This is a genomic window from Sodalis sp. RH16 (genome assembly GCF_047324245.1).
GTDB classification, from domain to species: Bacteria; Pseudomonadota; Gammaproteobacteria; order Enterobacterales; family Enterobacteriaceae; genus Acerihabitans; species Acerihabitans ligni.
Genome location: NZ_CP178737.1, coordinates 1,895,045 through 1,952,715, shown reverse-complemented (window position 1 = coordinate 1,952,715; position 57,671 = coordinate 1,895,045). Strand labels below are relative to the sequence as shown.

The following is a 57,671-nucleotide window of genomic DNA, read 5'->3' as shown; positions in this document are numbered from 1 at the left end:
GCCGTTTCCGCCTCCTATTTCTTCCCGGGGGACCCGCGGGATATGGTGGGCAGCCCGACGATGTGGCCCGGCAGCGACCCGAGGTTTCCCCTGGGCACAGACATGATGGGCCGGGATATGCTGTCCGGCCTGCTGTATGGCGCCCGTACCTCCCTGATGATTGGCCTGTTCGCCACCGCGCTGTCAGTGGTGCTGGGCATTATTATCGGCGTGATCGCCGGCTATTTCGGCGCATCCTGGGTTGACGATGTCCTGATGCGGCTTACCGAAGTCTTTCTCACCATGCCTCGCCTGCTGTTCGCCATTGCCATGGTGATGGTGTTGGGTCCGTCCACGTTCAGCATCTCCCTGGCCCTAGGCACCACCTCATGGCCGCAAATCGCCCGGCTGGTGCGCGGCGAGGCTCTGCGCGTGCGGGAGCTGGAGTTCGTCCGGGCCGCCACCACCATCGGACTGGGGCATTTTCGCATTATCGTCCGCCATGTGCTGCCGAACAGTATCGCGCCGGTGATGGTGGCGTCGTCGGTCTTGGTGGCCCAGGTGATTTTATCCGAGGCATCCCTCTCCTTTCTCGGCCTCGGCGATCCCAGCGTCGTTACCTGGGGCGGCATGGTGGGCTCGGGGCGCGAGGTGCTGCGCACCGCCTGGTATATGACCGCCCTGCCGGGGCTGGCTATTTTTCTCACCGTCATGGCTTTTATGCTGATAGGCAACGGTCTGAACGATGTGTTCAATCCGCGCCTGCATAAAGCCCGCAAGACGCCTGTCACCATCACCGGGCGGGGAGACGCCAATGAACCTTCTTGATGTCCGGGATCTGCGCATCGGCTTTAACGGCGAACAGATCGTCAAAGGGATTTCTTTTCACATCAAACCCCATGAAAAGGTGGCCCTGGTGGGAGAATCCGGCTCAGGCAAAAGCGTCAGCGCCATGAGCCTGCTGCATCTGCTTCCCGGCGCCGAGGTATCGGGCAAGGCCTTGTTCGAGAACACCGATTTGCTGGCGCTGGGGGAGCGGGAGATACGCGATATCAGCGGCAAAGATATCGCCATGATTTTTCAGGATCCCATGACCGCCCTCAATCCGCTGCATACCGTCGGCGACCAAATCGCCGAGGTCTACCGGCTGAAATCCCGAATGAGCCAGAAACAGGCCTGGATCCGCGCCGTGGCGCGGCTGGCGGAAACCGGCATCCCCGAGCCGGAGCGCCGTGCCCATGCCTATCCGCACCAGCTCTCCGGCGGCCAGCGCCAGCGCGCCATGATAGCCATGGCCCTGGCGGGCGAGCCCAGGCTGCTGCTGGCGGATGAGCCCACCACGGCGCTGGATGTCACCCTGCGGCTGCAAATTCTGGAGCTGTTGGCCGCCCTGCAGCGCAAGAACGGTTTGTCCATTCTGCTGATCACCCACGATCTGCATTTGGTGCGCCGCTTCGCCGATCGGGTGATTGTCATGGAGGCGGGCAACATCGTTGAAGTCGCCCCCACCGAGCAGTTATTCCTGGCGCCCCGGCATCCCTATACCCGCCGGTTAATCAACAGCCGTCCCGAACGGGATATCGACAGTCCGGCCTTTGCGGCGGGAACGCCGCCGCGGCTGGAAGGCAAAGCCATCAATATAAGCTATCCCATATCCCAGCCGGGCATCAGCAACTGGTTTCGGCGCCACCGTTTCAATGCGGTGAAAAATGCCGATTTTACGCTGCCGCCGGGCCGGACGCTGGGGGTCATCGGCGAGTCCGGTTCGGGCAAAAGCACCCTGGCCGCCGCGGTGTTGGGACTGATGGGACATGAAGGCTCCCTGCTGGTGGAAGGAGTATCGTGGAAACAGGCCAATGCCGGCAGTAAGCAGGGACGCAAGTCCCTGCGCCGCAAAATCCAGGCAGTGTTCCAAGATCCCTTCTCTTCGTTGTCGCCGCGCATGTCCATTGCGCAAATCGTGGGTGAAAATCTGCATTTTCATCACCCCGAGCTGTCGGTTCGCGAGCGGGATCGGCGCATCGTGGCTATGCTCGCCGAGGTGGGTCTGACACAAGAGCAGTTCCCCGGTCTGCTGCAACGCTATCCTCATGAATTTTCAGGCGGACAGCGCCAGCGTATCGCCATTGCGCGGGCGCTGATCATCAATCCCGATATCCTGGTGCTGGACGAGCCCACCAGCGCGCTGGATGTCACCATCCAGCGGCAGATCATCGCCCTGCTACAGCGCCAACAGCGGGAACACGGGCTAAGCTACCTGATTATCACCCATGACGTTTCGGTGGTGGCCGCCATGGCGCATCAGATTATCGTGATGAAAGACGGCAACGTTATCGAAGCCGGGGAGGCCATGTCGATTTTGGCCGCCCCGGTGCATGCCTATACCCGCAATCTGATTCTGGCGGCGGCGTGAAATGCCGGCTCGGGGGGACGAGCCGCTTCGATTTAGCGACTCGGGTCCGATAGCCGTCCGGATAATCGGTTCTATTAATCAAAATAGCGGCTTGGCCCGGCGGCGCTCCGGATACCCCGCTAAACAATGGGAATTGCGGCACGCACCCGGCAATCAGTTAAATTATGGGATGCTGGCCGCCGTCCACCGAGATTAATGCCCCCACCACATAGCTGGCGCGTTCGCTGGCCAGGAACAGCACGACATTGGCGATTTCATCCGGCTCGCCGAAGCGGCGCAGGGGCAATTCGGCGCTGAGCCGCTCTAACGCCTTTTCGCGTGAAACCCCCAAGCGCAGCGCCTCCTGCGCCACGGTCTGGTCCATACGCTCGGTCAGGGTATAACCCGGATTCACCACGTTCAGCCGGATGCCGTAGCGCGCATAATGGCTTGCCAGTCCCAGGGTGGAGAGCAGCAGCGCCGCATTGGCCGCGCCGCCCGCCACATGGGAGGGATGAGGCACCCGTCCGCCGGTGCCGACGATATTGACGATGGCGCCGAGCTGCCGCGACGGCGCGCCGCCTGCCTGGTCCGTACCCGCTGAACGGGCCTTATCCACCCAGCGTTTCAGCACCGCGTCCTGGGTATGGATGTAGGTAAAATACTTGGCGTCCAGGGCGGCGTGCCAGGCGGCGCTGTCAAGGGATTCCGGCGGATTCCGGCGGGCGGCGCCGGCGCTGTTCACCAGAATATCGATGGACCCCAACCGTTGGGTAATCGCCGCCACGGCGGCATCGGCCTGTTCGCTTTGGCTCAGGTCAGCCCGGGCCACGGCAATGACCGCGCCTTCCTCTTCTTCCAGAACCTTTCGCGCCTGTTCCAGGTTCCCCCCGTCGCGGGAGACAATACCCACCCGCGCTCCTTCGCGAATGAACGCCCGAGCCACCGCCAGACCGATGCCTTTACTGCCGCCGGTCACCAGTACCGTTTTTCCCGCTAAACCGAGTTCCATGACCCTACCCCTTAGATTTTGGTGTTGATGGGCGGCAGTGCGCCGTTCAGATAAAAATCGCCCACCGCCCGCGCCTTGTAGGCCACCGGGTCGTGTGTGGTATGCGTGCGCGCATTGCGCCAGTGCCGGTCCAGATTGAGCCGGGCTGAGGTGGCCGATGCCCCGCCGATGCGGAATATCATCTCGCTCACCTTGATTGCCGCTTCGGTGGTGGCGTATTTTGCCTCGGCCACCGCCACCGAGGCCTCTCCCAGCAGCCTGTCGGCATCCGCCCCGCCGGCGAAGGCAACCCGTACCGCGTTTTCCAGCAGTGCCGCCCCCCGCTCCAGCAGGCTTTCCGCCCCGTGGGTGATAATGGCCATCTCCCCCACGGTGTGGAGCACATAAGGATCCTCTATGGCGCCGCGCACGCCGCTTTCCCGCAATACCCGCGCGGATGTGCGGCCGTATTCGCAGGCATCCTCCAGCGCCGCCCGGGCGATACCGGCATCAATGGAGGCGTGTATCAACTGGGCGAAGCCGCCCTCATGAGTGCGGCGATCGCCATAGGCGGGAATACGCAAAATCTCCTCCTCGGCAATTTCGACGTCGGCGAATGCGGTGGTGCCGCTGGCGGTAGTGCGTTGCCCCATGCCGTCCCAATCATCCGCCACCGTGACGCCGGGCCGGTCCACCGGGACAAAAATCGCCGCCCGGCCCCCCTCTTCGTGAGCCGCCGTCACCAGGATAATGCTGGAGAACAGGCTGCCGGTACTGTAATACTTATTGCCCCGCAGGCGCCAGACCCCATTCTCCCTGAAAAGCAGCGTCGAGACATCACCGATAAATGCGCCTTCCCGTTCGGCGGCGGCATTGCTCATCAAGCAGCCTTCCAACACCAGGTCAAAGTAGACTTTTTGCTGCGCCGGCGTTCCGTAAATGCGAAGTTTTTCCAGGTTGGTGAAATGCGGCGCAATGCCCTGGGCGATATTGGGATCGCCGGCAGCCAGCAGCCGTATAATCCGGGAAAAACTCACCATGTCTATCTCCGGGCCGCCGTACTCTCGCGGTACACGCATGGCCAACAGGCCGCTGCGGCGCAGCGCCAGCATCTCTTCATGGGGCAATAGCCGCTGGCGGTCGCGCTGCGGCGCCCCGGCGGCAAAACGCAGCCTGAACTCTTCCGCCAGCGCCAATAATGCCGTTATCTTCTCGGTACACGATTCGGCGGGGTCTACCCGGCCTTTGTCTTTAAAATATGCAGACACCCCTGACTCCCCTCGTTAAACTCTGATTATTCATTAAGACGCCCATACCGACTGACCGGCCGCGCCAGCCCCATGATTTCTCGGGTGGTGGAACCCCGGTATTCGGTGCGAAACAGCCCCCGCCGCTGCAGCTCCGGCACCACCAGCGTGACAAAATCCCCCAGTCCGCCCGGCAGCCAGCCGGGCATGATATTAAAACCGTCCGCGCCGCCCTCCTGGAACCAGGCGGCCATGTAATCGGCGATATCCGCCGCGGTGCCGGTTAACACCGGATGGCCGCGGGCGATGGAAACCTGCAGATAGAGATCCCGAATGCTCAGGCTATCGCGCCGGGCAATATGCCGGAGCAACCCGCTCCGGCTGTCGGCGCCTTCTCCGGGCAATGCGTCTTCCGGCAAAGGCCCGTCCACCGGATAGCCGGACAGATCCACTCCGCCGAGGTGATGCTCAAGCTGCGCCAGTCCCACCTCGGGATGAATCAGGGATTGCAGATAGTCGAATTTTTCCCGGGCCTCGTCGCGGGAGCGGCCGACAATGGGGAAGAGTCCCGGCAGAATGCGCAGCGACTCGGGCTGACGCCCCTCCTCCCGCGCCAATCCCTTTAGCCGGGCATAAAAAGATTTTGCATCCTCGAGGGTGGTCTGGGCGGTATAGATGATCTCCCCGACCCTGGCCCCCAGCCCGATACCGGCGGAAGACGATCCCGCCTGCACCAGCAGCGGATGTCCCTGCGGCGGGCGGGCGATGTTCAGCGGCCCCCGAATGTCGAAAAACTCGCCGTGATGATGAAGGGCATGCAGGCCGTCGGGGCGGAAATAGACGCCCGAGTCCCGATCGGCCACGATGGCGTCGTCATCCCAGCTATCCCATAGTCCGCGCACCGCCTCCACAAACTCAGCGGCCCGCCGGTAGCGCTCCTCCGGCGGCGGTAACCGCCCGTTGCCGAAGTTTTCCGCTTCGGCCGGGCTTGAGGAGGTGACGATGTTCCAGCCGGCCCGCCCGCCGCTGAGAAAATCCAGGGAGGCGAATTTACGCGCGATATGAAAGGGCTCATTAAAGGTCGTGGAAGCCGTGGCCACCAGTCCGATATGGCGGGAGACCATGCTCAGGGCCGACAGCAGGGTCAGGGGTTCGAAATGCGCTTTCGGCCCGCGGCCCAGGCGCTCGGCGGATCGATCGCGAATAGCCAGCCCGTCCGCCAGGAAAAACAGATCAAACAGGCCGCTCTCGGCGATCCCGATCACCTGCCGGTAATGCCCGACGTCAAGCGGGGCCAGGGGATCAACGCCTTCGTGGCGCCAGCCGGCCACGTGCCGGCCGGTAGTCTCCACAAACACCCCAAGGTTCATCTGCCGCTGCGCCCCGCTCATAAGGCGGCTCCCGCAGCCGGCTGCGTATAACGGTTCGGCGGCGCGGATAAACCCAAATGCTCCCGCAGCGTCGACCCACTGTACTCGGTGCGAAACAGCCCCCGCCGCCGCAGTTCCGGCACCACCTGGTGGATAAACTCCAGCAATCCTCCCGGCAGCCAGGGGGCCATAATGTTAAAGCCGTCCGCGCCGCCGCCGGTGAAGCGCTCTTCAAGCTGGTCGGCAATGTCCGACGCCGTGCCGAAAATCGCCCAGTGGCCGCGGGTGCCGGTCACATGCCAGTACAGTTGCCGTATGGTCAGTTTCTCCCGCCGGGCGAAATCCGCCAATAGCCGCTGCCGGCTCTGGTTGCCCTGGGACAGGGGAAATTCAGGCACCGGACCGTCAATAGGATAGCCAGACAAATCAAAGCCGCCTAAATGCCGGGCCAGCACCGGCCAGCCGATTTCCGGATCCACCAGTTCTTGCAGCTGTTCGAACTTTTCCCCGGCATGCTCGCGGGACTCGCCGACGATGGGAAACACCCCCGGCATGATCTTCAGCTGATGAGGCTGGCGGCCGTAGGCCTGCATCTGCTCTTTGACGCTGCGATAAAACCCCTGCGCCTCGGCGAGGGATCGCTGGGCGGTGAAAATCACCTCGGCTTTGCGGGCCGCCAGATCCTGGCCATCGGAAGAAGAACCGGCCTGAACCAGCACCGGCTGGCCCTGGATGGCGCGGGAGATATTCAGCGGCCCCCGCACCTTGAAGAACCGGCCCTGGTGATCCAGCACATGCAGCTTGTCCGGATCGAAGAAAAGTCCGGTTTTCTTATCGTTGAGCAGCGCGTCGTCTTCCCAGCTGTCCCACAGCCCCTGCACCACGTCCACAAACTCCTGGGCGCGCTGATAACGCAGGCCGTGATCCATGACCTCGTCGCGATTGAAATTCAGCGCTTCCCCCAGCGTCCAGGAGGTCACGATATTCCAGCCGGCCCGCCCGCCGCTGATATGATCCAGCGAAGCGAATTTGCGCGCGACGTTAAACGGCTCGTTATAGCTGGTGGACGCCGTCGCCACCAGCCCGATGCGGCGGGTGAGCATCGCCAGAGCGGACAATAAGGTCAGCGGCTCGAAATTGACGGTCCGGGTGGTGCGGCCGATATGCTCGTCCTCCTCGTATTGAAAGGTCATCTGGTCGCCGAGGAAAATCATGTCGAATTTGGCGTCTTCGGCCTGCCGCGCCAGCAGCTTGAAATGCTCAAGATTCATGCCGGCGTTCCGCGGGGCGTCCGGGTGGCGCCAGGCGCCGATATGATGGCCGACATCCTGTAAAAAAGCCCCCAAATGCATCTGTCTTTTCTGTTTTGTCATCATTTTCACCCATGGCGAAACGGTTATCCGACCCGGACCGAGGCTTTATCAGTCATACATGGTGATGGGGGGCGGCGTCTGATTGAGGTAATAATTCCCCACCACGCGATAGCGGTGATTAATGGGATCGTGGGTGGTATGGGTACGCGCGTTGCGCCAATGGCGGTCAAAATTATTCTCCCTCAGGGTGGCGGACGAGCCGCCCACCTCATAAATCAGCTCCGCCGCCCGCAGCGCCGCGCCGTTGCAAACTATCTTGGCTTCGGCGACGGCAATGGAGCCTTCAATCAGCCGCTGTTCCAATTCATCCGCCGCCGCGTTGCCGTACCAGGCGGCCACCGCCGTATCCACCAGCGCCGCGGCGCGCAGCAGCGCCGCCTCTGCGGCGTGGGCGTTGGCGATGATATTGCCGATGGTATGCTGCACGTAGGGATCGTCCACCGACCGCTGCACGCCGGAGTCGGCGCGGGGACGCGCCCCGCGGTGCGCCCAGGCCACCGCGTCGTCCAGCACCGCGAGGGCGATACCCACTTCAATGGTGGAATGGAGCATTTGGGTGGCGGCCGGCTGATAATTGCGTTTCTTGCGCTCTTCGCCGCTGTAAAACATCACTTCATCTTCGGCCACCGCGACATCGAGAAACTCCGTGGTGCCGCTGGCGGTTAACCGCTGTCCCATGCCGTCCCAGTTGTCATGCTGCACAATGCCCGCACGCCCCCTCGGCACGAAAACCGACACCGTATCGCCGCTATCATCCTTGGCCGTGACCCGCAGCCGGTCCGCCATCAATCCGCCGGTGCTGTAGAATTTTTGGCCGCTCAGCCGCAAACCCCGAGGGGTATTACTGAGCCGGGTGGTCATGTCCGACACGAATTTTCCTCCTAGTTCCCCGGTGGCGCCGCTGATCAAATCCCCCCGCAGCAGTCCCTGAAAATAGCGCGTTTGCTGATGGGGGGTGCCGGTGAGGCGAACGCGTTCAACCGAGGTAAAATGCGGGATCAATATCTGGGCGACGTTGGGGTCGCCCTTCGCCAGCAGGATGGATATCCGCGCCAGGTCGGTGTAGCTCAGCTCAGGGCCGCCGTGGGTTTTGGGCACCCTGGCGGCGGCAATGCCCGCCTGTAACACCCAGTTCAATTCATCGTGGGGCAAAATACGTTCTTTATCCCGCACCGAGGCGTCCACCGCCAACCGGGCGCCGATATCCCGCGCCGCGGCGAGCAAATCGTCCCGGCTATCCCGGCCGGCCACCGGCTCGGCAAACCGGCCGTTACGATCCTCCGGCGTTTCGGCGGGGGTGGGGGGAGTCATATTCAAGGACATAACGCTGCTCCAAAAAACGGTGAAAAATAACGGATCCGCGCAGGACCCGACCTTAATCAGGAAATCTTGCGCCCGGCCATCGCCACTATGAGGAATCATCCTGCTGGCCACCGCCAAGACAAGGGCGTCTCATGATCGGCGGTCGAGACATTGTGCCCGCTGCCTGCACCCCTATTTCCCGGCTATCCAGGCGTCGCGAAAGCCGGAATGCGCTCCCGCCGGCGAGAAATCCAGACCGTGCAGTTTACGGTTGTAAACGGTAAAAAACGGCGCCGCCATGACCGGCAACAGCGGCAGATCGGTAAGGGTCTGCCGCTGGAAATCCGCAATAACGGCAATGCGCTTTTTGGGGTCAACTTCATTCTGATAGGCCTCGATCAATCGGTCGGTGGCCGGACTGACGTAAGCGAAGGCGTTGGCATAGGGCACCCCCGGCGATTGGGCTTTGGAGTAATAGACCCGGGTTAACCCCATTTGCGGATCCAGCATCACGCCGAATCCCTGGAAAATAATATCGAAGTCATAATCGGTATAGACCTTCTTGAGGAAGGTGGCGTTGTCCAGCGGCGTAAAGTCGATAGCGATGCCGATTTTATTGAACTCCTGGCGGAGGAACTCCCCCGCCAGCAGGAACTGGCTGGAACTCGGGTCGGTATAAAGGCGCAGGGTGAAGCGCTTTCCGTCCGCCTTGACGGGATAACCGGCTTCGTCCAGGAGAGTATTGGCCTGCTTCACGCTGTAATCATAACGGGGGATATCCGGCGTGAAAAATTGGGTCAATGATTGGGGCACCACGCTGTATTCGGGATTGCTTTGACCATACCAGACGGTGTCGATAATCCGTTGCCTATCGATAATATGGGCAATGGCCTGCCTGACTTTCAGATTGGACAATGGGACCGAACGCAGATTGAAACCGAGAAAATAGGTTTGCGCCGCATAAGAGTACCCGCGGGAATCAAATTTCAGTTCCGGATTTTGCTTAAGCCGGTTTATATCCGAAAACGGCACCCCGGCGTAGGGGATATAGGACACTTCGCCGGATTCCAACGCCGCGCTGCGCGCCGCCGCGTCGGGGATAAAACGGTAAATCACCCGGTCAAGATAGGGCTTTCCCTTGTCCCAATAATCCGGATTACGTTCCAGGATAACGTACTGTCCGCGCTTCCACTCCTTGAAACGAAAGGGACCGGTGCCGATGGGCCGGGCGTTTTCCGGGCTTTTGCGAATGTCGCCGCCGTCGAAAATATGCTTAGGCACCACCTGCGATTCCGCGCCGTCCAGCGCGCTGAGAATAACCTGGGACGGCGAACTTAGGCGGAAGATGGCGGTGTAATCGTCCGGGGTTTCCACATCTTTCAGGGCGGCAAAGGTGGACCGCCCGCGAGAATGGACTTTTTTCCAGACTTCCAGGGCGGAGTATTTCACATCCGCTGAGGTAAAGGGCTGGCCGTCATGCCATTTCACGCCGTGACGCAAATGAAAGGTGATGCTCAAGCCGTCCGGCGCCACCTCCCAGGAGGTGGCCAGACGGGGCTGGGGCCGGTAGTTATCGTCATAATACACTAAGCCGTCAAAAATATTGGCGGAGATAACCCGATTGGCATATTGGTTATTATAGGTCGCCGTCAACGTTACCGGCTCAGGATATATAGCGGCGATCAGCGTTCCGCCTCGTACCGGCGTCTGCTCATCCGCCAGCACCCGGCCCATGGCATTTAGCGCCAGCAGTATTATCCCCAGGGATAAAGCGGATATAAACTTCCGGGACATGAATTAACCCTTTTTTTCTAATAAACATTATTTGTCGAATGGCGCAGGTGAAATGTAAACCCGACAAATATTATCCCGGCGCAAGCTCATTTACTAAATATCAATAAATGATGTTTATAGACATCTCAATGCTATAAGAATGTTAAAAACAATAAAGCATAACCATAGCGATTAAAAGCATTAACCCGATGCAAATTCCGCCATCTTCGCATCTTACGCAATATTTTGAATAGTCTGTCTTAATTAATCATGCGCTCCAATAGCTGACAATCCCCCGTTCACGCCGTAATCTTGGCTAAATCTGAATACGCGCTACTTCTGTGGCTTATTATCATGTTTGTTCTTTGCTAATACAAAAAAAGCATTGGCTAAACGGGTTATAGATTTCTATTTTAAAGTGTTTCTAATATGTTACTAAAAAATGAGCGCCCATTCTGTTTAACGGACTACTTAACGGGGATTTATCACTGAACAGGCATCACCTTAATATTTATATGGAATTAGGTTCCGTTGTTCATCATCGAGGTTATAAGATAATTTGCTATGCGTAAATTCAGTGTAACCTTGCGGCAAACGCTATTCGCCGCCATGGGTCTTTGCAGCATTTTCCCCGCGTTTTCCTCACTGGCCGCCGCGGGCAGTTTGGTCGCTATCGTCCAGCCCGAACCGGTTGCGCTAAATACGGCGTTCAACACCAATTTTCCCAACGGCGTAGTTTCCAATAATATTTACGAAGGACTGGTCACTTACAACCAGGATATGCAGCCGGAACCCAGCCTGGCCACCTCATGGGAAGTGGCGCCGGACGGCTTGAGCATCACCTTTCATTTGCGTCACGGCGTGAAATGGCACGACGGCCAGCCCTTTACCTCGGCGGACGTGAAATACTCCGCCCTGGAGCTGTGGAAAAAAGTCCACCCGCGGGGGCGCACCACCTTTGCCGCCCTGAAAGACGTGGAAACCCCGGACGCTTACACCGCAATATTCCGCCTTGAGCACCCCTCCCTGGTGATCATGAGTTCCATTAACGCCAATGAGGCGGAGATCCTGCCCGAGCATCTGTTCGCCGGGTCGGATATTCGCACCAGCCCTTACAACGCCAAGCCGGTGGGTACCGGACCCTTCAAGTTTGTGAAGTGGGTACGGGGGCAATATATCGAACTGGAACGCAATCCTGACTATTGGGACAGCGGCAAACCCAAAGTAGACAAAGTCATTTTCAGCATTATTCCGGACGCGGGCTCCAGGGCGGCGGCGTTGGAAACCGGGGAAGCCCTGTACGCTCCTTATGACTCGGTGCCGTTATCCGACGTACAGCGTTTGCGCCAAAATCCGCAGCTGGTGGTCACCAAGCAGGGCTACGATTCCTCGGCGGCCTATACCTTCCTGGAGTTCAACCTGCGAAATCCCATCCTGGCGAATCTTAAGGTCCGCCAGGCCATCGCCCGGGCCATCAATAAACAGGCGCTGGTGGATGTGGTCTGGTACGGCCTGGGAAAACCGGCCACCGGTCCGATCCCCTCATCCCTCAAGCAGTTTTACACCGCCGACGGCGTACCGCAGTATCCCTACGATCCCGCCGCCGCGGAAAAACTGCTGGATGAGGCCGGCTACCCCCGCAAGTCGGGCGGTATTCGCTTTAAGCTGGCCATTGACTATTTCCCGGTTAACGACGGCTTTAAAAACCAGGCCGAATTTATCCGCCAGAGCCTGAGCAAAATAGGTATCGAACTGACGGTGCGCAATCAGGACCTGGCCACCTTTATCAAGCGGATCTACAGCGATTACGATTTTGATATCGAGACCGGCCGCTGGGTGCCGATGATGGACCCACAGATTGGCGGGCTGCGCCACTATTGGAGCAAGAACATCGCCAAAGGAACGCCTTGGTCCAATGCCTCAAATTATACCAATCCCAAGATGGATGCGCTGATTGCATCGCTGCAGGTGGAAAGCGACCCGGCCAAACGCGCCGACGAATTCCACCAGTTTCAGCGCCTAGCGCAAACCGATCTGCCGGTGATACCCCTGGTTGAACAACAGAATTTTACCGTCTACAGCGCACGGCTCAAAGGCGTCAGCACCGCTCCCGACGGCGCTTTATCGTCCCTTAAAGACGTGTCTTTGGAACCCGGAGGAAAATAATCATGACCGCTTTCTACCCACAGGACCCGCGTGAACAAACCGAGCCTTTTACCGCCGCAACCGCCACGGACAATGCTACCCGCCCGTCGTCACGGCAGGGCGCCCCCGGGGTTGCCGCCGAGCAGGCGCGGCCGGAGGCCGGAGGGGATTTCGCCGATGATGCCGATGAGCAGCCGAGGCTGGAGGCCAGGCGGGATCTGGCCGCCGCGCACCGGCTCGCGGTTTGGCACGATTTCAGCGAAGGTATCTACAATCATTTCACCCTGGCTGTGCCGGGCACCAACGATCGTTTTCTGCTGCCGCCGTTCGGCCTGCATTGGTCGGAAATCCAGGCCAGCCAGCTGATGACCATCGGTTTCGACGGCAGGCTCCTGGCGGGGGAAGGCATTATCCAACGCTCGGCGTATTGCATTCACGCGCCGATACATGCCGCCCATGCCAAGCACCAGGCGGTATTCCATACCCATATGCCCTATGCCGGCGCGCTGACCCGGCTGGAGAGCCAGCACCTGCTGGCTCTCGGCCAGACGGAGGCATTATTGCTCGATCAGATTGCCTACGATGACGCCTACGACGGCCTGGCCCGCGATCCGGCGGAAGGGGAGCGCCTGGCGACAATACTGGGTGAAAAAACCATTCTTTTTATGGGCAACCACGGCGTGCTGGTGACCGGCCGCTCCGCCGCCGAGGCCTACGATCGCCTTTATACCCTGGAACGGGCCGCCCGGGTCCAGCTGTTCGCCCTGTGGACCGGCCAGCGCCTGCGGGGCTTAAGCCCGGCCCAGGTGGACAAGGTGCAGGATCAAATCCACAACACTCCCCTGCACAATTCGCCGGGAGAACAATACAAACCCGGCTATCAGCTGCATTTTGAAGCGTTAAGGCGGCTGCTGGACCGGCGCGAACCCGATTATCGCGATTAAGTACATTTTGAGGTGGCCTATGCCTTACCCCGTTTTACCGCCGCTTCCCCCTGACAGTCCGCTGGGGAAAGTGCTGGATCAACCGCTGATACTCGGGCTGTTTTTACCCATACATAACGGCGGCTGGACCATGTCCGCCTATCCGCGGGCCACCGACTGGACCTTCGATTACAACGCGGCGCTGACCCGCCAAGCCGAAGCCCTGGGATTCGATCTGGTGTTCGGACCGGCCCACTGGTTGTCCAAGGGGGGTTTCGGCGGCGAGATACGCTATCGCGAAACCGCCCTAGACACGCTGATGGCGGCGGCGGGGCTGGCGGCGGTGACGGAGCGCATTTTGCTGATCTCCACCGTGCATATTTTCTACGGTCCTTGGCATCCGCTGCATTTGGCCAAGTTCGGCGCCACCCTTGACCATATGTCCGGCGGCCGCTGGGGGCTCAACGTCGTTACCGGTTTTCGCAAAGATGAATGGTCCATGTTCGGCCAACAGCAGCCCGACCACGACCGCCGCTATGAGCTGGCGGATGAGTATGTCTCCCTGCTGCAACAGCTGTGGGCCGGCGAAGAGGATCTTGACTACCACAGCGCACAATGGACGCTGAGCAAGGCCTTCGTCACGCCTAAACCCCGCTATGGCCGGCCGATTATCGTCAGCGCCACCAGCTCCGCCGCCGGCATCGCCCAGGCGGTGCGCCAGGCGGATTTGATATTCGTCACCAGCCCGGCCGGCGCCTCTTTCGACGCGGCCATCGAGGCGCTGCCGGGCATCACCCGCCAGGTGCGGGAAGCGGCGGCGGCCATCGGCCGCAACGTCCGCATTCTGGTGAATCCGATGATTATCGCCCGGGATACCGAGGCAGAAGCCCATGGGGTTTATCAGGAGATCCTCCGGCAGGCCGACCATGGCGCGGTGGACGGCTTCTTCCATACCCATGCCACCGGCGACAGCCGTTCCTGGCGCGGCCACCAGCGTGATGAGCGCATCGTGGGGGGCAATATCCAGCTGGTGGGCACGCCGGAACAGATAACCGGGCAAATACTGCGCCTCAAGGCCATCGGCTGCGACGGGCTGCAGCTCTGCTTTGTGGACTATGAACCGGAACTGGCTTACTTCGGCGAACGCATCCTGCCGCTGCTTAAACAAGCGGGCCTGCGTCTGTAAGTTTTTTAATTATTTAACTTCACTATACCCTAAATAGTTCGAGTTGCAGGAAGGCGGCAACGCAGCGACAAATCTGCCTGAAGCAGATTTGAACGCTGCTTACAGCGGCCCCGAAGGGGCGAGGCCCAAGGATGAGCCGAGTATTGCCAACGCACCTGCAACTTAAAATATGACGGGTATAGGCGGCCAACACGGCTGCCACGTGAAAGATGACGGCTATCAATGGGCTACTTATGACTAAATATAATGATTACGGATCGGCCGTCCCCCTGTCCGATCTGCTTAATTGGCTTGAAGACGGCGAAGAGCTGGCCTTTATCGATATCAGGGAAGAGGGGCTGTATGGCGACAGCCATCCTCTGCTGGCGGTGAACGTGCCTTACAGCCTGCTGGAAAGCCAGTTCCCCGCGCTGGTCCCCCGCGCCGATACCCGCACGGTGCTGCTGGCGGAAGATACCCGAGGGGGCGAACGGGCCGCGGGACGACTGTCGGCCCTGGGCTATTCGGACATTCACATCCTGGAGGGAGGGATAGGCGCCTGGGAACAGGCCGGCCTGCCGCTGTTCAAAGGCGTGAATGTGCCGTACAAGGCGTTTGCCGAATTCGTCGAACATCATTACCGGACGCCGGCCATCGAAGCCGACGCGCTGGCGCGCCTGATTGAACAGCAGGGGGATTACGTTCTTTTGGACAGCCGGACGGTGGAGGAGTACGACCGCTTCCATGTACCGAGCGCCATATCCGTGCCCAGCGCCGAACTGCTTTACCGCTTCGACGATCTGGTCCCCTCGCCGCAGACCCTGGTGGTGGTTTCCTGCGCCGGCCGAACCCGCGGCATTATCGGCGCGCAAACCCTGATAAACGCCGGCGTCCCCAATCGGGTAGTGGCGCTGTCCGGCGGCACCCAAGGCTGGCGGCTGGCGGATTTCGCCACCGTCCGGGACGGCAATCGCTACTTTCAGGCCCAAAGCGATACCGCCGCCCAATCGTCCCGGCAACGAGCGGCAAAACTGGCCCGGCGCTACCATGTACCGCACATTGATGCGGCCACCCTCCGCCAGTGGCAAGGGGATGAAAAGCGCACCACCTACGTGTTTGATGTCCGCCATGACGACGAATACCGGCGTGGCCACCGGGCCGACGCCCGCTGGGTGCCGGGAGGGCAGCTGGTTCAGGCGCTGGATAAATGGGTGGGCACGCGGGGTAGTCGAATTGTGCTCAACGACAATGACGGCGTCCGGGCCGCCACCACTGCCCATTGGCTTATACAGCTTGGCTGGCAATGCTATGTGCTGGCAGGCATTGACGAGGGTATTCGCCCGCCGTCCCGTCTCCTTGCGCCGCCTACCGTCCCGCGGATAAACGCCGCCGCCGTGGGGCAACGGCTTCTGAACGGCGCCATCGGACTCTCCGCCGACCGCAGCTGGGACTATCGCCGGTATCATCCCGCCGGCACCCACTGGGTAAACCGCTCGCGGCTGGATAACCTGCCTGCCGTCGCCGGCAATGCCCGGGACATCCTGGTATTCGCCGAAGATCCGGCGCTGGCGCAAGGGGTGGTCCTGGATTTGAGCGACGCGGGTTTCAACGCCACGGCGGTTGAGGGTAAACGGCAGGATTGGCTGGCCGCCGGACTGGAACTGCACAGCAGTTCGCAAACCCCTGCCGTTGCTCAGCAAATCGATTTTTTATTTTGGCTGCACGATCGCCATGAGGGCAATGCCGCCGCCAGCGCCGCCTATCTGGCCTGGGAAGCGGACCTGCCGCGCCAGGTGGGGGATCCCGCCAAGGCCCATTTCACGCTGGGGATAGCCGATGGGGATGCAGGCGGCCCGTCCAATGACCATTGATGGAAGCAGCGTGTCGTTTGAAAACGGTTAATCGGCACGTGACATACCGGCGAGTTTTTCCACACCGCCGGCGTGTCATTCAGCCCGACTCTTTCCATACACCGGCAAACTATCAGTCCGGCGTTCGCCGTTTTTATCAGCCGAATGCCGCTTTGTTATTATTGTGCTGAATAAGAGGATTCCCGGATCACGGTGACCGGGCAGCCTGCGTTGTCGATAATCTGTCGCGCCACCGATCCCATTAACCAGCGTTCAATATTGGAAAAACCGCGATGGCCGACGATAATGTGGTCTATTTTGTGGCTTTCCGCATAATGCAGGATCATTTCCGCCGGGTTACCGATTTCCATTTGCTTCACCAGATCCATATCCCGGTAAGCGGGATTATCTTTCAAGCCGTCGAAGAATTTCCCATATATCCCTCGCGCATTTTCGATAATCATTTCCGTCGCGGTTCCGCTGCCGAATTGCGGCAATTGGCAGACGGAAACAATATGTAACCTGGCGTCGAAACGCCTGACAAATTCGCAGGCAAATCCCAGCGCCTGTTTGGCGCAGTCAGAATCATCATAGGCTATCAAAACCTGTTTAATCGCAGCCATGGCTGCCTCCCGTGATTTCATAGCGGTAATAGAGACGGCTTTAATCCCGCCGTCGGCATCCGCCAGCGGGTAAACCGGCATACTTCCCCAGCATACCAGTTGGGCGGCGGATACGCATCTCGCCCCGCCGGGGTTTTGTAACATTGCCGGAATGAGGTGACTGACCCAAAACGATGCCATTCACTGTGTATATACCCGTCATACCTCAAGTTGCAGGTGCGTTGGCAAAATACGCATAAATAGTGCTTTATACCCATCTGACAATTGTCTATACTATCCCATGACAAATGTCTGCTGAAGAGATTGCCATGAGAGCTTATATTCCGTCCCATGAACCACAACATAATGCTTTGTGGAAATTTGCCGGTCTGCCCGTCAGCAGAGGCCGTGAGTTGACCAATGTGCTGAAAATTGGCCTGCCGGTTGACGTGCTTGACAGTATTCATAAATGGTCAGACATGTCTAAGGCCGATATTCTGCGGATTGCCGGCATAAATGAAAGAAACGTGGCCAGGCGTAAAAGTACAGGAACGGCTTTTTCACCCGATGAAAGTGAACGTATCGCCCGGCTTGTGCGGGTGATGGACGCAAGCGTACATCTTTTTGGCGGTAATAAACCCGATGCCTATACCTGGTTGAGAAGCCCCGTAAAGGGCTTGGGAAATGTAACACCGGTCTCGCTTCTTTCCACTGAGAGTGGTGCGCTTGAGGTCCTTGATTTGATTGGCAGGCTTGAGCACGGCGTCTATTCATGATTTTTTACAGGCTTACACAAAAAATCCATGCGGCGGAAGCATGGACGGGTTATGGCGCGAGTATTTATGGAGGGAGATGGAATCACAAAGGCAGTGCGGCTGTTTATGTATCTACCACCATCGCTCTGGCCTCATTGGAAATTCTTGTGCATTCAATTCATGATAGCCTACTGAATCAGTACTCCCTTTTCAGTATCGAGTTGCCCGATGATCAGGTTGAATACCTCGAAAATGCTTATTTGCCTGATGACTGGAGAGAGGATCCGGCTCCGTTTTCCACCATGGACTTGGGAACAGGTTGGCTTGACTCAATTGAAGGTATTGCTTTAATAATTCCTTCATGCATTATTCCACAAGAAAACAATGCTATTTTAAATCCTCTACACACTGATTTTCGGCAGGCATTGCGATCAGTTAAAGAAGTTGATTTTTCATTTGATGGTCGTTTAATAAAACAAGAGGATTAAATCGGTATCTGAAACTCAAGGTGCATTTATTTCCTCGGTTTTTTTACTCTCCATCGTCTATGGAATGTCAATGAAGCCATAAACTGTCTGATACCATTACTATGGTCGGTGATCCTTTCTCCGTTTTGTACCAGCGCGGTCTTTTGTGAAAGCAACAAATGAAGAAAATGCTAATTATAATAAAATCGATAAATTCCAATTGGATATAAATAAATGTTAAGTTATCGCCACAGTTTTCACGCCGGCAATCACGCCGATGTGCTCAAGCACACGGTACTGAGCCTGATCCTGGCCGCCATGAAGGAGAAGGATAAGCCCTTTCTCTATCTGGATACCCATGCCGGCGCCGGGCGCTATCTGCTCAACAGCGACCGGGCCGAACGCACCGGCGAATATCGCGAAGGTATCGCCCGTATCTGGCAGCGGGAAGATTGTCCGGCGCTGCTGGAACCGTATCTGACGGTTATCAATCACTACAATCGCAGCGGTACCTTGCGTTATTATCCCGGTTCGCCGCTGATTGCCCGCCAATTGCTGCGGGAGCACGATCGCCTGCACCTGACGGAACTGCACTCCAGCGATTACCCGCTGCTGCGCAGCGAATTCCAAAAAGACCCCCGTGCCGAGGTGCTGCGCGCCGACGGCTACCAGCAGTTGAAATCCCAGCTGCCGCCGCCGTCGCGGCGCGGCGTGATACTCATCGACCCGCCTTATGAAATGAAAACGGACTATCAGGACGTGGTGGCCGGCATCCAGGAGGGCTATAAACGCTTCGCCACCGGCGTCTATGCCCTGTGGTATCCGGTTGTGCTGCGTCAGAATGTGAAACGCATCCTGGCCGGGCTGGAGAAGACCGGCATCCGCCGGATTTTGCAGATCGAGCTGGCGCTGCGCCCTGACAGCGATCAACGGGGCATGACCGCATCGGGCATGATCGTGATTAATCCCCCCTGGATGCTGGAACAACAGATGAATGAATTATTGCCCTGGATTCATCAGGCGCTGGTGCCCGAGGGAATCGGCCATACCCTGGTGCGCTGGGTGGCGCCGGAGTGATCCCTATCCTGACCAATCCTGTTTTAGCCGACGAATCCAGCAATAAATCCCCGGAGTCATCCAGGCCGGGCCGGGATAAACCCGGTATAGCCGTTTCGCCTATTGGAGGGATTGATGCAATCTTTGCGACAATTTACCTTTGCGGGTTAAACTTGTGCCCATTGATATGAACATAGGGAAGATCCGATGACCAGACATTACGATTACCTTGCTATTGGCGCCGGCAGCGGCGGCATCGCCTCCATTAACCGTGCGGCGATGTACGGCCAGAAATGCGCCCTGATTGAAGCCAAATATCTCGGTGGTACCTGTGTCAATGTCGGCTGCGTCCCGAAAAAAATCATGTGGCATGCGGCACAGATTGCCGAGGCGATAAAACTGTACGGCCCCGATTACGGTTTTGACACCACCATCAACCGTCTCGACTGGGGGACTTTGGTCAAAAGCCGCAGCGCGTATATTGACCGCATCCATCAATCCTATGAACGGGTGCTGGGCAATAACAAAGTAGATGTTATCGAAGGTTTCGCCCGCTTTGTGGACGCCCATACCGTTGAAGTCAACGGCGAACGCATTACCGCCGATCATATCCTGATTGCCACCGGGGGCCGTCCCAGCCACATCGATATCGTCGGCGAGGAATACGGCATCGATTCAGACGGCTTTTTTGCCCTGGATGCCATGCCCCGGCGGGTGGCGGTGGTGGGCGCCGGTTATATCGCGGTGGAACTCGCCGGAGTGCTGAACGCATTGGGGGCGGAAACGCACCTGTTCGTGCGCAAACATGCGCCGCTGCGTACCTTCGACCCGCTGATTATCGATACCCTGGTGGAGATCATGAACGCGGAAGGCCCTACCCTGCATACCGGATCCATACCGGAATCCATCGTCAAAAACAGCGACGGCAGCCTGACGCTGACCTTGGAAAACGGCGGCGAATTTATTGTTGATGCGCTGATTTGGGCCATCGGCCGGGAACCCTCCACCGACAACCTGAACCTGGCCGCCGCCGGCGTGGAAACCGACAGCAACGGCTATATCCGGGTGGATAAATACCAGAACACCAACGTCCCGGGAATTTACGCCGTCGGCGACAATACCGGCGCGGTGGAATTGACGCCGGTAGCGGTGGCGGCGGGCCGCCGTCTGTCCGAACGCCTGTTCAACGGCAAGCCGGAAGAACACCTGGATTACAACCTGATTCCCACCGTGGTGTTCAGCCATCCCCCCATCGGCACCATCGGCTTGACCGAACCGGAGGCGCTGGCGAAATACGGCGAGAAAGAGGTCAAAATCTATAAAACCGGCTTTACCTCCATGTATACCGCCGTCACCGATCATCGCCAGCCTTGCCGCATGAAGCTGGTGTGCGTCGGGCCGGATGAAAAAATCGTCGGACTGCACGGCATCGGCTTGGGCATGGATGAAATACTGCAGGGTTTTGCCGTGGCGATCAAAATGGGCGCCACCAAGCGCGATTTTGATAATACCGTGGCCATCCATCCCACGGCGGCGGAAGAATTGGTGACCATGCGATAAGCAGCGTTAGCAATACCGCAGGACGACAGTGATAGCGGCCGATGCCCCGACCGATCATGGGAGGGGCTGTGTTCAATTCAATATTTGTACCTTGCAGCAGTTCCTTAAAGAAAGTGGGCTAGTTGACGAATGAATTGAAAAGCATTCTAACCTTTTAAAAGGTACAACGCGTGGTCTGATAATACATTTTATTATTACAGCATCAAATACCACAATTCCATTAATAATCAGATGACAAAAATTAGCATTCACAATGCCGTTTTTGGATATTTTTGATTTTATCCCCCCATCTGCGGTAAAAACTTCAATAGTCCGATACGTTAGCCTTTTTTAGCAGAACGATGGCGCATATTAACCTTGCTTATTTGAGTGAGCCTTTATATATATTCTATTGTTCAATGCATAACCTTAAAGCATAAGTCATACTTTCATTGATTTAACGGATTTTATTTAAAACAAGGTAAAACTATGGCACTCGCGGATCCTATTTTTCCACAAACGGTCGATGGCATAATACCCATCCAAAGCGTTACGAATGATGGAGCCGTGATAGTCCTGATTCCAGCTTATACCAATCCTGCGCCCTTAGACCAGATAACGGTATTGTGGAATTTTATAGGTAGAGGACAGTACACCGTAGCAGATTATAATCCAAGCTTTCCCATCGTGATCCGCATACCGGCAGTCTTCGCCCCCATAGGAAGATATTTAGTCTCTTATATCATAGAGGACCGTTTCGGCAATACGACGTCATCCGAGACTGTTCTGGTGGAAGTTTCCAATAACGCCTTGTTACTAGAAGCCGAGGTGAGCACCGCAAACATTGTGGCCGGCAGCGGAATCCCACATATCATTGATTACTGGCTAATTACTCCGGCGGGCGTAGGTGCTCCCGGCCGCTTGTTGCAATACAGCGTCGATGGCAGCGCCACGCTTGTGCCGCCTGTGTCGGATACCACTGATGGCAACGGGCATACCCAACTGCGCGTCTTCAGCAGCACGCCGGGAACCGTCACGGTGCATACCGTTCTTGCATCCGATCCGATTGCCGTTTACAGCCATATCAGGCTCACCTTTTTCGGCGCCGTGCTGACACAACTCATTTCGGCCGAGGTACAAGCGGACAAGGCGCAGGGAAATGGTCTGGGAGTTAACCGGATACGCTATCAGGTCAGAACCCTGGCCGGCGATTTGCCGGTGGCCAACGCCAGGCTCGATTTCAGCGCCACCAACGGCGCGGCGCTATCTCCATCCTCGGGGATTACTGATTTAAATGGCTACGTTACCCTAGCATTAACCAACCGAATGAGTGGGATAGTGACAATTACGGCTTTATTAGCTTCGGGACTTGGTACGGAAAACTTTACCAGAGTGACTTTTAATTAGAGACAATATTTATTCCAGGGATAGCACAGTTTAATTATGCCGGAAGGTTCAAATAAATTAATGGATACAATTTTAGTAAAGATTAGCAATATTATTTTTATAGTTAAAAAAACAGAATATTTGCCGGAGGTACTTTATGCAAAATCAATATCCGCCTAATCATGCTCCTCAAAGAGATTACTATGTTACCTTAATCTCTTCCGCTACAGCAAAGGCTGACGGAAGAGACAGAAATAATGCCATAGCGACGCTCTATAGTCACGGGCAACCGCTGTGCGGACGTCAAGTTACCTTCTGGCTATCAGGCAGCGCCGCATTCTGCGATGGCGCTCAACAAACCAGCGCAATAACGGATAGCCGGGGTCAGGCGGCAGTGTATTTTACCGACTGCCGGCAAGAAACCGTGGCCGTGAGTTGCAAATTCGACGGGATGTCCGCGGTAAGCTACTCCACTTTCGAAAGTGCTGAAGAAATAACCGGGTTAGGCATTATCGCCAGTGTCGAAAGCAATTACGCTGCGGCGAATGATTATGATAGTAATGTCATACAATATACATTGCAGGATTTTACAACCGACCAGCCCGTCCCGGGCAGGGTGCTAAACTTTTCAATAGTCCGTGGTTCTGGAAGTTTGTATAACACTTTTGATACCACCAACGCCTCGGGGCAGGCACGGGTTTCTTTACGCAGCGGTGTACCGGATGCGGTGGAAGTCAGGGCCGTTTTGGATGGCCAGCCCACGGTCTATAATTACACCGTGGTCAGTTTCTCCACCCCCATTACCCATACCATTTCGGCCGAACCTCTTGATATCAATGTACCCGCAGGGGGCACCTATCGTATTCGTTATACGCTCAGAGATATAGACGGCAATCCCGTTCCTAACGACTTGATGACTTTTAGCTCCAGTCCCGCGATACCCACTATAACGCCAACTGTGGGCTTTACCAACGGCCTGGGACAAATTACCGTTGGTATACAGAGTTTTTCTACCGGTAGCTTCATCATTATTGCTGAATATTCGGCGGGCAATGCTGAAAATACCACCCTTATCACGTTCAACTGATATTGGTGGAATAGTCGGGCTTAATCAAGGCTTGGACGGAGAATATTTATTGGATAGGCAAACGATAATGCGTTAAATATGATATTTCCGTTCCAGGCCGATACACTGCCCAATGACGATAATGTGCCGCGGCACGAGGAGCTCTTTTTATGTTTATTAGCCGGTATTACAGGGCCGGCCATATTACGCCATACGCTTTAGCCGCACTGTTGAGGTGCTGCCAATGAGCAACGGTTTTAATATTCATCATCAGTCTCATTAAAGAGGCATTAAGCGTAATTTCCTGTTGGTTGTAATGCTTGATTTAGTCGTGGAAATTAGGGATGGATGTCGAAACGGCATAAATGTCCTCTGTTTTTTTTTGGCAAAAGTATGCCAATTTATGAACTTGATTATTTTCTCGCAGGTTTTATGATTTAGCAAATTCTCGGAATTTATAAACGCTCAACGTTTTGCGTTGTAGATTTTTACTATGAATACCCATTGCAAACACTAGCAAAAATTGGTTTTTGTTTACTTCCACTTTGTGAGCAAAAACAGTTTCGACCAAGCTATCAGTATTTTCAGGGGTCACCTATGGAAAATAACAAAGAGTGTTATCCACTTACCCCGCCGGGATGCCCGGTGTCGCCCTTAGCCAACTATGTGCTCACGGCACAAATTTTAGCTAACAACGCGCCGGCGGACGGCGTCAGTCTTAATGGCGTACGCTTCACCCTCTCCAGTCCGGCGAGTTTGCCGGTGGCCCACCAAGAGCTTGAATTTTCCGTCACCGGCAGCGCCGCGTTGGTTATTCCGACATCCTATACCAATAATAACGGCATTGTTGATGTGGTGGCGAGAAACACCCAGCCTGAGACGGTTCAGCTCTTCGCAAATCTGGTGGCAGACCCGACGGTGAGCGCCAATAGCTTGTTGACATTCACATCAACGGGTCCTGTACCGATTTACGAGTTGACATCCAGAATTATCGTCAATGACGCGCCTGCCAATGGCAGCAGCGGAAACGAAGTAGAATTTTTTCTATCGTATGGCGGCGTGGGCGTTTCGGCTCAATTACGATTGTATTTTAACGGCGCATTCAGCGAGGTGGTCACTACCGCACCCACCGGGTCTTATATCGCTTCTTTTAGCAGCGCCGAATCCGGTTCCTTTACCGTCATAGCGGAAGTTGAGAACGATAGGACGGTGTTTACGTCCGAGACAGTGACCTTTACGCCGGTAATAGTTTATCCAATACGTCTTGGTCCAAATGTGATCACGTTCCAACAGGCGGGTGCAGGGACGCTGGCCGGCATACAAAGATTTATGGCGGGATTCAATGTCATTGAGGGTCATATTTATTCTTTTACAATATCTCCAGCTAATGCCTTTAACTATTCTGTTTGTCCCGAAGGAAGCGTTTTTGACAATGGCAGTCAGAGTTGCCTTACCGGCGTAAGCAGTGATTATGAACATTTGGGCAGCGGCATGTCCCCGGTTCGTGCGCTTACATCCGGCCAGGGCAGTTATCTGCGGTCCCGTCTCGCCGTCTGGCCTGCTTTTGCACAGTATCTCACGTTTACCATCACTGTTTATGATAACGGCCCAGGATGATAATAATCGTGGCCTAATGCTTGGGAAAGGGGGTTGTCCGTATCAAATGATAATCCTTTTTCCTTTCGTTGTATAAGATTTGGATCATGGGGAAAATCTTCGTGCTATGTATGAAGAGAAAGCAACTGCTTAAGGCATCGTTTATTATTTAGCATTTTTTGGCAGCAGAATGTTCAAATAAAAACTTGCTTCTTTTTTTGATAAAATAATGATTTTCAAAAACATATGAAAATTAAAACGCGAAGCCTTATGCCTTCGAGATTTCCAAAATGAACGCTTATCGCGCACGCTAGTCAAGCAGGGTTATTTTCTTCTACTTTATGAGCGAAAACAATTTCGACCCAGCGACCAGAATTTTTTAAGAGGTTACCTATGGAAAAGAATAATGCGTGTTATCCACTTACCCCGCCGGAATGTCCGGTCTCGCCGTTAGCCAATTATGTGCTCTCCTCTCAAATTCTGGCTAATAACGCGCCGGCGGACGGCCTCAGTCTCAATGGCGTACGCTTCACCCTCTCCAGCCCGGTGAATTTGCCGGTGGCCAATCAAATGCTGGAGTTTACCGTTTCCGGCAGCGCCACTTTAATTATTCCGACACCCTAATACCAATTATAGCGGCATTGTCGATGTGGTGGCGATAAATTATGAACCAGAAACGATTCAGCTTTTCGCAAGCCTGGCCGCCGATACCTCGGTGAGTGCCAATAGCTTGTTAAGCTTTATACCAGTGTCGCTTCCTACTTACGAAATATCATCTAGAATTGTGGTTAATAATGCATATGCCGACGACAGAAGCACAAACGTAGTGGAATTTTATTTAACCTATGCCGGGCTAGCCTACTCAGGGCAGCTAATATTGTTTGTGACCGGCCAACTTACCACGCTGGTCACCACCGGACTCGACGGCCTTTATACTGCCTATGTTGCCAGTTCTTCTCCCGGTGAAGTGAACGTCAGGGCGGAAGTGGTAAACAATAGGGTCGTATTTGCCGCAAGCATAGTCACTTTTATTCCGAGGGGAATATATTTAGGCTCGAATGTAATACCGATACCGGCAGTTCCAATGGGTTTAGGGCTTCAGGATTTTATGAGTTCCCTTGATATCATTCAAGGTCATGTTTATAGGATTGTAGGCATTCCCTCGGCAGGCCTTTACCTGGGCGCTTGTCCTGAAGGATATGTATATGATAGAAATACGACAAATTGTCGTTTTGCATTATCTGACTATACACATTTAAGTACTGATAGCATCAGCCCCGTTCTTGCACTACGTTCAGGTTTAGGTCAGGATCTCCGCTCTGCCAAATACTATCAAGTTGTCACTGCAAGAACCATTACCGTGCAGATCTTCGATGAGGGCCCGGCTTGATAACCAAGCCGTCCTATTATGAGCGGTAAAGATAAAACCAAAGGAATCGTCCGCGACAAGGGTAATCCCTTTTATTTTTATGCAAGGCGCCTATCCGCTGTTAGTAATAACGTCTGTGATTAGCGAATATCCCGCCCGGACAAGTGCAATGCCGCAAGTAGGGTAAGGTCGATACTGGTCGCGCCCGGACTACCACAAAACAAAATCGATGGTAAATTACTGCTTATTCTCCCGCTCCGCTTCCGCCGTTATTTTACCCTGCCGCCAGTTCAGCAGGGGCGACACCGAAGTCCCGTGTACAATCACGCTCGCCACTACCAGGGTAAAGGCCATGTTGGCCATGCGTTCGGCCTCGGGGCCGGCCAGGCCCTGGTTATAGGCCCAGGTAATGTAGTTGATGCTGCCGATGCCGCGGATGCCCAGCCAGCCGATCAATGCCCGGTGCAGGGGCGGCTCGCCGCTGCCGATGGTCGCCAGGTAAACCGCGGCCGGCCTTATGAGCAAAAACAGGATGGCGGCCAGCAGCAGCCCCAGGGGATCCCAATGCATGGCCAGGGTGATGCCCAGCACGATCACGATACCGGCGGCGAACAGTCGCTCCATGGTATCGCCGAAAGAGAGTGCGTCGCTCACCACCAGGCCGACGGAGCGCAGCGGCCCGGTGGCGCCCGAAGCTTCACGCTGGTTAGGGTTCACCAGGGATTCCGCCGTGCCGCCTCGCTCCTCTTCCGGCAGGTGATCCGGCGGATGGCGGTTAAAAATGCCCAGTTCGGTGCGGCGCAATCCGACCCCGGCGGCAAAGGCGGCCAAAAAGCCCGAGGCGTCCAGGCTTTGCGCCGCGGCATAGCTTAACGCCACCAGGGATAGGGCCAGGAAATCATTGGGGGCGGTGTCGTTTTGGCTGATTTTGGAATGGGTTGCCAAATGTCCGATAAGCCGGCCCAGGCCGAAACCGATGCCCAGCCCCCCCAGCAGCGACCAAAGAACATCCACCAGCGCCCAATGGCCCAGTTGGGCAAACGACAGCGGATGATGGGCGGTAAGCAGCAGCATCGCCAGCATCAATACCGGCAGCGCCGTGCCGTCGTTCATGCCCGCTTCGCTGGACAGGGAAACCCGCAGGCTGTCGTCGTCCCGTGCATCGTTGACCGAGATTAGGCTGGCCAGCACCGGATCGGTGGGGGCCACTATCGCGCCGAAGACCAGGGAAAGCGGCCAGGAAAAGCCGGCCAGAAAATGAGCAGCCACGGTGACGCCCACCACGGTAAAGATCATGGCCGGAAAGGCCAGACGAACCCCCATGAGCCAGCCAGGATCGCGAAACGGCAGCCGCAGCTTGAGACCGGTGATAAACAGGGAAGCCGCCATGGCAATTTCGGTCACCCGCTCTATCAGCACCGCATGGGCGGCCACGTCCACCCGCAGCAGATTCAGGACCCATGGACCACAGACAATGCCCGCCGCCAAATACAACCCGAAAGAAGTGACGGGACCGCGATGGATCCAGCCGGAGGCCAGCGACATCAACAACAACAGACCGCCCACGGCCGCTATCCATCCCGTAAAACCCATGGAGTCTCCTGATAATGTTTTTATTCTCCTTTCAGTATGATCGATTTTTTCCACGATCCCTGATTATGTCTGGATCTGAAGCGGATAGGGCAGAGACCGCTTTCACAATTAAGCCGTGAGCAACGCACATTTCCACCCGTGGGTGCGCCCGGCTTTTGGCTCTGCGTGCCCCTTGTCTTGCGTATCGCCCGGCAACTGGCTACTGTCTGTGGTTGACGGCATGTAACCGGAGCACAACGTTATGTCTTTGACGTCCCTGGCGCACCTGAACGATGTACCCGCCGGCGAGTGGGATGCCCTGGTCCCCGCGGGACAGCCTTTTTTACAGCACGCTTTTCTCTCGACCCTGGAAGAGAGCGGCAGCCTGGGACCGCTTTCCGGCTGGCGTCCCCATCATTTGCTGTGGCGGGAAAACGGCCGCTGCCTGGCCGCCATGCCCGGCTATCGCAAAAGAAACTCCAGCGGAGAATACGTGTTTGATCACGGCTGGGCCGAAGCCTGCCATCGCGCCGGAATTCAGTATTATCCCAAATGGCTGGGGGCGGTGCCCTTCAGCCCGGTAACCGGCTCCCGTGTGCTGGGGGCGGAGACGGCGGCGGCAAAACTGCTGGATGCGCTGCCGGATTATCTGGCCGAACAGGGCTGGTCCGGCGCCCATGTGAATTTCACCGATGCCAAAGCCGGTTCTCTTCTGGCGGCCCGGCCGGACTGGCTGCATCGATTAGGTTGCCAGTATCACTGGCATAACCGCGGCTATCGGGATTTCCAGGATTTCATGGATGCCCTGAGTTCGCGCAAGCGCAAGCAGATGCGTAAGGAGCGCGAAGCGGTGGCGGCGCAAGGCATTGATTTCAGATGGCTGGAAGGGGGACTGGTGAGCGAGGCGCAGTGGGACTTTATCTATACCTGCTATGCCAATACTTATGAAGTGCGGGGCCAATCGCCTTACCTGACGCGGGATTTTTTCAGCCTGCTGGCGCAGCGGATGCCCGATGCAATCCGGGTGGTGCTGGCAAGCCGGCAGGACCGTCCCGTTGCCATGGCGTTCAGTCTGGTGAGCGACGACACCTTTTACGGCCGCTATTGGGGCTGCCTGGCGGAGTTCGATCGCCTGCACTTTGAAACCTGTTTCTACCAGGGAATCGAATATGCCATCACCCACGGTCTGTCGCGCTTCGACGCCGGCGCCCAGGGAGAACATAAGCTGATTCGCGGCTTTGAGCCGGTGCTGACCGACTCATGGCATTACCTGCGCCATCCGGGGCTGCGAACCGCGGTGGCGGAGTTTCTTAACGAAGAACGGGACGCGGTGCGCGCCTGGGCGGAAGAAGCGCGTAAAGCGCTGCCCTATCGTCAAGAGTAAGCGTCAAGAGTAAGCGTCAAGAGTCAGTCCACGCCGACAAAACCGCCGGTCTGGTATTGCCACAGCCGCGCATAAAGCCCCTGCCGGCTCAGCAGTTCGCTATGGCTGCCGATTTCAGCGATGCGCCCTTCGTTCATCACCACCAGCCGGTCCATTTTGGCAATGGTGGAGAGGCGGTGCGCGATGGCGATAACCGTTTTACCCCGCATCAGCACTTCCAGGCTTTCCTGGATGGCCGCTTCCACTTCCGAATCCAGCGCCGAGGTGGCTTCGTCCATTATCAGGATCGGCGCGTCCTTGAGCAGCACCCGGGCGATGGCGATACGCTGGCGCTGGCCGCCGGACAGCTTCACGCCCCGTTCCCCTACGTGGGCATCAAGGCCGGTGCGCCCTTCGGCATCGGACAGCATCGGGATAAACTCATCGGCCCGGGCGCGGTGTATGGCTTGCCACAGCTCGGCGTCGCTGGCGCCGGGCCTGCCGTACAGCAGATTTTCGCGAATGGAGCGATGGAGCAGCGACGTGTCCTGGGTGATCATGCCGATACCGGCCCGCAGGCTCTCCTGGCTCACCTCGGCGATATTTTGCCCGTCGATGAGGATACGCCCGCCGTTGAGGTCATACAGGCGCAGCAGCAGGTTCACCAGCGTCGATTTACCCGCGCCGGAGGGGCCAATCAGACCGATTTTTTCACCTGGGCGGATAGCCAGATTCAGGCCGTCGATCACCGCCCGTCCCTTGCCATAATTGAAATGCAGATTTTCAAAGCTCACCGCGCCCTCACGCACCTGCAGTTTGGGCGCCAGTGGGCGATCGGTAACGCTTACCGGCTGCGAAATGGTGTTAAGACCGTCCTGCACCATGCCGATATTTTCAAAGATACCGTTCACCACCCACATGATCCAGCCGGACATATTCACCAGGCGAATCACCAGGCCGGTGGCCAGGGCGATGGCGCCGACGCTTATCAACGACTGCGACCACAGCCACAGCGCCAGCCCGGTGGTGCTGACAATCAACAGACCGTTCATGATGGTAATGGTGACGTCCATGCCGGTCACCAGCCGGCTCGCCAGCTGGGTCTTTTCCGTCTGCTCGGTAATGGCTTCCCGGGCGTACTGACGCTCGAGATCCGTATGGGCGAACAGCTTCAACGTGGCGATATTGGTGTAACCGTCGACGATGCACCCCATCAAGCGGGATCGGGCGGCGGAAGAGACCGCCGAGCGGGATTTAACCCGCGGCACAAAATAATACAGGCAAAAGAGATAGCCCACTATCCAGACGATCAGCGGAATCATAAGGCGCCAGTCGGCTTCGGCGAACAGCACCAGCGAACTGACGGCGTAGATCAGCACATGCCATAAAGCGTCCACCGCCTGCACCGCCGAATCACGCAATGAATTGCCGGTTTGCATAATGCGCTGGGCGATACGGCCGGCGAAATCGTTTTGGAAAAACCCCAGGCTCTGCCTGAGGACATAATTATGATTCTGCCAGCGGATCATGCTCGTCATGCCGGGATTGATGGTCTGGTGTACCAGCAAATCGTGCAGTGTCAAAAAAATCGGCCGCAGGATAAGTATCTCCACCGCCATCCACAGCAGTTCGTGCCCGTGTTCGCTGAAGAAACGTTGACCTGAACCACTGCTTTGCGCCAGGTCGATAAGACGGCTGAGGTAAGGAAATAACGCCACCTCGATCAACGCCCCGATAAGCCCCACCACCAGGAGAGCGGCGAAGCTAGGCCACACCTGGCGCAGATAATACACATAGAAGGGTAAAACCCGATCCGGCGGCGCGGACGCGGGGGATTCCTGGAAAATATCGATCATGCTTTCAAAACGGCGGAACAGCATAAAAGCCCCTTAATTTACTCGGAGAAAAGGGCTATCCCGGCCCAGATAAAACGCTCCTGAAAAAGGTAGCTTAGTGTATTTTCACCCTGGTTCGCGAATCATTATGCGAAATGGCATTACCGCCCCTGGCGTTTAGCGCCATCTTGCTTTCATTCCACCGCGTCACGGCACAGCGGGCAGGTCATGCAATGACCGCCGCCGCGGCCGCGGCCTAACTCGCTGCCGACGATTTCAATCACCTCCACGCCCTCTTTGCGCAATTGCGTGTTGGTTTTGGTGTTGCGATCATAAGCCATCACCACCCCCGGCGAGAGGGCTACCATATTATTGCCGCTGTCCCACTGCTGGCGTTCGGTGTCGTAATCGTTGCCCTCGGTCTCCACCACCCGAAGCTTGTCCAGGTTTAACGCCGCCGCCACCGCTTCCACAAAGCTGCCGCCGTCGCGGCTGAGCTTCATGCCGGTGGGGCCGCTGTCCGGGCGCAGGGAGAAAGTTTTGATTTGATTAACAATGGTCGGATAGAGCGTTACCACGTCCCGATCGCAGAAAGTGAACACCGTGTCCAAATGCATGGCCGCTCGCAGTTTCGGCATGGCGGCAATCATTACCCGCTCCACACCGGAACGCGGATTGGCAAACAGCGCGGCCGCCAGTTGGGTAATGGCCTGATGGGAGGTACGCTCACTCATGCCGATAAGCACGGTCTTGTTGCCGATAGGCATTACATCCCCCCCTTCCAGAGTGGCGGTGCCATGGTGCTGTGTGGGATCGCCATACCAAATGTCAAAATCCCCGTGGACAAAATCCGGATGGAATTTATAGATGGCGGCGGTCAGCAGCGTTTCTTCATGCCGGGCCGGCCAATACAGCGGATTAAGCGTCACGCCGCCATAAATCCAGCAGGTGGTATCCCGGGTGTATAACGTATTGGGCAGCGGCGGCAACATATATTCGGTAATGCCCACCGCTTCGCGAATCAATTTCAGTTCTTCGTTATCGTAATGGCCGGCGTCCGCCAGTTCGGTGGTTGAAAGGCCGCCAATGAGGATTTCAGCTAATAGGCGGGACGGCTGGCCGTCGAGAAAGTCGCGGGTTTCCTTGAGTATGCCCAATGAAACCTCGTTCGGCACTATTTGCTGGTCCAGAATCCACGCCTTGGCCGTCGGATTTTCCAGGGTGGTCGCCAATAAATTATGCATTTCCAGCACATCCACGCCGCGCTCGCGCATTTTGACGATAAAATCAAAATGATCCCGTTTCGCCCGTTCTACCCATAATACATCGTCGAACAGCAATTCATCACAGTTACTGGGGGTCAGCCGATTATGTGCCCGCCCCGGCGCGCACACCAACACCTTGCGTAATTTACCTACTTCGGAATACACGCCATATTTAACAGTATCTTTTTTTCTGGTCATCTTAGCTCCATCCGCTTAGATCGTGATAATGCCCGTAGCGATACTCCACAACGCCACAATGGCGGCAAGCATGACAATGATGAAAATTATTTTTTCAACCGGATTAAAAAAAACAGCATGTTGTTCACGTTTGGTGATGAGATATAAAACAGAGCCTGGGCCGTAAATAATGGCCGAAAGTAATATATATTTCAGGCCGCCGGCGTAGAGCATCAATAAAGAATAAAAAGTGGCGATAATGGCAAAGACCAGATCTTTCTTATGCCCGCGTTTAATGGTTTCATAGGTTTCGCCGGTCCAAGCCAGTTTGAAACCATAGGCCGCCACCAGCAAATAAGGAATGAGAGTTAACGAGCTGGTTAATTCAAGCGCCAGTTGGAATGCATAATCGCTGAATAAGGTTAAAATCAAAAAAACCTGAATGGTGATATTGGTGAGCCATACCGCGGCGGACGGCACGCCCCGGCTATTCTCCGTGGTGAAGACCCTCGGCATGCTTTGATGCCTGGCGGCGGAAAACAGCACTTCGGCGGCCAGCAGAGACCAGGAAAGGTAAGCGCCCAGTACTGAGATAAGCAGACCGATACTGATAAATATCGAGCCCCAGCGGCCCACCACCGCTTCAAGCACGACGGCCATGGAAGGCTGCCGCAGCGCCGCCAGATCGGCCCGCGGCATGACGCCGTAGGACAGCATGGTGACCAATATCAGCAGGCACAGCACGCCGATAAATCCCACCACCGTTGCCAGGCCGATATGACTGCGTTTTTCTGCGTAACGGGAGTATACGCTGGCCCCTTCAATACCCAAGAACACAAATACCGTCACCAGCATGGTACTGCGGACCTGGGAAAAGAGGGATTCCGTTCCCGCCGCCGACGTAATGGCCAGCGCCGCGTGGCCGGCATAACCGTAATCATTCAGATGCGCCAGGACACCGGCATTAGCAGGATCGGTTCCTCCATGGAAATTAAGAACGAAAAGGTTGTGATCAAAAGCTATAATCAAGATGATAATAAAGCAGAATATGGGAACAATCTTGGCAAAAGTGGCAATTGTATTTATTGACGCCGCGCTTTTTACCCCCCTTAAAAGTAATATATGAAATCCCCACAGAATAACTGAAGCCACCAGCACAGCCGACACGGTATTACCGTTGCCGAAGACCGGGAAAAAAGCCCCCAGCGTCGACTTGATTAACACAAAATAGGAAACATTGCCGATACAGGTCCCCGCCCAGAAACCCAATGCTGAAGCAAAGCCTAAATAGTCGCCGAAACCTTCTTTTGCATAAATGAAGACGCCGGAATCCAGATTGGGTTTACGTTGAGCCAACGACTGGAAAACAAATGCCAGCATCAGCATACCTCCCCCGGCGATACCCCAGGCAATAAGGGCGCCAAAACCACCGGTTGCACGGCCGAAGGTTGCCGGTAAAGAAAAAATACCGGCCCCCACCATCGATCCCACAACCAGCGCGGAGAGTGACCAAATAGATAATTTATTTTCCGTGGTGTTTGCCATAGTTAATCCCATTAACTCACGATGGATAAAAACCTCATCCCATATTTAGAATCAAAATTGTGATCTCAATCCAATTTTTTCTTTAACTTCTAAATAGTAGATAGCATATTAATGAGCTGTATCGCAAATTAATTTTTATTGATTACGCCACATTTTCCAATAGCATTAAAACAGCTAATTCATACGTACGATAATAATTCAATTAGTTAGTTTAATATAATAAAAAAATCAGGTTAATAGTGAAAGTTTAACATTTCTTTTATTTCTATATTGTTAATTTAAGAAGAATTATTGGATTCTTGGCAATCAATTCCATCAAAAACCATCATCATTAAAATAAAATTAATATTGATTGCTATGATTCCTGCTTTCATGATTTTACCCCTTTTTGTTAAAAAAATATCAAGAATAGACTCCAGTCTCCGGCGTCGGCTTCCCGCGCCCCAGGCCGCTCGCCATGGCAACGATACCGGTAAATTGGCGCGAAGCCGCATAGGTCACCCCCGGCACGCCCCGTTGCCGCTATTTTTTTCCTATAATGATTCTATCTGGTTAAGTTTCCGCAGCGGACAAGAGAATTTATGGCCGACAAAAACCCAACGACCGCCACCGCCCGGCAATCAAAATCCCCACAGATATTCGCCGATATCCATACCGGCAATGAACGGGTGGACAAACTTGCTTTGAAATCGGGTCGCTTAATCCAAAAAGTAAGTGATTACCCGGTGATAGCCCATCTGCTACGGGCGGCGGATCGATTCAACGATCGCATGGGCAGCCAGTTTGGCGCGGCGATTACCTATTTTTCCTTCCTGTCGCTGATTCCCATTTTGATGGTGTCTTTCGCCGGGGTCGGATTTTTCCTGGCGTTCAATCCCGATATTCTCACCGACCTGATTAATAAAATTGTCGACAGTATCAGCGACCGGACGTTGGCCGATACGTTGAAAACCACGGTGAAAACCGCAGTGGCGCAGCGAACCACGGTGGGCATCACCGGTCTGTTGATAGCCCTGTATTCCGGTCTGAACTGGATGGGTAATTTGCGCGAAGCGATCCGCGCCCAGTTGCGGGATGAATGGGAGCGCAACCCCCAGGATGAAGAGAAATTTTATATGAAGTACCTGCGGGACCTGCTTTCCCTGATCGGTCTTATCGTGGCGCTTATCGTCACGCTGTCATTGACCTCCATTGCCGGCGCCGCTCAGCAGAGCATCGTCACCGCCCTCGGCTTGGACGGCATTGCATGGCTGCGCCCGGCCATGACCGCCACCGGGTTCATCGTGTCCATTGCGGCCAATTATCTGCTTTTTTTGTGGATATTTTGGATAATTCCCCGCCACCGGCCCCATAGCAAGGCTATCTTTCGCGGAACGCTGCTGGCGGCGGTGGGTTTTGAAGTTATCAAAATCATTATGACCCTGACGCTGCCTAAACTGGCCACCTCGCCTTCCGGCGCCGCTTTCGGTTCGGTATTGGGGTTAATGGCCTTTTTCTATTTCTTTGCCCGGCTGACGCTTTTTTGCGCCGCCTGGATTGCCACCGCCGACTATAAGGAGGAACCAGGGCCTCGCACCTAAGCCTTGGCTTGGCGTCCGCGGCCCGTGTCCGGCCGGCCTAAGAGACGCCATTCCTTATCTCATAGCACTAACAAAGAAAAATCCAGTGCATAACCCTACCCATAGGCGATTACGTCAGTGGTTGTCACCAGGTTTTCCTAAAATTCAGCCATAATCCGGCATATAACGCCGGTTCGCCGTCTCCTGTCGCCGGCGTGCCAGGGTTTAACCCTGCGATATCCCTTTTGACGAGAGGGATTGGCTACGGGAAGAGAGTCCGCTTGTATTATCTGCTTTTAGACGCCGCCGGCCCGCCGATGGTCAATAAAACGCCATTGAAATTGCGATTTTCTCTGTCTAAGATGCCTTTCTTTTACACATTTAATCATTAAGAAACAATAATGCAGTCCACCATCGCGTCCGTCCTTGATTCCGATACCGTCCCGACCAATTCACGGGGCAAAGTCCTTGTGGCGTCGTTAATCGGCACCGCCATCGAATTTTTCGATTTTTATATCTATGCCACCGCCGCGGTTATCGTCTTCCCGCATATCTTTTTTCCGCCCGGGGATGCCGCCGCCGCCACGCTTCAGTCGCTGGCCACCTTCGCCCTGGCATTTGTCGCCCGGCCCATCGGATCGGCGCTGTTCGGTCATTTCGGCGACAGGCTCGGGCGCAAGGTCACGTTGGTGGCTTCGCTGCTGACCATGGGCATATCGACGGTGGTTATCGGGCTGCTGCCGGGTTATCACACCCTCGGCATCCTGGCGCCGATACTGCTGGCCCTGGCGCGATTCGGCCAGGGGCTTGGGCTGGGAGGCGAATGGGGCGGCGCGGCGCTGCTGGCCACCGAAAACGCCCCGGCGCACCGGCGGGCGCTGTATGGTTCCTTCCCGCAGCTGGGGGCGCCTATCGGCTTCTTTTTTGCCAACGGCATATTCTTATTGCTTTCCTGGGGGCTTACGGACGAACAGTTCCTGAGCTGGGGATGGCGCGTGCCGTTTATCCTGTCGGCGGTGTTGGTGATCATCGGCCTGTATGTGCGGATATCGCTGCACGAGACGCCGGTATTCGCCAAAATCGCCCTGGCGAAAGCCCAGGTGCGCATGCCCATCGGCACCCTGCTCGGCAAGCATTTGAAAGCCACGGTTCTGGGCACCTTTATCATGGTGGCCACCTATACCCTGTTTTACATTATGACCGTCTATTCATTAACCTACGGCACCGCGCCCAAGCCGCTGGGCCTGGGCATTTCCCGTAATGATTTCCTGCTGATGCTGATGGTGGGGGTCGTCGGTTTCGGCTTGCTGGTGCCGGTTTCCGGGCAACTGGCCGACAGCTTCGGCCGCCGCAAGACCATGATAGTCATTACCCTGGCCATTATCGCTTTCGCGCTGGTCTTTCCATTTATGCTCGGCTCCGGCGAGACCTGGCTGGTGATGGCCTTCCTGCTGTGCGGTTTTATTGTGATGGGTTTGACATTCGGCCCCATGGGCGCATTACTGCCTGAGTTGTTCCCAACGGAGGTCCGCTATACCGGCGCATCGTTTTCCTATAACGTCGCGTCCATTATCGGCGCCTCGGTCGCCCCTTATATCGCCGCCTGGCTAACGGTCCATTATGGCCTATTCTATGTGGGGATTTATCTGGCTTCCATGGCGGTCCTGACGCTGCTGGCGCTATTGGCCACCCACGAGACCCGTCATCTGGCATTGTAATAATTTCTCATTTAAAACAGCGTAGGATAAGCGGACCGGCGAATGTATTCCGCCGGTCCGTTAGAATAAGAACGGCCGGGAAGACGTGTCATCCGGTTCGTTCGGAGCCCGCTCAGAGAAGAACTCATGATGAAATGGCGCTGGGGCCGCAACCCCTTTATCCTGTTTTTTGCCGCGGTGGCCCTCGCCGCATCCAGCGGTTTCTATTACTATCGCCACGTGGCGGCGGCCGGCAATCCCGATGCCCTGTGGCAGATAGTCAGCCAGAAGTGCGTACCCCACCAGCAGCAGCTCGGCCGGCCGGATCCCTGTCGCGAAGTGAATCTGGATGCGGGGTATACGGTACTAAAAGACCTTGAAGGCCCGCTGCAATATTTGCTGATTCCCGTGGAAAAAATAGTCGGTATCGAAAGTCCGGTGCTGTTGAACGAAAAAACGCCCAACTTTTTTTATCACGCCTGGCAAGCCCGGCAATACCTGACGGAAAAAGCCGGCGCGCCGGTTCCCGACCGGGCCTTGGCGCTGGCGATCAATTCACCCTCCTCACGGACGCAAAACCAGCTGCATATCCATATCTCCTGCCTGCGCCCCGAAGTGCGCCGGCAGTTGGATGATGAAGCCGGCAGCATAGGTTCAGCCTGGCAACCGCTGCCCGCCGCGGTGATGGGTCATTCCTACCTGGCCAAACGCATCACCGCCGCCGGTCTGGCGGAGCAAAGCCCGTTTATCACCCTGGCGCGGGAGGTTCCCGGCGCCGCCGGCAACATGGGGCACTTTGGTTTGGCGCTGGCGCAGTTGCCGGATGGATCCTTTGCGCTGTTGGCCAACCAGCGCAGTCTGCTGCACTTCGATAATGCCTCTACCGAGGAAATCCAGGACCACAGCTGCGCTATTTTGCGTCATTAGCGGCGCTTATTTACTGTTTTTCATTTCCTGCAATATCGGTCCGCACTGGTTCTCCTCGCCGCCGCTGGGGGAGATCAGCGCCAGCAGCGCCGCCGCCGGGGCCAATACCGTCCCCAGGGCCACCGCCGCCGCGCCGCGGGCAATCAGCGGGCCGGGTTTCACTCCGGCATCCGGATGTTTGAAGGTCCCGCGCACATACAGCGGTGAACGCAGCGTCACGATTCGCACCCCTTTACTGTCAGGGTTAATGGAGAGATCCAGCCGTTCAGTGGCGAAGTTGGTGGTGCCGTCGATTTTGATCACCGCGTTTTCAGTATCGAAAACGAATACCTTCGGGGTGGCCAAACCGTTGCGTACGCCGAGATCCGCCGCCGCGCAGTTGATCTTCACCTGATCATCGCCGAACAGCTTGCCCACCACGTAGTTGCCGACGTTCAGACCGGCGATTTCCATCAGGTTGCGGCTGATAACGCCGTCATTCATCAGTATGCGTAATTCACCGTTGCTGCTGCCCAGCAGGGCCGCCACCGAATTACCGGTGCCGGTGAATTGCGCATCGCCGTTTAACTGCCCCATGCTGCTGCGCATCGCCGCCACATCCGGGAACAGCGCTTTAAGCTGGAGTTTGCGCGCATGCAGGTCGGCCCGGCCGCGCATGGGCTTCTGGTTGCCTTCCAGCCGTATGGTGGAGTTCAGATTGCCCCTTGCCATGCCAAAGCGCAGCGGGTCCAGCAGCAGCACGCCGTCGTCCAGTTTGACGTGGGTAAACAGATCGCTGATGGGCAGGGATTTGCCATGTTCGATGCGTTTACCGCTAAAAGTCACGTCCGCATCCATGGTGCTCCATTTGTCGGTATCGAACTTATCGTAAGGCAGGACTTTATCCGGCGGCTGGATTGAATTGGTCTTGGCCTGTTGTTTCTTGCCGGCGGTACCGGAATCGGCGCCAATCAACGGGCCCAAATCAGCAAAACGCAGCTGATTGGACTCCACTTCGCCGCTTAGCGAAGGACGCGGTTTACCCTGTATATATTCCAGCGTACCGTGTATATCGCTTTGGCCGATTTTGCCGTTGAATTTTTCATAGCGGAAACGGTTACCCGCTTTCTCCTGGAAACGGGCAATCAAATGGCCGTCGGTGGAGTAAGGCGGCGTGTCCGGCAACACGACACCGGTAAGGCCGTGGAGATCCCCCAGGCTGTCGCCGGCCAATTTCAGCCGCAAATCCAGACCGCCCAAATTCATGGGGTCTTGCAGGGTTCCCGCCAGCACCACGCGGGTGGAGCCGGAGCTGACATCCGCCTGCAGCGGGAACGGTCGGTTGCTGCTGCGCAGGGCCAGCATGCCGCCGATTTTTCCGTCCCCCTTCAAGGGTTCATTGTTGTATTTACCGCTGACTTTCCACCCGAACACATAATCATCGGTTTTCTGCGAAGCGGTACCGGTAGTTTCCTTCGACGTGGTTCCGGCGGTTTCCTTCGACGTGGTTCCAGTAGTTTCCTTCGACGTGGTTCCGGTAGTTTCCTTCGACGTGGTTCCGGCGGTTTTCTTCGAAGAGGTTTCAGTCGCATTCTGAGAAGCGGTACCGGTGGCTTTCTCCTCGCCGCCGGCAAGCTCGGCGAACGGTACCGGCTTGCCCAGCGGGTTCACCAGAACCTGCACGTCGGCTTTGGTGATGGGATCCTGAAAACCGATTTTTCCCTGGTCAAAAGCGATATCGTCCACCTTGAACGACCAGGGGGAAGGCGGAGTGCCCTGCTGCGGCTGATCGCTGTTAGCCAGATTAAAGGTCCAGTTATTCTTACCATTTTGTAGACGCTTTAGCGCGGCATCGGGTTCAACCAGCGTAATGCGGGGCAGATAAACTTCCCTATGCAACAATGCAAGCGGTGAAATGCTGGCCTCCACCCTTTTTATCCGGGCGGTATAGTCGCCGGGAACCTCGGGCGGGTTGCCCAAGACCACGTCTTCGGCATGGAGATGCGGCCAAGGGACCCAGGAGCGCCAGCCCGCCTGGTCCGGTTGGCGCATCCATTGCACGCCCAGGTCGCCGTTAATGGCAAAGGGGCGGTGCAGCTCGGCGGTCACTTTTTCATTGATGGTCGGTTTTAGGCGATTGAGATCAAATGTCGCGATAAAAATGATTAGGGCAACGATTACCAATAGCAGAAACAATACTGTCCCACCGATCGCTTTTTTGGTCAGTGTCATGATTGTTTCGTCCCTCCACAAGCGTCTTTGTAACATTAATCATAGTCGAGGATTTCCGGTCCGCCCCGCCGTTTTGGCATGGCGTTTGCCGCCGATGGGCATTTGGACGGGAGACGATCCAGGTCATGAAAAATTAAAACAACGTTTCATCGGCTATTGACTGTACCAACCAATCTGTTGAGACTAGCTATATTGTTATCCATTCTTTTTTACTCATACAGGTCGCAGTTAATGACAACCCAAAACATTGCCGTCATCGGCGAATGCATGATTGAACTGTCCCAAAAAGGGACCGATGTGAAGCGCGGCTTCGGCGGCGACACGCTGAATACCTCGGTCTATTTATCCCGGCTGGTGAAGCCGGAAACCCTCGGCGTACATTATGTCACCGCGCTGGGTACCGATAATTTCAGCGAGGAAATGCTGGGGGCCTGGCGGCAGGAAGGCGTGCAAACCGATTTGATTCAGCGAATGGATAACCGTTTGCCCGGGTTATACTATATCGAGACGGATGAAACCGGCGAGCGCACCTTCTATTACTGGCGTAATGAAGCCGCCGCCCGTTATTGGCTTGAAAGCGACGATTCCGAGCGTATATGCCGGCAGTTGGCCGAATTTGATTATCTTTATCTCAGCGGCATCAGTATCGCCATTTTAAGCGCGAAAAGCCGGGAACGGTTGCTGGCTTTGTTAAAAGCCTGCCGTGACAAGGGCGGCAAAGTGATTTTTGACAACAATTATCGTCCGCGCCTGTGGCAAAGCAAAGAAGAAACCCAGGCGGCTTACCGTAATATCCTGTCCTGTACCGATATCGCCTTTCTGACGCTGGACGATGAGGACATGCTGTGGGGAAAACACAGCGTTGACGACGTGCTCGCACGCACCCGCCAATGGGGCGTGCGGGAAATCGTGATCAAACGCGGCGCCGAATCCTGTCTGGTCTCCACCGAAGCCGGTGAACTGCTGGACGTACCGGCCGTAAAATTACCGAAGGAAAAAGTGGTTGACACCACCGCGGCGGGAGACTCGTTCAGCGCGGGCTACCTGGCGGTGCGGCTGACCGGCGGCGATGCCGAGGCGGCGGCCAAATGCGGCCATCTCACCGCCGGCACGGTGATTCAATACCGGGGCGCCATTATTCCCCGGGAAGCCATGCCGCGCTGAGTCCCCGCTTCGTCGACCCCAGCCGGTTATTCCGTCGCGCCTTTTGCACAAGACGCGGCGGAACATTCTGGTTACCTTCGCCCGCGCTGTAGCGTTAAGCCATTATAACTCAGCCATTTAGGTGTATTAATTCACAACGGATGAGATGTCATCCACTATTGCCGCCCCTCAAATATACCCATCAGGTTTCAAGCGGCAGGCGCGCTGGGTTACTGTCGTTTTTTCTTATAATAATAGATGGAAAAAATAACTCATCATTTTACGATTTTTCCAATTTAGTCGCGTCTAAAAATATTTAGACCATAGATATTATCTTCGTATTTACAATTAAATCGCAAATAACTTTTTTAATTAATTACTTTGTTAATTTAGTAAAAGCTTATTGATTACAGTGAATGGGGTTAACAATTCAAATTGATTGAGCATTTAAACAGGGTGTGCATGGCACTATTTCAGGACAGCAACAATTTCCAAGGAAAAGCCATGAAAGAACATATTTCCACTGATGATTTCGTTTCCGGCCGCGTGCCGGCATCCGCCCGCGCCAGCCTGTTCAGCGTCGCCCTTATTCGCATCGGCGCCACCACGTCGCTGGTGCAATTCATGCTGGGCGCCACGCTCGGGCACTCCATGACGCTCTCCCAGGCCATGTGGGCCACGCTATTGGGGAGTCTCATCCTCGAATTCATCAGTTTGGGTTTAGGTATTGCCGCTGCGCGGGAAGGATTGTCCACCAGCCTGCTGGCCCGCTGGTGCGGTTTTGGCCGATATGGTTCGGCCATGATTGGCTTAGCCATTGCTTTCAGCATGCTGGGATGGTTTGGCGTACAAAATGCCATTCTTGCTAAAGGGGCTATCTCCGCGCTGGATCTGGATAAGGAGCATCAGGGGATTTTTCGTTGGGGGGCGGCCATATCAGGGCTGTTGCTCACCATTCTGGTGGCCTTTGGCTTTCGAGGTTTGAAATGGACGGCAAAAGTGGCGGTGCCGCTGTTTTTCCTGGCGATAGCCTGGATTTGCTTCGGTCTTATACAGGGCCAGGACCTGCGGGAACTCATGGATGCCGCGCCCGACGGGCCGCCGTTGTCTCTTGGCGCGGCCGCCACCATTATCGCCGGCGGCCATATGGTGTTCGCCATTGTTTCCCCTGATATGAGCCGTTATTGCCGGAGCGGCCGCCATGTCTTCTGGATGATGACGCTCTCCATTCTTATCGGGGAATTTATCGTTAACGGGATAGCCATTCTGGTGGCCAAGGCCTTGCATACGTCAGATGTGGTGGCCATCATGACGCAAAGCGCGGGTTGGCTGGGTTTGGCCGCGGCACTGCTGTCGGCGGTGAAGATAAACGATATCAATCTATATTCCTCCACCTTGGGCTTCGCCACTATGTTGGAAGCCATTACCGGCAAAAAATGGTCCTACCGGCGTTTAACGCTGTTCCTGGGCGTGGTGGGCACGTCACTGTCGGTCATGGGCATCCTCGACCAATTCACCGGGATACTGACGCTGTTCGGCGTGTTTTTTCCCCCTATCGCCGGCGTGATGCTGATTGATTATTATATTTTGCGCTCCCATCGATCCATCCTCGAGGCAACCCGCATAAGCGGACAATTACCGGATGCCGCCGCAACGCCGGTCATCGGCTGGCAGGCCATGTTCGCATGGATAATCGGTAGCCTTTTCGGCCTGTTCGTTCATTGGGGCATTCCTTCCATCAATTCATTGCTGGTGGCGAGTATGTTGTACTGGCTAATCCATATCATCATGCGGAAAAACGGTTTTAGCGCCGCGCCGGCCGGCATGTGAATTCTGCCGGCGGTTTTGAAGAGAGGAGCGCCCAATCTTGTAGACAACGCGGCTGCGGTATAACACCCCGGCCGCGCTGAAATGCGTCAGGACTGCGGCGGGATGTCCGTGACTTCCGGTTTGCTCTCATCGATGGATGAGGGCTGCGGCCCCGGCGCCATGATATGATCGTAGGTTTCCTGCAGCGCCTTCATGTTGACTTCCGGTTCATCTTTGGGCTGCATAAGGACAAGGATCGCATTCTGGGATAATTGATTACGCAGCTCCTGGTTCAGCATCGGCAACGATAATTGGGACAAAAATTCGTTGCGCAATTTCTGGTATTGCTCCGGCGCGATATCCACCACGTCATTTTGCTGCGAGCGTAAACGCTGGCTCATCAATATACCGGTATCGGTGCGGGCATAAGTGGCAAAAAGCGTGCTGAGCTCTCCGGTCTTACGTGCCATCAGCGCATCGAATTCCGCCTTGCCAAGCCCGGAATTACGCAAGCCGGCCAGTTCATGGGCCACAAAAGTCATGGTGGGCATCAGATTTTCAGCCGGGGTATCGATATGAAAGGCGCATTGGGCGCGCTGATAATGGACATTGCAATCGAAGCGCAGATTGGCCTGTTTGAGATTATTGTCCTTTGACGCCTGCAGCGCTTGCTGCACATGCATATAGAGTGCCTCCCGCGCCAGATCGCTGCGCCAGTAGAGGTTCAGGGAACGGGAGTCCCTGATAGGCTGCCACGGGGCGTCCCAAATCAGTTTCAGGCTATCCTCTTTGCCGTTATCGCTTATCAGGCTGACCGGTTGAGACGGCAGCGGCGACAGCGCCGGCATGGGGGGAGGCGTATCCCGTTTACCCTTCAGCGAAGAAAACGCTTTCACGATCTGTTCGTTCAAACCGCGGCCGTCCACGTTGCCCACCACGTACAGCGTCATGGCGTCAGGGGTATACCAGCGCTGGTAGAATTGCTGCAACTGCTGGCCGCTGACGGGTAGCCGGGCCGATTGGCCGGGATCGTGCGCCAGCAAAACCGAGCCTTTCAAGCGGTAGTGCCACCAGGTGCTGCCGGGCTTGTCGGGAGCGGTCGCCACCGGATCGGCTCCCTGCGTGGCGCTGTGTATTGTCGCCGGATTAATGATGAGACGCCCGCCGGTGTTCGCCATCCATCTGAATGCATCCCGCAGCAAATCGGGTCGGCCGTTGGGCAGGCTGAGGCTATATAGGGTGTAATCGTAAGAAATGACCGCCGGCGCTTGCGGACGTCCGGCATCGACACCCTGCTGCCACAACGATTTGAGCTGCGTGGCGGAGAAATTTTCGCTGTGGGCCAGCGCCAACCGGGGCAAGAGCCGCGCGAAGCCGGTCTGCTGCGCATTTTCCGCCAGTGAACCGGTATTGACCATCAGGCGTAATTCAATCCGGTCGTTCGGCCGCTGCGGTGTCGTCAATACTTGCCAGGAGAAGCCATTGATGAGTTTACCCTGTTGCCAGGCGGGATCGGGTTGTAATGCTTCTGCTCGCACATTGCCACCCACCGTCGCCAGTAACATTCCACTCATGAAAAGACGAATTCCGGTGCCCTGCATGTGAACCCCTACTCAAAAACTACCTATTAAATTATGTGTATCTCAGTCAGACGGCTACTTGCGTTCCATCGTCAGTACTTTTCCGTCGGAAAAAAGTGTGGCGCAAAGTGTACCATGTTGTTAGACCGCGGACCTTTGCGGATGTCACCGTACCGCAGAAAATATTACTCTTGCGCGTTGAAACAGCAGGAAAATACGAGGCAAGAAGGCTTTACAAAAGCATTGACATGACGGAGCCGGGCCTGAGACACCAAACGGTTATTTTGTCCGAGTCAAGGGCGGATGCGTCGCGCCGGCGGCTTACACCGCGGCGAAATTCAGAAATCGCTGTTCGAATACCTTCTGCGGCAAAGGCTCGGCGAAGAGATAACCCTGGCCCCAGGCGATTTTCTGTTCCAGCAGGAATTGGCGTTGCGCCTCGGTCTCCACGCCTTCGGCGATGACAGGTAATGCCAGTACCTGTGCGATGGCGCTGACAATACGCAGCATGACCGGATCTTCCGGCAGCCCCTCGATAAAACTGCGATCTATTTTCAGCAGATCGATGGGCAGATTACGCAACCGGTCCAGGTAATACAAACTGGCGTAACCCATGCCGAAGTCATCCAGTGCGATCAAAATCCCCAAATCGCGTACCTGGCGCAGTAAAAGCAGGGATTGTTCAAACTCATCGATCTCGGCGGTCTCCGTGATCTCCAGCACCAGTTGGGCAGGGCCGATTTCGTAACGCGACAGCAGCAATTTAAGGTAAGGCACCAGATTGGCTTCCTGCAGCTGTTTGGCGGATATATTCACCGCCAGCGGAATATGGATGCCCTGCTTGCGCCAGTCGGCCAATACCTGGCAGGAGGCTTCAAGCACCCAGTTGCCCAGGGGCACCATCGCGCCTATCTCTTCCGCCTCGCTGATAAAATCCGGCGGCAGGGAATAGGTACCGTCTTCACGCCGCCAGCGCAACAGTACCTCAGCGCCAATCAGCTGCTGATTGCGGATATCCACCTGGGGCTGGAAGAACAGTTTGCAACGGCCCAACTCAATGCCTTCGAGGATGGTGCTCTCAAGCGTCAAACGCCGATGGACCATTTCCATCAGCTTGGGCTCGAAGAATAAAATCTGGTTTTTGCCTTTGTCATGGGCCGACATCATGGCGGAGGTGGCTCGGCGCAATAATTGATGGGCGGATTCATCAAGAGGCTGGCCCAGGGCGATGCCGATACTGGCCATCGGCCGTAGCGACAGACTGCCGATATTCAGCGGTTCGTTGATGCTTTTCAAGATTTTTTGCGCTAACTGCATCCCTTCGAACGGATTTTGGATGCCGTTATCGAAAATGGCGAATTCATTATGGTTAAGCTGGCCGAGAAACCGGTTTTCATTGATATGCTGTTTGATCTGCCGGATAAGGGTCATCAGCAGGATTCCCCGCTGCGCTTCCGTCATTACGCCGGTGGCTTCCTGCAAGGTGCCGATACTGATGGCCAGTAAGCAGAAATGTTTCGATTTTGTCGGCAAGGCCATCTGTGAATCCAGCATGGCGGTGAAAAGATTCTTGTTGGGCAGCGCGGTCTCGGCGTGGCGGGTGGAAAGACGGCTCAGTTCCTCGAACATGCCGGACAATACCTGCTGATTACGATTATAGCTGCGAACCAGCACCCCCAGCTCATCGTCGCGATGCATATCCGGCAGCGAAAGCTGGTGCCGGGGAGTATCCTCAGGCGCGAGTTTTTCCAATTCACGGGCGATTTCCCGTAAAGGATGGACCACCAGACGATTCATGCACCAGGTAATGGCCACGGTCATGATCAATGCCAGCAAGATAAAGGTAGACAGCAGGGTGGAGAACGTACTGGCGATAAACTGATACAGCCGGTACGAGTCGGCCTGAAGCACCAATGATGCCAGGGCGCGCGGATGGGAAACATGGGGGAGCGCATAGAGCGGCACAGAGATCTCCACCGGCAGCCTGAATAGATATTCGATGAGATCCGGCACCCGCCGCTCGGGAGGAAAATTCCCATGCAGTACCTGGAAGTTATCCGGTAAAACCACATCCGCCCGGCTTAATATGCCCACCGGTTTAAGGGTATCGAGTATCCGTTCGGCTTGCTGCACATCCGCTTTAAGCACCGCGTTGGCCAGAGGTTGTCGCACCGACATGGCGATATTTTGCAACTGCTGGGCATAGTCTTCACGGCGGAGCTGAACAAAATGGAACAGTTGGATCACGATAAAGATGCAAACAACCACCAGTGTCACGCCTGACACCGATGCCATTTGTTTAATCGTTAATGAGCGTCTGATCCGCAAACTGTTCTCCAAAGAATTCCTTCCGTCCCGCCGCACCAGCAACGGCATTCATCCCCGAAACTTTCAGCGCGGCGTACCGGGGACATCCCAAGATGATTGACCTTTTTTGACAACGTAGATTGCCGCTCGAGTCTATAGGTAAAGATATGTATATTAATATATACTATCTTGAGCGGCATTTTGTTCTTTAAAACAAGCATTTCGTTCAAACTGTGCGTATAACCTATAGAGCTCGTAAAAGTTGACATTATGCATACGAATATTCTGTCTTAGGATAAACTTTGGCCTCGCTCCAGTCCCGGACAGCCGGACCGGAACCGTGGCGGCCAGCCGGTTACCCGCGAAAGCATCAGGCCGGTGCGAAAACGGACCGCGGGAATAAACGCGTTGCCGCCGTGCCGGAATTTGCTGTTTTCTTTAACATTTCGCGACGTCTTTCACGGCTTTTATTTAGGGCTTGCAGATAATGACATTTTGCTCGGAATAAAGGCTATATTTGTAATGACGTATTTTTCACCCTGAAAAATAATGCTTTTTACACGCCTAGCCTGGCAACGCTCCGGTTTGAGGATAACGCGATTAACGGTGTTTCAGCGGATTTAATTTTGTAAAAAAATGAGACATGTATTAGTTTATCTTTAGATCTGTTATATCCATCATCTAGAACCACCGAAAAGACTCGATAAGCCGATCGGCGTCAACTTTCTTTACTGCAAAGACGCCTCGGCGGGATGCCGTCCAAATTTAACCTATGAGGTTGAAAATGAATAATTATGATGATATTAAGCGGTTCAAAGAAAAATTAAATATGGAAGGCATTGATTATAAAGAAATCGCCGAAAATAATCCTCATAATACTCCGCATAATTGGGCCATCCTCAAGCAAATAGCCGCTGCCGACGAGCCGTATCATCCCCTGGATCAGGGGCAAACCACCCAGCCAGTACCGGTGCAGGTTTCCAATAAGGAATTCACCGCCTCGGCTTTCGATAAACCGGCGGCCATGCCATCGCCCCGCGATTTGAGCAAAAACAATGCCCAGGGCATTAAGGAACCCTCCTTTGCCTCTCCGCTGATGGCGGCCGTGAGCAAGGTCCTTTCCGCTGAACAGGGTGCCGGTTATGCGGAAGAGGAGAGGCCGTCGGCCGGTTCTTCGCCGGTGAGCGGCTCCGGTCACGGCGAGCGCGGGTTCCGGCCGTCCATCCTGGACAGCGTCGACCGCGGGCTTCCGCAGCCCGCCGCCGCCCCGGCGTCGCCCTTGAACAGGGATAACGCGCGCGCCCAGCCCGCCGCCGGGCCGTCGATTTTTGACGGCATCGGCCGCCGCGAGCCCGCCGCCGCCCCGGTCAATGAAATGCGCTTCAGTAGATTATTCAACCGCAAGTCCCCACTGACGACCGGAGTTGCGCCGGGCCGGGATATGCCCCTTTCACTTCTATTAGAGAATATCGCTTTATGCCGTTAGTGTGTGTCTGTTCGCCAAAAGGCGGAGTAGGGAAAACGACCGTCAGCGCCAACCTTGCGTATGCGCTTGCCCGAAGCGGCAGCAAGGTGCTGGTCATCGATTTTGATGTGCAAAACGCGCTGCGTTTACATTTTGGCGTCCCTATTTCAGATACCCGCGGTTATGTGGCCCAAGCGACCACGGCCGTAGATTGGAGCCAATTTATCCTGAAAGCGGATGCCAATTTGTTTGTTCTGCCCTATGGCGAGGTTGAGGAGGAAGAGCGGCTGGCATTTGAAAACGCGGTCAGCCATGATCCCCATTTTCTGCAGCGCGGGTTGAATACGGTGTTGAATTATCCCGGCCTGGTGATTATCGCCGATTTCCCTCCCGGCCCGGTCCCGGCGCTGAAAGCGGCGAAAAACCTGGCGGATTTGCATATCGTGGTGATGCTGGCGGATACCGCTTCGCTGTCGCTGCTGCCGCAAATGGAAAATCATAAATTTCTCGGCTCGGCGATGAATAACCGGCTCGGCGAATATTATGTGGTTAACCAAAGCGATATGCGGCGGAATCTGAGCCGCGATGTCTCGCAATTTTTCGAGCAGCGGCTAGGGGACCGATTATTAGGCATCATCCATCGGGACGAATGCGTGCCGGAAGCCAATGCGTCCCAGCGCTCCATCATCGAATTCAGCCCGGTTTCCGCCGCTGCCTTTGATATCGAACTTATCAGTAAAAAGGTCGCCGCTATCGTCGGGGTGAAAGTGGGTGACGGGGAATTTTACGCCGCGCCCAATCAAGGCATTAAATAAAGCACAGGTTCAGGTATGAATAAGCTGATATTTGCCTTTCTACTGTTATTGTTGCTGCCCGTGGCGGTGGTGATCATCATCACGCCCATGGACAGTGATAAGCAGTATGTTTTCGGCCTGCTGAGCATTGTTTTGCTGCTGCTGTTGGGCGTCAGTAAAAGCCATTTGGTTAGCGTGATTATGGTGGTCATGTCATTTTTGATGTCAACCCGCTATATCTACTGGCGCGCCACCGAAACGCTGCATTTCAATTCGGTTATCGAGGCGGGTCTGGGCATTGGCTTGTTTATTGCGGAGCTTTACGCCTGGCTGATCCTGGTGCTGGGTTATCTGCAAACCACCTGGCCGCTGAAACGCAAAATCGAACCGATGCCGGACGATCCGGCGACCTGGCCTACGGTGGACGTCTACGTGCCGTCCTACAATGAAAGCCTTGACGTGGTGCGGGACACGGTGCTCGCGGCGCAGTGCATCGATTATCCCCGCGATAAAATGAAAATCTACATTCTCGACGACGGCAAACGCAGCGAATTCGCGGTTTTCGCCGCCGACGCCGGCGTGGGATACATTACCCGCAACGATAACAAGCATGCCAAGGCGGGAAATCTTAATCACGCCATGACCATTACCAAAGGCGAATATATCTGCGTGTTCGATTGCGATCATGTCGCCACCCGGGGTTTTCTCCAGGCCACCGTGGGCAGCTTTCTCATTGACGATCGCCTGGCGCTGATCCAGACCCCTCACTATTTCTATTCCCCAGACCCCTTTGAGCGCAACCTGTCGGCGGCCCGGGATATCCCCAATGAAGGGGCGCTATTCTACGGACCGGTGCAGCAGGGCAACGATAACTGGAACGCGACGTTTTTTTGCGGCTCCTGCGCGGTCATCCGCCGCAGCGCCCTGGAAGAGATCGGTGGTTTTGCGGTGGAAACCGTCACCGAAGACGCCCATACGGCCCTGAAGCTGCAGCGCCTGGGCTGGAACTCCGCCTTTTTATCGGTGCCGCTGGCGGCCGGCCTCGCCACGGAACGCCTTGGACTGCATGTTATCCAGCGCACCCGCTGGGCCCGGGGTATGACGCAAATATTCCGTATGGATAATCCACTGTTCGGCCGAGGACTGAAATGGCAGCAACGCCTGTGTTATCTCAACGCCATGCTGCATTTCCAGTATGGCCTGCCGCGGGTGGTATTTTTAACCGCGCCGCTGGCCTATCTTCTGTTTAACCAGAATATTATCGCCTCTTCGGCCAGCACCATTTTTGCCTATGTGCTCCCTCACCTGTTTTTGGCCATCTACATCAATTCCCGCATGAACGGCCGCTTCCGCTATGCCTTCTGGGGCGAAATCTATGAAACGGTGATGGCTTTCCATCTTATTATCCCTACGGTACTGACGTTGATTTCCCCCAAACACGGCAAGTTTAACGTTACCGATAAGGGGGGGCTGCTGGATGTCGGCTTTTTCGACTTTCATATCGTCAAACCTCATCTGATTGTGGCGGTTCTGCTGGGGCTGGGCATTGCCGCCGGCATTGTGCGCGCGGTGATGCACGACTATTTTAATGTCGATCCGCGCGTTATCCTGCTCAACGTCGTCTGGGCATCCCTCAGCGTCATAATCCTGCTGGCGGCGATAGCGGTCGCCAAAGAGACGCGCCAGGTGCGCAAAACCATCCGCATTGATGTCAAAATACCGGCCATTATCCACTTCGCCAGCGGTATTTCCGCCCGCACCGAAACCCTGGACCTCTCCATGGGCGGAGTGAAATTGGTCACGCCCGACGATCGCTATCAGCGCGATCGCATCGAGGAAGTGGAATTGCTGCTCCAATCCGGAAGCGTATGTATTCCCGTCAGCCTGATTGATGCCGATGCCAATACCATCCGAATGATGTTTGAAGAGATGCCGTTGGAAAAAAGGCGCGAACTGGTGCGGGTGGTCCTGGCCCGGGCGGATGCCTGGATAACGCCGCCCTATCCGCGCGACCGCCCGCTGCACTCTTTTGCCAGCATTGTCCGTTGTGTTTTTGAACTGTTTTATAACACGTGGAAAGAACGCGGCCAGAAAAGAAAGAGTGCCAAGTCCGCCGGACCTGGTGAAGCGACTTAACTCGGAAAAATTCGAATGCCACAGCGTATCGGGAAGATTGCTTGTTTTTTTGTGGTTATTGCCATTATGGGAGGGCTTGGGTTTTCTGCCCAAATCAATCCGGCTTACGGCGCTGACAACGCTGAGCCGGCGAAACCGGTCTATCGATTGCCGCCCTTGCCGGTACCGGCCGGCGGCCAGGCTTTGCCGCCGGGCAGCGCTGATGCCCAAGGCGCGGCGGGCGCCGCATCAGCCGACCCGGCCCGGTCTTCCGCCGATGCTACCCCTGCGTCTGCCCCTGGTGCCGCCGCGTCATCCGATAGCGGCAGCGCGTCGGCCGGCGGACTGCCGATGGATTTTCCGCCGCCGGTGATAAGCGTCGCGCCCCAGGACAATAGCGGCGGGCAAGCGGCGGACGGCCAGTCGGCGCAGATAAACCCCATCCGGGACGAAACCATCAACGTCGCCACCATGGGCCAGCCCAACGGCCTGACCTTAAGCGGCGGCCAGCTCCAGTCGGGGGTGGTCTTCACCCTGCCGCAGGATCAGGTGGCCACCACCGCGCGCTTATTCCTGGCGCTGAAAGTCTCGCCGGAGCTTGCCGCCCGCGATACCAGTCTGCGCCTGACGCTTAACGGCCAGGATCTCGGCAATGTGGCGCTGAACCAGGCGAATGCCGTGGATAATGTCTTCCAGCTGGATATTCCCGCGGCCATGGTGGTGGGCAATAACAACCTCAGCTTCAGCGTCAGCGACGAAAATACTCTGCAATGCGATCGCAACCAGTCGGATAAATATTGGGTCACCATTTTACCCGCCAGCCACATACAGCTAAGCAGCCAGATACTGGATATCGGCCGGGATCTGGGCCATTTCCCCCGGCCTTTTTTCGACCCGCTGTCCATGCAATCTCCTTCAGTATCGTTTATTTTCGGTCAGACGGTGAAACCGGAAGCGGTCACCGCCGCCGCCATGCTGGCGTCCTATTTCGGCCTGTTGTCGAATTACCGTAACGTGAATTTTCCGGTGCATTTGAACGAACTGCCGGTGCAAAACGGCATACTGTTCGGCGCGCCGGGAGAGAAAATCGGCGACATTACCCTGCCCGCCGCCAGCGGCCCCACCCTGCAAATGATTGATAACCCGCTGAATCCGGTCTACAAGCTGTTGCTGGTGGTGGGACGCAACAGCGAAGAGCTGCGTCAGGCCGCTTACCGGGCCATCTCTTCACCCTTGCCCTCGCGGCAGGATATTATTCAGGTCGCTACTCAGGGCATTCCGCTGCGGCAACCCTATGATGCCCCGCGCTGGATTGATACCAGCAAACCGGTTTACCTGAAGGATTTGGCGCAAAATACGGACTCGCTTACCGTCAACGGCCTATATCACGACGGTATCCGCATCGGCTTTCGCGCGGCGCCGGATCTGTTCTTGTGGGATGGCGACTTTTTCCCGGTGCAAATCGATTACCGCTTTCCCACCGAGAGCTGGATTGACGAGGATCGCTCCCAACTGAGCATCACCCTGAACGGCACCTTTTTGCGCAGCCTGTCGGTGAATAAACGCGGTTTGGTTGAAACGGCCTGGCATAAGCTGGGGGGCGATACCCGCCAGGAATCCTACAGCCTGCAATTGTCGCCCTACCTTATCTATGGCGACAACCAGCTGGAATTCTACTTCTCCCTGCAACCGAAACCGGATGCCCCGTGCAGCCTGCTCACCAGCAACAATATCAAAAGCCGGATCGATCCCGATTCCTACATTGATCTGAGCAAGACACACCATTTTACCTTATTGCCCAACCTCTCGTATTACGTCGGCGCGGCGTTTCCCTTCAGCCGCCTGGCGGATTTTTCCGAGACGGTAATGCTGTTGCCCGCCAAGCCCGAGGCGGGCGAGATCGCCGCCCTGCTGGCCATGGCCGCCCGCGCCGGCAACGCCACCGGCATCCCCTTGAACCATGTTGAAGTGCGGCTCGGTTTGCAGGGGGACAACGCCCAATTGGCGGATAAAGATATTCTGGTCTTCTCCTCCCTCAAGCAAACCGCCTTGATTGGGGATCTGCTCGCGAGCTCGCCCTTTGAAATGCGCAATGGATTACTGTCGGTAAAAGCAGAGACCTTAACGGACAAGCTCAAGGGCTATTTCTCCGGCAATTTTTTCCGGCAAGGGGTGGAAGCGGATCGCTATTTGGCCTCCACCGACGCCTGGCGGGGTTTTCTGAGTTTCGCTTCTCCGTGGCCCGGCAACCGCCTGGTGGTTATAGCCACCGCTACCGACAGCGATCAGCTTGCCGCCCTGAACACCGATTTGCAGTCATTGACGATTAATGCGGGCATTCGCGGAGACATTGCGGTTATCAGCAGCGAAAACGGGGTCAAGAGTTTTAGTGTGGGTTCACAGTTCCCCCGCGGCGAGATGCCCTGGTACATGATGATTATCTGGTATGCCAACCAGCATATTATTTTCCTTTCATTATGTGGCCTGCTGTTCGCCATCGTCATCGGCAGCAGCGTGACCGTGCTGCTGGCGCGGCACGCGGCCAAGCGCCTGGCGAACAGCGCCAATAAATAACGGGATTCAAAGACGGATCGCACCACTGGGCCATATGGGTAAGAGAAGATGAAACAGGACAAAAATAAAGAATTCAGAACGCTGTGCCTGGTCGGCCTGGCGGGCCTATCGTTCTTTTCCGCCATGGCCACGGCGGCCCAAAACAGCCCTGCCATCAATGCCCTGCTGCAACAGGCCGCCTATTGGCATGACAAAGCCCATAACGAACTGGCGGAAGAATCGCTGCAAAAAATTCTGGCGGTGGACAGCAACAACGCCGATGCGCTCTACCTGCTGGCCCTTTATGCCCTAAGCAGCGGACAGCGGGCCCAGGCCCAGCAATGGCGGCAAAGGCTGGAGGCGGTTTCTCCGAACGATCCCCGGCTGCAAAATCTTGATAACGCCAAGGTCATGCAGGCCATTTCTCCCACCCAGCTGGCCAATGCCCGTCAATTGGCGGCCCAGGGCAATACCGCCCGCGCGTTGGAAAGCTATCGCACGCTGTTTCAGGGCAACAAGCCCCTGGACAGCCTGGCGGTGGAGTACTACGAAACGCTGTCCGGCGTACCCGCCTCCCGCCCCGAAGCCATTGCCGGCCTGCGGGACCGGCTGAGCCAGCAGCCCACCGACAATGCCGCCAAAGCGGCCCTTGGCCGTATCCTGACTTATGACGAAAGCAGCCGCCGGGAAGGCATCGGCCTGCTGATGCCCCTGGCGGCCGGCAATAAACAAGCGGACAGCGCGTTGCGCCAGGCGCTCATCTGGATGGCGCCGAAACCGGAAGATAAAGCCGTTTACGACAGCTACATGCAGCGCCATCCAGACGATGCCGGCGTACTGACGCATTTCCAGCAAAGCGTCGGCGGGCAGGAGAAGGGCCAGGGGTACACCGCGCTGAACAGCGGCGATCTCGCCGCGGCGCGCAGCCGGTTTGAAGCGGTGCTGACCACTAACCCCAATGACGGCGATGCGCTGGCGGGATTGGGGTATATCGCCATGCGCGGCGGCGATTTTGCCGCGGCGGAAAACTATCTGAACCAGGCGGTGAAACAGGGCGGTCCCAACAGCGCGCAGTGGGCGTCCCTGGCCAAGGACGCGCATTTTTACGGCGCGTTGAACAAAGCCAAGGGCGCGGTAACCTCCGGCGATTTGAATTCGGCCCTGGCCCTTAGTGAACCGCTGGCGCAGGAGGAAGGCGACAAGGGCACATCGGCGGAATTATTCCGTGCCGATGTGCAGCGCCGAAAAAACGACCTGCCGGGGGCGGAGCAGACTTATCGCGGCCTGCTTGCCAAAGACAGCCAGAATACCGATGCCAAGCTGGGGCTGTATTACACGCTGCAGCAGGAGCATAAAGGCGCCGAGGCGCAGCAGTTATTGCAAACCATTCCGGCGGATAAACGTCCGAAAGTCTATGTGGGCGTCAATGTGGATCCGTTGCGGCAACAGGCCGCCCAGGCGCTGCAGGCAGGGGATCCGCAACGGGCGCTGAACCTGTTGCAGCAGGCGCTGCAAAAACAGCCGTCCAATATCTGGGTACGGCTGGATATGGCGCGCATTCTGCAAAAACAGGGGAACAGCGCTCAGGCGGAGTCGCTGATGGCCGCCGCCGGCCAACGTGGCGCCCCGGCGGATAATCTCTATGCCGCCGCCCTGTTCGCCAGTGAAACCAAGCGCTGGTCCGTGGCATCCCAACTGCTGGCCTCGATACCGCAAAACCGCCGTAACCGGGCGATGCGCGACCTGGCCGCCAGCGTCAGCTTCAATGAACAGATGAGCAGCGCCGAGGCTTACATGCAGCAGGGTAACCGCACCGCGGCGTTGAACACGCTGCATGCCCTGGCGCAAACGCCGCCGTCCGCCCCGTCCGACGTGGGCAACCTGGCGCAGGATCTGATGAAGCTGGGGGATAGCGCCACCGCGGTGTCCCTGGTACGCGGCAATATGCGGGCCGGGATTAACGGCACTCTCGACGACTATGCCGCGCAAATCGGCGTACTGACCCAGGCGGGCCTTAACGACGAGGCGGACGCCGTTTTGAACAATCCGAAGATTGTGGCCGGCAGCACCCCGGCCGAACTGAGCCGCATCCGGCAGGGTTCGGTTATCCAGCAGGCGGACGATTTGCGCGAGCGCGGACAATATGCCGCCGCCTACGATAAGCTCATCGCGGCGATGCAAAGCGACCCGCAAAATGTCGATTTGATGCTGGCCATGGCCCGCCTGTATCAATCCGGCAAAATGAACGAGCAGGCGATGCGGGTCTACGACTTTGTGCTGACCAAAGAGCCCAATAATGACGATGCCCGTACCGGCGCGGCCAATGCCGCGCTGGCGCAGGGGGACATCGGCCGCGCCAAGCGTCTGGTGGCGGGCATGCAGGGACCGCGTACCGTCGATCGCATGATACTGGAAGCCCGCATTGCGGAAGCGGCAGGGGATCACCAGCAGGCCCTCGCCCTCCTGCGTTCGGCCAAGGGACAGGTTATCGGCATGAGCGCCTCCGGCGCCGGCGGCGCGCCGGTGGTGGGCGGACTGGAAATCGCCGACAATCCTTTTATCAACAAGAGCACCGATGCCCCTACGCCGCGTACCGCCTCCGCCTACGGCACGATATTACCCTGGCAGCGCTCCGACACCGTGACGCCACTGCCCCTGACGGGCGTGGCGCAAACCCCGGTCCGGGCGCAAACGCCGGCAGAGCGCACGCTCAAGCAAATCAATCAACTGCTCGATCAGGAGCAGGACGCGACCTCCACCTGGGTGGAGGGGGATATAGGTATCCGCAGCCGCGACGGCGAAAGCGGCCTTAGCAACCTGACCGAAGTCAAGGCGCCCCTGATGATCTCCGGCGTGCCGTTCGACAGCTCCCGTCTTAAGCTCACCGTGACGCCGGTCTCACTGGACGCCGGCTCCACCTCCGGCACCTCCAGCAACCGTTTCGGTACCGGCGCGCTGCAGCAGGCAAGAATGGTTGAGGCCGCAACCGCCGCCGCCGCTACCGCCGCCGCGGCGAACAGCACCACGTCCACCACCACCACGTCCACCACCACCAATGCCGACGGGACCCAGAGCAGCACTACCACCACCACTTCCTCCACCACCGATAGCACCACCACGGTCAACCCGGACGATTATGTCGCCGACTCCCCCGGCTCGCAAAAAGCCACCGGTACGGAAGTGAACCTGGCGCTGAGCGGCGACAGCTATCAGGCGGATATCGGCTCCACTCCGCTGGGACAGGATCTAAGCACCCTGGTGGGCGGGTTCCAATGGTCCCCCAGCCTGACCAATTTCAGCAAGCTGACGATCACCGCTGAACGGCGGCCGGTCACCGACAGTTTGCTGGCCTACGTCGGTAGCCGGGATAAAATCAGCGGCGATAAATGGGGACAGGTGACCAAGAAC

The 57,671-nt window shown here is 56.3% G+C and carries 41 protein-coding genes (2 of these 41 running past the window's edge); 26 read left to right on the top strand and 15 right to left on the bottom strand.

Going from position 1 to position 57,671, the window contains the following annotated elements:
• Both ACL2XJ_RS08820 and ACL2XJ_RS08815 read left to right on the top strand, forming a co-directional pair.
• A protein-coding gene (locus tag ACL2XJ_RS08820) for an ABC transporter permease (RefSeq protein WP_132923947.1) crosses the window boundary here: on the top strand, positions 1-807 show its 3' portion. 87 nt of this gene lie to the left of the window's left edge; the window shows 807 of its 894 coding nt (coding positions 88-894); its start codon lies beyond the left edge, outside the window; its stop codon occupies positions 805-807.
• Positions 794-2,392 (top strand): ABC transporter ATP-binding protein, encoded by a 1,599-nt coding sequence (locus ACL2XJ_RS08815; protein WP_413726268.1) that lies wholly within the window; start codon positions 794-796, stop codon positions 2,390-2,392. Before ACL2XJ_RS08820 ends, ACL2XJ_RS08815 begins: the two co-directional genes overlap by 14 nt.
• 157 nt (positions 2,393-2,549) lie before the next feature.
• Here ACL2XJ_RS08815 and ACL2XJ_RS08810 read toward each other — a convergent pair whose 3' ends face one another.
• The 6 genes from ACL2XJ_RS08810 to ACL2XJ_RS08785 form a co-directional block, all read right to left on the bottom strand.
• The gene (locus tag ACL2XJ_RS08810; RefSeq protein ID WP_413726267.1) at positions 2,550-3,383 is read right to left on the bottom strand and encodes an SDR family oxidoreductase; all 834 of its coding nucleotides are present in this window, start codon (positions 3,381-3,383) and stop codon (positions 2,550-2,552) included.
• Between the two features lie 11 nt (positions 3,384-3,394).
• Positions 3,395-4,630, bottom strand: a complete 1,236-nt coding sequence (locus tag ACL2XJ_RS08805; protein WP_413726266.1) for an acyl-CoA dehydrogenase family protein — start codon at positions 4,628-4,630, stop codon at positions 3,395-3,397.
• 26 nt (positions 4,631-4,656) lie between these two features.
• Positions 4,657-6,000, bottom strand: coding sequence for an LLM class flavin-dependent oxidoreductase (locus tag ACL2XJ_RS08800; protein WP_413726265.1), 1,344 nt, complete (start codon positions 5,998-6,000; stop codon positions 4,657-4,659).
• Positions 5,997-7,352 carry an LLM class flavin-dependent oxidoreductase gene (locus tag ACL2XJ_RS08795; protein ID WP_413726871.1) on the bottom strand — a complete coding sequence of 452 codons (1,356 nt, stop codon included), beginning with the start codon at positions 7,350-7,352 and terminating at the stop codon, positions 5,997-5,999. Before ACL2XJ_RS08795 ends, ACL2XJ_RS08800 begins: the two co-directional genes overlap by 4 nt.
• Positions 7,353-7,400: 48 nt before the next feature.
• Positions 7,401-8,675: an acyl-CoA dehydrogenase family protein gene (locus ACL2XJ_RS08790; protein ID WP_413726264.1), complete on the bottom strand. Its 1,275-nt coding sequence runs from the start codon at positions 8,673-8,675 to the stop codon at positions 7,401-7,403.
• Between the two features lie 171 nt (positions 8,676-8,846).
• Positions 8,847-10,448 (bottom strand): ABC transporter substrate-binding protein, encoded by a 1,602-nt coding sequence (locus ACL2XJ_RS08785; protein WP_203524483.1) that lies wholly within the window; start codon positions 10,446-10,448, stop codon positions 8,847-8,849.
• 543 nt (positions 10,449-10,991) lie between these two features.
• Here ACL2XJ_RS08785 and ACL2XJ_RS08780 point away from each other — a divergent pair.
• The 4 genes from ACL2XJ_RS08780 to ACL2XJ_RS08765 all read left to right on the top strand — a co-directional run bounded on the left by ACL2XJ_RS08780 (position 10,992) and on the right by ACL2XJ_RS08765 (position 16,531).
• Positions 10,992-12,593 (top strand): ABC transporter substrate-binding protein, encoded by a 1,602-nt coding sequence (locus tag ACL2XJ_RS08780; RefSeq protein ID WP_413726263.1) that lies wholly within the window; start codon positions 10,992-10,994, stop codon positions 12,591-12,593.
• A gap of 2 nt (positions 12,594-12,595) precedes the next feature.
• Positions 12,596-13,516: a class II aldolase/adducin family protein gene (locus ACL2XJ_RS08775; protein ID WP_413726262.1), complete on the top strand. Its 921-nt coding sequence runs from the start codon at positions 12,596-12,598 to the stop codon at positions 13,514-13,516.
• A 19-nt stretch (positions 13,517-13,535) separates the two neighbouring features.
• Entirely contained in the window at positions 13,536-14,681 is a 1,146-nt protein-coding gene (locus ACL2XJ_RS08770; protein ID WP_413726261.1) for an LLM class flavin-dependent oxidoreductase, read from the top strand.
• A gap of 233 nt (positions 14,682-14,914) precedes the next feature.
• Positions 14,915-16,531: a rhodanese-like domain-containing protein gene (locus tag ACL2XJ_RS08765; protein ID WP_413726260.1), complete on the top strand. Its 1,617-nt coding sequence runs from the start codon at positions 14,915-14,917 to the stop codon at positions 16,529-16,531.
• A gap of 158 nt (positions 16,532-16,689) precedes the next feature.
• On the opposite strand, the gene ACL2XJ_RS08760 is transcribed toward ACL2XJ_RS08765, so the two are convergent.
• Positions 16,690-17,214 (bottom strand): universal stress protein, encoded by a 525-nt coding sequence (locus tag ACL2XJ_RS08760; protein WP_413726259.1) that lies wholly within the window; start codon positions 17,212-17,214, stop codon positions 16,690-16,692.
• A 227-nt stretch (positions 17,215-17,441) separates the two neighbouring features.
• Here ACL2XJ_RS08760 and ACL2XJ_RS08755 point away from each other — a divergent pair, with 227 nt between their 5' ends.
• From ACL2XJ_RS08755 to ACL2XJ_RS08715, 9 genes are all read left to right on the top strand, one after another.
• Entirely contained in the window at positions 17,442-17,888 is a 447-nt protein-coding gene (locus ACL2XJ_RS08755; RefSeq protein ID WP_413726258.1) for an antitoxin Xre/MbcA/ParS toxin-binding domain-containing protein, read from the top strand.
• On the top strand, positions 17,885-18,355 hold the full coding sequence (locus ACL2XJ_RS08750; RefSeq protein ID WP_413726257.1) for an RES family NAD+ phosphorylase: 471 nt from the start codon (positions 17,885-17,887) through the stop codon (positions 18,353-18,355). Before ACL2XJ_RS08755 ends, ACL2XJ_RS08750 begins: the two co-directional genes overlap by 4 nt.
• A 213-nt stretch (positions 18,356-18,568) precedes the next feature.
• A complete protein-coding gene (locus tag ACL2XJ_RS08745; RefSeq protein WP_132923960.1) occupies positions 18,569-19,411 on the top strand; it encodes a 23S rRNA (adenine(2030)-N(6))-methyltransferase RlmJ in 843 nt (280 codons plus the stop codon).
• Between the two features lie 186 nt (positions 19,412-19,597).
• Positions 19,598-20,950, top strand: a complete 1,353-nt coding sequence (gorA, locus tag ACL2XJ_RS08740) for a glutathione-disulfide reductase (RefSeq protein ID WP_413726256.1) — start codon at positions 19,598-19,600, stop codon at positions 20,948-20,950.
• Between the two features lie 468 nt (positions 20,951-21,418).
• Positions 21,419-22,336 carry an Ig-like domain-containing protein gene (locus tag ACL2XJ_RS08735; RefSeq protein WP_413726255.1) on the top strand — a complete coding sequence of 306 codons (918 nt, stop codon included), beginning with the start codon at positions 21,419-21,421 and terminating at the stop codon, positions 22,334-22,336.
• Positions 22,337-22,472: 136 nt separating this feature from the next.
• Positions 22,473-23,402 carry an Ig-like domain-containing protein gene (locus ACL2XJ_RS08730; protein WP_413726254.1) on the top strand — a complete coding sequence of 310 codons (930 nt, stop codon included), beginning with the start codon at positions 22,473-22,475 and terminating at the stop codon, positions 23,400-23,402.
• Positions 23,403-23,978: 576 nt separating this feature from the next.
• Complete coding sequence (locus tag ACL2XJ_RS08725) at positions 23,979-24,998, top strand: Ig-like domain-containing protein (protein WP_413726253.1); 1,020 nt, start codon at positions 23,979-23,981, stop codon at positions 24,996-24,998.
• A gap of 372 nt (positions 24,999-25,370) precedes the next feature.
• Positions 25,371-25,601 carry a hypothetical protein gene (locus ACL2XJ_RS08720; RefSeq protein ID WP_413726252.1) on the top strand — a complete coding sequence of 77 codons (231 nt, stop codon included), beginning with the start codon at positions 25,371-25,373 and terminating at the stop codon, positions 25,599-25,601.
• A gap of 25 nt (positions 25,602-25,626) precedes the next feature.
• A complete protein-coding gene (locus ACL2XJ_RS08715) occupies positions 25,627-26,367 on the top strand; it encodes a hypothetical protein (RefSeq protein ID WP_413726251.1) in 741 nt (246 codons plus the stop codon).
• Positions 26,368-26,583: 216 nt separating this feature from the next.
• Here the strand turns inward: ACL2XJ_RS08715 and ACL2XJ_RS08710 are convergent, their stop codons facing one another.
• Positions 26,584-27,939, bottom strand: a complete 1,356-nt coding sequence (locus tag ACL2XJ_RS08710; protein ID WP_413726250.1) for a cation:proton antiporter — start codon at positions 27,937-27,939, stop codon at positions 26,584-26,586.
• Between the two features lie 241 nt (positions 27,940-28,180).
• Here ACL2XJ_RS08710 and ACL2XJ_RS08705 point away from each other — a divergent pair, with 241 nt between their 5' ends.
• Complete coding sequence (locus tag ACL2XJ_RS08705; RefSeq protein WP_413726249.1) at positions 28,181-29,302, top strand: GNAT family N-acetyltransferase; 1,122 nt, start codon at positions 28,181-28,183, stop codon at positions 29,300-29,302.
• A 23-nt stretch (positions 29,303-29,325) separates the two neighbouring features.
• On the opposite strand, the gene ACL2XJ_RS08700 is transcribed toward ACL2XJ_RS08705, so the two are convergent.
• From ACL2XJ_RS08700 to ACL2XJ_RS08685, 4 genes are all read right to left on the bottom strand, one after another.
• On the bottom strand, positions 29,326-31,161 hold the full coding sequence (locus ACL2XJ_RS08700; protein WP_413726248.1) for an ABC transporter ATP-binding protein: 1,836 nt from the start codon (positions 31,159-31,161) through the stop codon (positions 29,326-29,328).
• A 149-nt stretch (positions 31,162-31,310) separates the two neighbouring features.
• On the bottom strand, positions 31,311-32,579 hold the full coding sequence (gene arcA / locus ACL2XJ_RS08695) for an arginine deiminase (RefSeq protein ID WP_203524498.1): 1,269 nt from the start codon (positions 32,577-32,579) through the stop codon (positions 31,311-31,313).
• A gap of 15 nt (positions 32,580-32,594) precedes the next feature.
• Positions 32,595-34,103: an amino acid permease gene (locus tag ACL2XJ_RS08690; protein WP_413726247.1), complete on the bottom strand. Its 1,509-nt coding sequence runs from the start codon at positions 34,101-34,103 to the stop codon at positions 32,595-32,597.
• 278 nt (positions 34,104-34,381) lie between these two features.
• Positions 34,382-34,597, bottom strand: a complete 216-nt coding sequence (locus ACL2XJ_RS08685; RefSeq protein ID WP_413726246.1) for a hypothetical protein — start codon at positions 34,595-34,597, stop codon at positions 34,382-34,384.
• Between the two features lie 87 nt (positions 34,598-34,684).
• Between ACL2XJ_RS08685 and yhjD the strand changes: the two genes are divergently transcribed.
• The 3 genes from yhjD to ACL2XJ_RS08670 all read left to right on the top strand — a co-directional run bounded on the left by yhjD (position 34,685) and on the right by ACL2XJ_RS08670 (position 38,286).
• Positions 34,685-35,683: an inner membrane protein YhjD gene (gene yhjD / locus ACL2XJ_RS08680; RefSeq protein WP_413726245.1), complete on the top strand. Its 999-nt coding sequence runs from the start codon at positions 34,685-34,687 to the stop codon at positions 35,681-35,683.
• A gap of 380 nt (positions 35,684-36,063) precedes the next feature.
• Positions 36,064-37,380 carry an MFS transporter gene (locus ACL2XJ_RS08675; RefSeq protein WP_413726244.1) on the top strand — a complete coding sequence of 439 codons (1,317 nt, stop codon included), beginning with the start codon at positions 36,064-36,066 and terminating at the stop codon, positions 37,378-37,380.
• A gap of 129 nt (positions 37,381-37,509) precedes the next feature.
• On the top strand, positions 37,510-38,286 hold the full coding sequence (locus ACL2XJ_RS08670) for a CDP-diacylglycerol diphosphatase (RefSeq protein ID WP_413726870.1): 777 nt from the start codon (positions 37,510-37,512) through the stop codon (positions 38,284-38,286).
• Between the two features lie 6 nt (positions 38,287-38,292).
• Here the strand turns inward: ACL2XJ_RS08670 and ACL2XJ_RS08665 are convergent, their stop codons facing one another.
• Entirely contained in the window at positions 38,293-40,497 is a 2,205-nt protein-coding gene (locus ACL2XJ_RS08665) for an AsmA family protein (protein WP_413726243.1), read from the bottom strand.
• 231 nt (positions 40,498-40,728) lie between these two features.
• Between ACL2XJ_RS08665 and ACL2XJ_RS08660 the strand changes: the two genes are divergently transcribed.
• Positions 40,729-41,661: a sugar kinase gene (locus tag ACL2XJ_RS08660; RefSeq protein WP_413726242.1), complete on the top strand. Its 933-nt coding sequence runs from the start codon at positions 40,729-40,731 to the stop codon at positions 41,659-41,661.
• Between the two features lie 483 nt (positions 41,662-42,144).
• The gene (locus tag ACL2XJ_RS08655) at positions 42,145-43,470 is read left to right on the top strand and encodes a purine-cytosine permease family protein (RefSeq protein ID WP_413726241.1); all 1,326 of its coding nucleotides are present in this window, start codon (positions 42,145-42,147) and stop codon (positions 43,468-43,470) included.
• Between the two features lie 86 nt (positions 43,471-43,556).
• Here the strand turns inward: ACL2XJ_RS08655 and ACL2XJ_RS08650 are convergent, their stop codons facing one another.
• On the bottom strand, positions 43,557-45,050 hold the full coding sequence (locus ACL2XJ_RS08650) for an insulinase family protein (protein ID WP_413726240.1): 1,494 nt from the start codon (positions 45,048-45,050) through the stop codon (positions 43,557-43,559).
• A 300-nt stretch (positions 45,051-45,350) separates the two neighbouring features.
• The gene (gene hmsP, locus ACL2XJ_RS08645; RefSeq protein WP_203524547.1) at positions 45,351-47,357 is read right to left on the bottom strand and encodes a biofilm formation regulator HmsP; all 2,007 of its coding nucleotides are present in this window, start codon (positions 47,355-47,357) and stop codon (positions 45,351-45,353) included.
• A gap of 763 nt (positions 47,358-48,120) precedes the next feature.
• On the opposite strand from hmsP, the gene ACL2XJ_RS08640 reads away from it, so the two are divergent.
• The 5 genes in view from ACL2XJ_RS08640 to ACL2XJ_RS08620 are tightly spaced (at most 48 nt apart) and all read left to right on the top strand, a layout consistent with a single transcriptional unit that may run on beyond the window.
• A complete protein-coding gene (locus tag ACL2XJ_RS08640) occupies positions 48,121-48,822 on the top strand; it encodes a hypothetical protein (RefSeq protein ID WP_413726239.1) in 702 nt (233 codons plus the stop codon).
• Positions 48,813-49,616 (top strand): cellulose biosynthesis protein BcsQ, encoded by an 804-nt coding sequence (gene bcsQ, locus ACL2XJ_RS08635; RefSeq protein WP_132923978.1) that lies wholly within the window; start codon positions 48,813-48,815, stop codon positions 49,614-49,616. The genes ACL2XJ_RS08640 and bcsQ overlap by 10 nt, the downstream gene beginning before the upstream one ends.
• Positions 49,617-49,631: 15 nt before the next feature.
• Positions 49,632-51,731: a UDP-forming cellulose synthase catalytic subunit gene (bcsA, locus tag ACL2XJ_RS08630; RefSeq protein WP_132923979.1), complete on the top strand. Its 2,100-nt coding sequence runs from the start codon at positions 49,632-49,634 to the stop codon at positions 51,729-51,731.
• A 15-nt stretch (positions 51,732-51,746) separates the two neighbouring features.
• Entirely contained in the window at positions 51,747-54,284 is a 2,538-nt protein-coding gene (gene bcsB / locus ACL2XJ_RS08625) for a cellulose biosynthesis cyclic di-GMP-binding regulatory protein BcsB (RefSeq protein ID WP_413726238.1), read from the top strand.
• Between the two features lie 48 nt (positions 54,285-54,332).
• Positions 54,333-57,671: the 5' portion of a cellulose synthase subunit BcsC-related outer membrane protein gene (locus ACL2XJ_RS08620; protein WP_413726237.1), read on the top strand. The gene runs 600 nt beyond the window's last position; 3,339 of the gene's 3,939 nt are visible here — the first part of the coding sequence; the start codon lies at positions 54,333-54,335; its stop codon lies off the right edge, out of view.

Coding starts and splice junctions, on each gene's coding strand:
- ACL2XJ_RS08815 (WP_413726268.1), top strand. CDS start 794: ATGAACCTTCTTGATGTCCGGGATCTGCGCATCGGCTTTAACGGCGAA.
- ACL2XJ_RS08810 (WP_413726267.1), bottom strand. CDS start 3,383: ATGGAACTCGGTTTAGCGGGAAAAACGGTACTGGTGACCGGCGGCAGT.
- ACL2XJ_RS08800 (WP_413726265.1), bottom strand. CDS start 6,000: ATGAGCGGGGCGCAGCGGCAGATGAACCTTGGGGTGTTTGTGGAGACT.
- ACL2XJ_RS08795 (WP_413726871.1), bottom strand. CDS start 7,352: ATGACAAAACAGAAAAGACAGATGCATTTGGGGGCTTTTTTACAGGAT.
- ACL2XJ_RS08790 (WP_413726264.1), bottom strand. CDS start 8,675: ATGTCCTTGAATATGACTCCCCCCACCCCCGCCGAAACGCCGGAGGAT.
- ACL2XJ_RS08785 (WP_203524483.1), bottom strand. CDS start 10,448: ATGTCCCGGAAGTTTATATCCGCTTTATCCCTGGGGATAATACTGCTG.
- ACL2XJ_RS08780 (WP_413726263.1), top strand. CDS start 10,992: ATGCGTAAATTCAGTGTAACCTTGCGGCAAACGCTATTCGCCGCCATG.
- ACL2XJ_RS08775 (WP_413726262.1), top strand. CDS start 12,596: ATGACCGCTTTCTACCCACAGGACCCGCGTGAACAAACCGAGCCTTTT.
- ACL2XJ_RS08770 (WP_413726261.1), top strand. CDS start 13,536: ATGCCTTACCCCGTTTTACCGCCGCTTCCCCCTGACAGTCCGCTGGGG.
- ACL2XJ_RS08765 (WP_413726260.1), top strand. CDS start 14,915: ATGACTAAATATAATGATTACGGATCGGCCGTCCCCCTGTCCGATCTG.
- ACL2XJ_RS08760 (WP_413726259.1), bottom strand. CDS start 17,214: ATGCCGGTTTACCCGCTGGCGGATGCCGACGGCGGGATTAAAGCCGTC.
- ACL2XJ_RS08755 (WP_413726258.1), top strand. CDS start 17,442: ATGAGAGCTTATATTCCGTCCCATGAACCACAACATAATGCTTTGTGG.
- ACL2XJ_RS08750 (WP_413726257.1), top strand. CDS start 17,885: ATGATTTTTTACAGGCTTACACAAAAAATCCATGCGGCGGAAGCATGG.
- ACL2XJ_RS08745 (WP_132923960.1), top strand. CDS start 18,569: ATGTTAAGTTATCGCCACAGTTTTCACGCCGGCAATCACGCCGATGTG.
- gorA (WP_413726256.1), top strand. CDS start 19,598: ATGACCAGACATTACGATTACCTTGCTATTGGCGCCGGCAGCGGCGGC.
- ACL2XJ_RS08735 (WP_413726255.1), top strand. CDS start 21,419: ATGGCACTCGCGGATCCTATTTTTCCACAAACGGTCGATGGCATAATA.
- ACL2XJ_RS08730 (WP_413726254.1), top strand. CDS start 22,473: ATGCAAAATCAATATCCGCCTAATCATGCTCCTCAAAGAGATTACTAT.
- ACL2XJ_RS08725 (WP_413726253.1), top strand. CDS start 23,979: ATGGAAAATAACAAAGAGTGTTATCCACTTACCCCGCCGGGATGCCCG.
- ACL2XJ_RS08720 (WP_413726252.1), top strand. CDS start 25,371: ATGGAAAAGAATAATGCGTGTTATCCACTTACCCCGCCGGAATGTCCG.
- ACL2XJ_RS08710 (WP_413726250.1), bottom strand. CDS start 27,939: ATGGGTTTTACGGGATGGATAGCGGCCGTGGGCGGTCTGTTGTTGTTG.
- ACL2XJ_RS08705 (WP_413726249.1), top strand. CDS start 28,181: ATGTCTTTGACGTCCCTGGCGCACCTGAACGATGTACCCGCCGGCGAG.
- ACL2XJ_RS08700 (WP_413726248.1), bottom strand. CDS start 31,161: ATGCTGTTCCGCCGTTTTGAAAGCATGATCGATATTTTCCAGGAATCC.
- arcA (WP_203524498.1), bottom strand. CDS start 32,579: ATGACCAGAAAAAAAGATACTGTTAAATATGGCGTGTATTCCGAAGTA.
- ACL2XJ_RS08690 (WP_413726247.1), bottom strand. CDS start 34,103: ATGGCAAACACCACGGAAAATAAATTATCTATTTGGTCACTCTCCGCG.
- ACL2XJ_RS08685 (WP_413726246.1), bottom strand. CDS start 34,597: ATGCGGCTTCGCGCCAATTTACCGGTATCGTTGCCATGGCGAGCGGCC.
- yhjD (WP_413726245.1), top strand. CDS start 34,685: ATGGCCGACAAAAACCCAACGACCGCCACCGCCCGGCAATCAAAATCC.
- ACL2XJ_RS08675 (WP_413726244.1), top strand. CDS start 36,064: ATGCAGTCCACCATCGCGTCCGTCCTTGATTCCGATACCGTCCCGACC.
- ACL2XJ_RS08670 (WP_413726870.1), top strand. CDS start 37,510: ATGAAATGGCGCTGGGGCCGCAACCCCTTTATCCTGTTTTTTGCCGCG.
- ACL2XJ_RS08665 (WP_413726243.1), bottom strand. CDS start 40,497: ATGACACTGACCAAAAAAGCGATCGGTGGGACAGTATTGTTTCTGCTA.
- ACL2XJ_RS08660 (WP_413726242.1), top strand. CDS start 40,729: ATGACAACCCAAAACATTGCCGTCATCGGCGAATGCATGATTGAACTG.
- ACL2XJ_RS08655 (WP_413726241.1), top strand. CDS start 42,145: ATGAAAGAACATATTTCCACTGATGATTTCGTTTCCGGCCGCGTGCCG.
- ACL2XJ_RS08650 (WP_413726240.1), bottom strand. CDS start 45,050: ATGCAGGGCACCGGAATTCGTCTTTTCATGAGTGGAATGTTACTGGCG.
- ACL2XJ_RS08640 (WP_413726239.1), top strand. CDS start 48,121: ATGAATAATTATGATGATATTAAGCGGTTCAAAGAAAAATTAAATATG.
- bcsQ (WP_132923978.1), top strand. CDS start 48,813: ATGCCGTTAGTGTGTGTCTGTTCGCCAAAAGGCGGAGTAGGGAAAACG.
- bcsA (WP_132923979.1), top strand. CDS start 49,632: ATGAATAAGCTGATATTTGCCTTTCTACTGTTATTGTTGCTGCCCGTG.
- bcsB (WP_413726238.1), top strand. CDS start 51,747: ATGCCACAGCGTATCGGGAAGATTGCTTGTTTTTTTGTGGTTATTGCC.